The sequence below is a fragment of the Labrys sedimenti genome, assembly GCF_034424805.1.
Taxonomy (GTDB): domain Bacteria; phylum Pseudomonadota; class Alphaproteobacteria; order Rhizobiales; family Labraceae; genus Labrys; species Labrys sedimenti.
Window position 1 is genome coordinate 223,658 of sequence record NZ_JAXOUF010000001.1, and the last position, 56,464, is coordinate 280,121.

The 56,464-nt window shown below is 63.2% G+C and carries 53 protein-coding genes (1 of these 53 only partly in view); 17 read left to right on the forward strand and 36 right to left on the reverse strand.

All coding sequences use genetic code 11. The features are described 5' to 3' along the window. From U1R88_RS01090 to U1R88_RS01150, 13 genes are all read right to left on the reverse strand, one after another. Positions 1-485, reverse strand: the 5' portion of a protein-coding gene (locus U1R88_RS01090) for an ABC transporter ATP-binding protein (protein WP_068299293.1). Its footprint begins 238 nt before the window's first position; only the first 485 of its 723 coding nucleotides appear in the window; the start codon lies at positions 483-485; its stop codon lies off the left edge, out of view. A 2-nt stretch (positions 486-487) separates the two neighbouring features. Further along, positions 488-1,411: an ABC transporter ATP-binding protein gene (locus U1R88_RS01095; protein ID WP_322430480.1), complete on the reverse strand. Its 924-nt coding sequence runs from the start codon at positions 1,409-1,411 to the stop codon at positions 488-490. Between the two features lie 20 nt (positions 1,412-1,431). Beyond that, positions 1,432-2,829 carry a high-affinity branched-chain amino acid ABC transporter permease LivM gene (gene livM, locus U1R88_RS01100; RefSeq protein WP_425545370.1) on the reverse strand — a complete coding sequence of 466 codons (1,398 nt, stop codon included), beginning with the start codon at positions 2,827-2,829 and terminating at the stop codon, positions 1,432-1,434. A gap of 2 nt (positions 2,830-2,831) precedes the next feature. Further along, positions 2,832-3,785: a branched-chain amino acid ABC transporter permease gene (locus tag U1R88_RS01105; protein WP_322429610.1), complete on the reverse strand. Its 954-nt coding sequence runs from the start codon at positions 3,783-3,785 to the stop codon at positions 2,832-2,834. 432 nt (positions 3,786-4,217) lie between these two features. Beyond that, entirely contained in the window at positions 4,218-5,834 is a 1,617-nt protein-coding gene (locus tag U1R88_RS01110) for a molybdopterin-binding/glycosyltransferase family 2 protein (RefSeq protein ID WP_322429611.1), read from the reverse strand. A gap of 10 nt (positions 5,835-5,844) precedes the next feature. Continuing rightward, complete coding sequence (locus U1R88_RS01115; RefSeq protein WP_322429612.1) at positions 5,845-6,573, reverse strand: XdhC family protein; 729 nt, start codon at positions 6,571-6,573, stop codon at positions 5,845-5,847. 39 nt (positions 6,574-6,612) lie between these two features. Continuing rightward, the gene (locus U1R88_RS01120) at positions 6,613-6,954 is read right to left on the reverse strand and encodes an XdhC family protein (protein ID WP_322429613.1); all 342 of its coding nucleotides are present in this window, start codon (positions 6,952-6,954) and stop codon (positions 6,613-6,615) included. A gap of 158 nt (positions 6,955-7,112) precedes the next feature. Continuing rightward, positions 7,113-8,342, reverse strand: a complete 1,230-nt coding sequence (locus U1R88_RS01125) for a vWA domain-containing protein (protein ID WP_322429614.1) — start codon at positions 8,340-8,342, stop codon at positions 7,113-7,115. Then, positions 8,335-9,252: an AAA family ATPase gene (locus tag U1R88_RS01130; protein WP_068299275.1), complete on the reverse strand. Its 918-nt coding sequence runs from the start codon at positions 9,250-9,252 to the stop codon at positions 8,335-8,337. The genes U1R88_RS01125 and U1R88_RS01130 overlap by 8 nt, the downstream gene beginning before the upstream one ends. A 138-nt stretch (positions 9,253-9,390) precedes the next feature. Next, a complete protein-coding gene (locus tag U1R88_RS01135) occupies positions 9,391-9,972 on the reverse strand; it encodes an O-acetyl-ADP-ribose deacetylase (protein WP_425545371.1) in 582 nt (193 codons plus the stop codon). Positions 9,973-10,035: 63 nt separating this feature from the next. Next, on the reverse strand, positions 10,036-10,833 hold the full coding sequence (locus U1R88_RS01140; RefSeq protein ID WP_322429615.1) for an FAD binding domain-containing protein: 798 nt from the start codon (positions 10,831-10,833) through the stop codon (positions 10,036-10,038). A 60-nt stretch (positions 10,834-10,893) separates the two neighbouring features. Further along, positions 10,894-13,263 carry a xanthine dehydrogenase family protein molybdopterin-binding subunit gene (locus U1R88_RS01145; RefSeq protein ID WP_068299269.1) on the reverse strand — a complete coding sequence of 790 codons (2,370 nt, stop codon included), beginning with the start codon at positions 13,261-13,263 and terminating at the stop codon, positions 10,894-10,896. A gap of 248 nt (positions 13,264-13,511) precedes the next feature. Further along, on the reverse strand, positions 13,512-14,006 hold the full coding sequence (locus U1R88_RS01150) for a (2Fe-2S)-binding protein (protein WP_068299266.1): 495 nt from the start codon (positions 14,004-14,006) through the stop codon (positions 13,512-13,514). A gap of 415 nt (positions 14,007-14,421) precedes the next feature. On the opposite strand from U1R88_RS01150, the gene U1R88_RS01155 reads away from it, so the two are divergent. Next, positions 14,422-15,024: an exopolysaccharide biosynthesis protein gene (locus tag U1R88_RS01155; protein WP_105862748.1), complete on the forward strand. Its 603-nt coding sequence runs from the start codon at positions 14,422-14,424 to the stop codon at positions 15,022-15,024. Between the two features lie 29 nt (positions 15,025-15,053). Here the strand turns inward: U1R88_RS01155 and U1R88_RS01160 are convergent, their stop codons facing one another. Beyond that, positions 15,054-15,944: an AraC family transcriptional regulator gene (locus U1R88_RS01160; RefSeq protein ID WP_322429616.1), complete on the reverse strand. Its 891-nt coding sequence runs from the start codon at positions 15,942-15,944 to the stop codon at positions 15,054-15,056. Between the two features lie 134 nt (positions 15,945-16,078). On the opposite strand from U1R88_RS01160, the gene U1R88_RS01165 reads away from it, so the two are divergent. Then, the gene (locus U1R88_RS01165; protein WP_322429617.1) at positions 16,079-16,834 is read left to right on the forward strand and encodes an SDR family oxidoreductase; all 756 of its coding nucleotides are present in this window, start codon (positions 16,079-16,081) and stop codon (positions 16,832-16,834) included. A 5-nt stretch (positions 16,835-16,839) separates the two neighbouring features. On the opposite strand, the gene U1R88_RS01170 is transcribed toward U1R88_RS01165, so the two are convergent. The 9 genes from U1R88_RS01170 to U1R88_RS01210 form a co-directional block, all read right to left on the reverse strand. Beyond that, complete coding sequence (locus tag U1R88_RS01170) at positions 16,840-17,571, reverse strand: MOSC domain-containing protein (protein WP_322429618.1); 732 nt, start codon at positions 17,569-17,571, stop codon at positions 16,840-16,842. A gap of 26 nt (positions 17,572-17,597) precedes the next feature. Then, positions 17,598-18,002, reverse strand: a complete 405-nt coding sequence (locus tag U1R88_RS01175; protein WP_322429619.1) for a DUF930 domain-containing protein — start codon at positions 18,000-18,002, stop codon at positions 17,598-17,600. A 364-nt stretch (positions 18,003-18,366) separates the two neighbouring features. Continuing rightward, positions 18,367-18,774 (reverse strand): DoxX family protein, encoded by a 408-nt coding sequence (locus U1R88_RS01180; RefSeq protein WP_322429620.1) that lies wholly within the window; start codon positions 18,772-18,774, stop codon positions 18,367-18,369. A 189-nt stretch (positions 18,775-18,963) separates the two neighbouring features. Continuing rightward, entirely contained in the window at positions 18,964-19,731 is a 768-nt protein-coding gene (locus U1R88_RS01185; RefSeq protein WP_322429621.1) for a proteasome-type protease, read from the reverse strand. A gap of 243 nt (positions 19,732-19,974) precedes the next feature. Further along, positions 19,975-20,787 (reverse strand): ABC transporter permease, encoded by an 813-nt coding sequence (locus tag U1R88_RS01190; RefSeq protein WP_322429622.1) that lies wholly within the window; start codon positions 20,785-20,787, stop codon positions 19,975-19,977. Beyond that, the gene (locus U1R88_RS01195; protein ID WP_322429623.1) at positions 20,784-21,623 is read right to left on the reverse strand and encodes an ABC transporter permease; all 840 of its coding nucleotides are present in this window, start codon (positions 21,621-21,623) and stop codon (positions 20,784-20,786) included. The genes U1R88_RS01190 and U1R88_RS01195 overlap by 4 nt, the downstream gene beginning before the upstream one ends. Positions 21,624-21,681: 58 nt before the next feature. Beyond that, positions 21,682-22,797 carry an ABC transporter substrate-binding protein gene (locus U1R88_RS01200; RefSeq protein ID WP_322429624.1) on the reverse strand — a complete coding sequence of 372 codons (1,116 nt, stop codon included), beginning with the start codon at positions 22,795-22,797 and terminating at the stop codon, positions 21,682-21,684. Positions 22,798-22,895: 98 nt separating this feature from the next. Further along, complete coding sequence (locus U1R88_RS01205; RefSeq protein WP_322429625.1) at positions 22,896-24,029, reverse strand: ABC transporter ATP-binding protein; 1,134 nt, start codon at positions 24,027-24,029, stop codon at positions 22,896-22,898. 118 nt (positions 24,030-24,147) lie between these two features. Then, positions 24,148-25,056 carry a LysR substrate-binding domain-containing protein gene (locus tag U1R88_RS01210; RefSeq protein WP_322429626.1) on the reverse strand — a complete coding sequence of 303 codons (909 nt, stop codon included), beginning with the start codon at positions 25,054-25,056 and terminating at the stop codon, positions 24,148-24,150. Positions 25,057-25,154: 98 nt separating this feature from the next. Here U1R88_RS01210 and U1R88_RS01215 point away from each other — a divergent pair, with 98 nt between their 5' ends. From U1R88_RS01215 to U1R88_RS01230, 4 genes are all read left to right on the forward strand, one after another. After that, positions 25,155-26,765 (forward strand): zinc-binding metallopeptidase family protein, encoded by a 1,611-nt coding sequence (locus U1R88_RS01215; RefSeq protein WP_425545372.1) that lies wholly within the window; start codon positions 25,155-25,157, stop codon positions 26,763-26,765. A 17-nt stretch (positions 26,766-26,782) separates the two neighbouring features. Continuing rightward, positions 26,783-27,715, forward strand: a complete 933-nt coding sequence (locus U1R88_RS01220; RefSeq protein ID WP_322429628.1) for a dimethylarginine dimethylaminohydrolase family protein — start codon at positions 26,783-26,785, stop codon at positions 27,713-27,715. 32 nt (positions 27,716-27,747) lie between these two features. Then, positions 27,748-29,190: an FAD-binding oxidoreductase gene (locus tag U1R88_RS01225; protein ID WP_322429629.1), complete on the forward strand. Its 1,443-nt coding sequence runs from the start codon at positions 27,748-27,750 to the stop codon at positions 29,188-29,190. 322 nt (positions 29,191-29,512) lie between these two features. Further along, positions 29,513-29,815, forward strand: coding sequence for a hypothetical protein (locus U1R88_RS01230; protein ID WP_322429630.1), 303 nt, complete (start codon positions 29,513-29,515; stop codon positions 29,813-29,815). A gap of 139 nt (positions 29,816-29,954) precedes the next feature. Here the strand turns inward: U1R88_RS01230 and U1R88_RS01235 are convergent, their stop codons facing one another. From U1R88_RS01235 to U1R88_RS01250, 4 genes are all read right to left on the reverse strand, one after another. Continuing rightward, on the reverse strand, positions 29,955-30,794 hold the full coding sequence (locus tag U1R88_RS01235; protein ID WP_322429631.1) for a transglutaminase family protein: 840 nt from the start codon (positions 30,792-30,794) through the stop codon (positions 29,955-29,957). A 7-nt stretch (positions 30,795-30,801) separates the two neighbouring features. Beyond that, positions 30,802-31,743: an alpha-E domain-containing protein gene (locus tag U1R88_RS01240; RefSeq protein ID WP_322429632.1), complete on the reverse strand. Its 942-nt coding sequence runs from the start codon at positions 31,741-31,743 to the stop codon at positions 30,802-30,804. 59 nt (positions 31,744-31,802) lie between these two features. Then, a complete protein-coding gene (locus tag U1R88_RS01245) occupies positions 31,803-33,218 on the reverse strand; it encodes a circularly permuted type 2 ATP-grasp protein (RefSeq protein WP_068297292.1) in 1,416 nt (471 codons plus the stop codon). A gap of 333 nt (positions 33,219-33,551) precedes the next feature. Then, the gene (locus U1R88_RS01250; RefSeq protein ID WP_322429633.1) at positions 33,552-34,469 is read right to left on the reverse strand and encodes a LysR family transcriptional regulator; all 918 of its coding nucleotides are present in this window, start codon (positions 34,467-34,469) and stop codon (positions 33,552-33,554) included. 113 nt (positions 34,470-34,582) lie between these two features. Here U1R88_RS01250 and U1R88_RS01255 point away from each other — a divergent pair, with 113 nt between their 5' ends. Beyond that, complete coding sequence (locus U1R88_RS01255; RefSeq protein WP_322429634.1) at positions 34,583-35,611, forward strand: zinc-dependent alcohol dehydrogenase family protein; 1,029 nt, start codon at positions 34,583-34,585, stop codon at positions 35,609-35,611. Positions 35,612-35,767: 156 nt separating this feature from the next. Here U1R88_RS01255 and U1R88_RS01260 read toward each other — a convergent pair whose 3' ends face one another. Beyond that, entirely contained in the window at positions 35,768-36,367 is a 600-nt protein-coding gene (locus U1R88_RS01260; RefSeq protein WP_322429635.1) for an NUDIX domain-containing protein, read from the reverse strand. 99 nt (positions 36,368-36,466) lie between these two features. Between U1R88_RS01260 and U1R88_RS01265 the strand changes: the two genes are divergently transcribed. Continuing rightward, complete coding sequence (locus tag U1R88_RS01265; protein ID WP_322429636.1) at positions 36,467-37,222, forward strand: DeoR/GlpR family DNA-binding transcription regulator; 756 nt, start codon at positions 36,467-36,469, stop codon at positions 37,220-37,222. An 82-nt stretch (positions 37,223-37,304) separates the two neighbouring features. Here U1R88_RS01265 and radC read toward each other — a convergent pair whose 3' ends face one another. The 3 genes from radC to U1R88_RS01280 all read right to left on the reverse strand — a co-directional run bounded on the left by radC (position 37,305) and on the right by U1R88_RS01280 (position 39,735). Continuing rightward, the gene (gene radC / locus U1R88_RS01270; RefSeq protein WP_322429637.1) at positions 37,305-38,060 is read right to left on the reverse strand and encodes a RadC family protein; all 756 of its coding nucleotides are present in this window, start codon (positions 38,058-38,060) and stop codon (positions 37,305-37,307) included. Beyond that, positions 38,061-38,891: a type I methionyl aminopeptidase gene (gene map, locus U1R88_RS01275; RefSeq protein WP_322429638.1), complete on the reverse strand. Its 831-nt coding sequence runs from the start codon at positions 38,889-38,891 to the stop codon at positions 38,061-38,063. Between the two features lie 184 nt (positions 38,892-39,075). Further along, entirely contained in the window at positions 39,076-39,735 is a 660-nt protein-coding gene (locus U1R88_RS01280) for a TetR/AcrR family transcriptional regulator (protein ID WP_322429639.1), read from the reverse strand. Between the two features lie 78 nt (positions 39,736-39,813). On the opposite strand from U1R88_RS01280, the gene U1R88_RS01285 reads away from it, so the two are divergent. Then, positions 39,814-40,662, forward strand: a complete 849-nt coding sequence (locus U1R88_RS01285) for an NmrA family NAD(P)-binding protein (RefSeq protein WP_322429640.1) — start codon at positions 39,814-39,816, stop codon at positions 40,660-40,662. Continuing rightward, complete coding sequence (locus U1R88_RS01290; protein WP_322429641.1) at positions 40,655-41,149, forward strand: anthrone oxygenase family protein; 495 nt, start codon at positions 40,655-40,657, stop codon at positions 41,147-41,149. Before U1R88_RS01285 ends, U1R88_RS01290 begins: the two co-directional genes overlap by 8 nt. Positions 41,150-41,194: 45 nt before the next feature. Here U1R88_RS01290 and U1R88_RS01295 read toward each other — a convergent pair whose 3' ends face one another. Beyond that, positions 41,195-41,815 carry a 2OG-Fe(II) oxygenase family protein gene (locus U1R88_RS01295; protein ID WP_322429642.1) on the reverse strand — a complete coding sequence of 207 codons (621 nt, stop codon included), beginning with the start codon at positions 41,813-41,815 and terminating at the stop codon, positions 41,195-41,197. 353 nt (positions 41,816-42,168) lie between these two features. Here U1R88_RS01295 and U1R88_RS01300 point away from each other — a divergent pair, with 353 nt between their 5' ends. From U1R88_RS01300 to gpt, 3 genes are all read left to right on the forward strand, one after another. Next, positions 42,169-43,299, forward strand: a complete 1,131-nt coding sequence (locus tag U1R88_RS01300) for an Mrp/NBP35 family ATP-binding protein (RefSeq protein ID WP_322429643.1) — start codon at positions 42,169-42,171, stop codon at positions 43,297-43,299. A 53-nt stretch (positions 43,300-43,352) separates the two neighbouring features. Continuing rightward, positions 43,353-44,123 carry a competence/damage-inducible protein A gene (locus U1R88_RS01305; protein WP_322429644.1) on the forward strand — a complete coding sequence of 257 codons (771 nt, stop codon included), beginning with the start codon at positions 43,353-43,355 and terminating at the stop codon, positions 44,121-44,123. A 110-nt stretch (positions 44,124-44,233) separates the two neighbouring features. Beyond that, positions 44,234-44,734, forward strand: a complete 501-nt coding sequence (gpt, locus tag U1R88_RS01310; protein ID WP_068297258.1) for a xanthine phosphoribosyltransferase — start codon at positions 44,234-44,236, stop codon at positions 44,732-44,734. Positions 44,735-44,868: 134 nt separating this feature from the next. On the opposite strand, the gene U1R88_RS01315 is transcribed toward gpt, so the two are convergent. Continuing rightward, a complete protein-coding gene (locus U1R88_RS01315; RefSeq protein ID WP_322429645.1) occupies positions 44,869-46,668 on the reverse strand; it encodes a glycosyltransferase in 1,800 nt (599 codons plus the stop codon). A 238-nt stretch (positions 46,669-46,906) separates the two neighbouring features. Between U1R88_RS01315 and U1R88_RS01320 the strand changes: the two genes are divergently transcribed. Beyond that, complete coding sequence (locus U1R88_RS01320) at positions 46,907-47,623, forward strand: outer membrane protein (protein WP_322429646.1); 717 nt, start codon at positions 46,907-46,909, stop codon at positions 47,621-47,623. A 157-nt stretch (positions 47,624-47,780) separates the two neighbouring features. Then, positions 47,781-47,978 carry a hypothetical protein gene (locus U1R88_RS01325; RefSeq protein WP_068297249.1) on the forward strand — a complete coding sequence of 66 codons (198 nt, stop codon included), beginning with the start codon at positions 47,781-47,783 and terminating at the stop codon, positions 47,976-47,978. A gap of 22 nt (positions 47,979-48,000) precedes the next feature. Here the strand turns inward: U1R88_RS01325 and U1R88_RS01330 are convergent, their stop codons facing one another. Next, complete coding sequence (locus tag U1R88_RS01330; RefSeq protein ID WP_322429647.1) at positions 48,001-49,008, reverse strand: cupin domain-containing protein; 1,008 nt, start codon at positions 49,006-49,008, stop codon at positions 48,001-48,003. After that, positions 49,008-50,078 carry a 4-hydroxythreonine-4-phosphate dehydrogenase PdxA gene (pdxA, locus tag U1R88_RS01335; RefSeq protein WP_322429648.1) on the reverse strand — a complete coding sequence of 357 codons (1,071 nt, stop codon included), beginning with the start codon at positions 50,076-50,078 and terminating at the stop codon, positions 49,008-49,010. The genes U1R88_RS01330 and pdxA overlap by 1 nt, the downstream gene beginning before the upstream one ends. Before the next feature lie 74 nt (positions 50,079-50,152). Here pdxA and U1R88_RS01340 point away from each other — a divergent pair, with 74 nt between their 5' ends. Together U1R88_RS01340 and U1R88_RS01345 are read left to right on the forward strand one after the other, a co-directional pair. Continuing rightward, positions 50,153-51,031: a LysR family transcriptional regulator gene (locus tag U1R88_RS01340; protein ID WP_322429649.1), complete on the forward strand. Its 879-nt coding sequence runs from the start codon at positions 50,153-50,155 to the stop codon at positions 51,029-51,031. 210 nt (positions 51,032-51,241) lie between these two features. After that, complete coding sequence (locus U1R88_RS01345; protein WP_322429650.1) at positions 51,242-53,122, forward strand: hypothetical protein; 1,881 nt, start codon at positions 51,242-51,244, stop codon at positions 53,120-53,122. A 998-nt stretch (positions 53,123-54,120) separates the two neighbouring features. Here U1R88_RS01345 and U1R88_RS01350 read toward each other — a convergent pair. After that, the gene (locus U1R88_RS01350) at positions 54,121-56,109 is read right to left on the reverse strand and encodes a hypothetical protein (protein WP_322429651.1); all 1,989 of its coding nucleotides are present in this window, start codon (positions 56,107-56,109) and stop codon (positions 54,121-54,123) included. Positions 56,110-56,464 lie beyond the last annotated feature (355 nt).

Here is a 56,464-nt window from a genome sequence, read left to right on the forward strand (position 1 = left end):
TCCAGCATCAGCAGGCGCGGCCGGCTCATCAGGGCACGGGCAATTGCCAGCATCTGCTGTTCGCCGCCCGAAAGCGTGCCGCCGCGCTGGCTGGCGCGCTCCTTCAGGCGCGGGAAGAGCGTGTACATGCGCTCGAGGTCTTCGGCGAAATGGGCACTGCCGTCGATCTCGGCTCCCATCTGCAGGTTCTCATAGACCGTCATGCGCTGGAAGATGCGCCGTCCCTCGGGGGACTGGGCGATGCGCAGCCGTGCGATCAGGTGCATCGGCATGTGGGTGATGTCTTGCCCGTCGAAAGAGATCGAGCCGACACGGCACTTGGGCGAACCGAAGACCGTCATCATCAAGGTCGACTTGCCGGCGCCATTGGCGCCGATGATAGTGACGATCTCACCCTGGTTGATGTCGACGTCGACACCTTTGAGAGCGTGGACCTGTCCGTAATAGGTGTGGACGCCGCGCACGGCCAGCAGGGGCGAGGACATGTTCAACTCTCCGTTTCCTCGTCGGTGCCGAGATAGGCGGCGATCACGGCAGGGTCGTTGCGGACCTGCTCGGGCGTGCCGTCCGAGATCTTGGTGCCGTAGTTGAGCACCACCACATGGTCCGAAATCTCCATGACCACGGACATGTCGTGCTCGATCAGGAGAAGAGAGGTATCGTGATCGCTGCGGATCGTGCGCAGCAGCTTGTTGAGATCGAGGCTTTCCCTCGGATTGAGGCCGGCGGCCGGCTCGTCCAGGCAAAGCAGGACCGGCTCCGTGCACATGGCGCGGGCTATCTCCAGGCGGCGCTGGTCGCCATAGGGCAGGCTGCCGGCGGGATCGTCGGCCCGCGCCATCAGGCCGGTCTTGTCGAGCCAGTATTTCGCCTTCTCGATCGCGGCCTTCTCGGCGTGGCTGTAGGTCGGCAGGCCGAGAATGCCGAAGACGGAGAAGCCCGACGCGCGCATCAGGTGGACATGCTGGGCGACCAGCAGGTTCTCCAGCACCGTCATGCCCGCGAAGAGGCGGATGTTCTGGAAGGTTCTGGCGACCTTCGCCTGGCGGGAGACCATGAAGTCGGGCATGCGCTCGAGCAAATAGAGCGTATCCTGGCCATGGCTCAGCTTTTGCTGGGTGGTGGCGGTCAGGGCGTCGAATTCATCCCAGGCCGCCACCGAACCGTGACGCAGGCCGATCCGGCCTTCCGTCGGCTTGTAGAAGCCGGTGATGCAGTTGAACACCGTCGTCTTGCCGGCGCCGTTAGGGCCGATCAGGGCGGTAATGTCGCCCCGGCCGCAATTGAAGGAAACGGCGTTGACGGCGGTGAGGCCTCCGAACCGCATGGTCAGCTTCTCGACCTTGAGGATCGGATCGCCATGCCAATGCTGTTCGGGATGGGCGTGCGAGGCGAGGGCAGGGTCGATCATGTCGTTGTTCCCGGGCGCGCTCATCCGTGACCTTCCTGTACGAGGGCGCCGGAGACGATCTTGCGTTCTTTCAGATAGACGGTGGGGGCACGGTTGGAGATGAGACCGCGCGGCTTCCACAGCATCATCGAGACCATGGCGAGGCCGAAGATCATGGGGCGATACTGGCTCGGATCGAAGTCGGGCCCGAAGATCCACTTCATGAAGGTGAGCTCGCGCAGGATCTCCGAACCGCCGACCAGCAGGATCGCGGCCACGACCACGCCGAGGAGGCTGCCCGAACCGCCGAGCACGACGATGGCGAGCACCATCACCGATTCCTGGAACACGAAGCTCTCGGGATTGATGAAGCCCTGCTTGGCCGCGAAGAAGGCGCCGGCGAGACCGCCGAACAGGGCGCCGCTGGCGAAGGCCGCGAGCTTGGTGGTGGTGGTGTTGATGCCGAGCGAGCGGCAGGCGATCTCGTTCTCGCGCAGGGCTTCCCAGGCGCGACCAACCGGCAGCCTGCGCATGCGGCTGGTGATGTAGGCCGTCATCACCGCGAGGATGAGGATGACATAGTAGAAGAAGATCTTGCCGTGGATCGGCGAGAAGGCGAGGTCGAAGGTCTTGGCAAAACCGTTCGGGCCGGCCGTGAAGGGGATGCCGAAGAAGGTGGGCGGCTTGATCGAGGTGATGCCGTCATTGCCATGGGTGAAGGATTTCCAGTTCACCAGCACGCTGCGAATGATTTCGCCGAAGGCGAGCGTGACGAGGGCTAGGTAGTCGCCCCGCAGGCGCAGCACGGGAAAGCCGAGGATGATGCCCCAGAGCGCGGCGAGGAATCCTGCGATCGGCAGGCATTCCCAGAAGGTCATGCCGTAATAGACCGACAGGAGCGCGTAGGAATAGGCGCCGACTGCGTAGAAGGCGACATAGCCCAGGTCGAGCAGGCCGGCCATGCCGACCACGATGTTCAAGCCCCAGCCCAGCATGATGTAGATCAGGATCTGGATGCCGTAGCTGTCGATCCACTTCAGCGAGCCCTTGTCGCCGAGGGTGCCCAGCATGACGAGGGGGAAGACGATCGCGAGCCCGGCTCCGAACCACATCACCCAGGGCGACATGCCGATCCGCGACATGGTCTGGGCGAATTTGGAGGGGGTCTTGTGTTCGGGGCGCCGGGGGCGCAGCAGCACGTACAGGCGGACCAGCAGGATGATGCCGACGAGGACCGCTGTGGTGATCAGGCCACCGAAGCGTTTGCCGAAGGCGAAATCGGGGTTGAGGAAATTCAGGCGGAAGCTGTTGGTCGCCTGGTCCGAATAGGTCGTCAGCCCCACCACCGGCAGGAACATGCAAGTGGAGACCACGGCCCAGAAGATGAGATCCTTGAACAATTCGGCCGAGGAAATGCGCGCGGTATCGGATTCGGCCATGATCACACCTTCTCCACTTCGGGGCGTCCCAACAGGCCTTGCGGCATGAAGATCAGCGTGATGGCGAGCACCGAGAACACCGCGACGTCGCGATAGGCGGCGACATCACCGTCGAAGGACCCTTCCCACAGTTTTTCGATCAGGCCGATCAGCATGCCGCCCAGCACGGCGCCGGGCAGGGAACCGATGCCGCCGAGCACCGCGGCGGTGAAGGCCTTGACCCCGGGCACGAAGCCGTCGCGGAAGTTCACGGAACCGTAGAGCACCAGGAACATCAGGCCGGCGACGGCGGCCAGGGCCGCACCCATGATGAAGGTGATGGAGATGGTGCGGTCGACGTCGACGCCCAGCAGGGCGGCCATCTTGCGGTCCTGTTCGCAGGCGCGCTGGGCTCGGCCGAGCGAGGTTCGGGAGACGATGTACCAGAAGATCGCCAGCAGCACGGCGGTGGTGACGAAGATCAGGATGGCCTTGAGCGAGAGCGAGGCATCCATGGCACGCCCGTCGGAGGTGACCTCCGACCAGATCTGGTATTTGGCGCTGAGGGCGGCGTCCACGGCGTGGGGGATCGCCTTGGACTCGGCGCCCTGGCTGACCTGCACGAAATTCGACAGGGCCATGGAGACGCCGATGGCGGAGATCAGGGGAGCGAGGCGGAAGGATCCACGCAGCGGGCGGTAGGCGATGCGCTCGATGGCCCAGTTCCAGACACTGGTGAGGACCATGCCGATTGCCATCACCACCAGCAAGGCCACGATGACCGATGAAAGGCCGAGCAAGGTGACCAGGATCACGAAACAGATGAAGGCGATGATCGCTGAGAGCATGAACAGATCGCCATGAGCGAAGTTCACCATGCCGATGATGCCGAACACCATCGTGTAACCTACGGCGATGAGACCATATAGCGATCCTACCGCCAGCCCGTTGATGAGCTGCTGTAAAAACTCTGCCATCGTCTACAAACTTTCCCCTCTGTCGACGCCGTCCTTGCTTCTCCTGGTCTCCCTTGGGCGGGATTTTTGCCTAAGAGACAGGCAGTCATTCGACGATTTCCTGTCATAGCAAGCGCTTTGCAAACTGACAATCACCGCGGTGGTCTTGAAGGCGAAGTTTCTGGAAATCACGAAATATTTATGCAGCCCGACGAATTTTTTAGCGTCGGCTGGCGCCGGAAGCGTCAATTTTGACCTAGTAACGCCGAAAAAACGATTTAGCGGCTGAATGGCTCCAGTCGTGCAAACGTGTAACGGCTGTTAGATTTCGTCTAGATCCACATAAAAATTTCGATCGCCATACTATCCTTCATCAGGGGAAAGAATGTTGCTGAATAATTGCGCACATGCTCCATAGATGAATGCGTCGGCGTCAAGCCGAGCAACAAAATGTCAGGTCGGGAGTTGTCGCAATTGCGCGAGCGCCTCCTTTGTGTCCACGTCGAAGCTTGTGGCGCTCGAAGAGACGGGAATCTCGACCACCGCATCGCTGTTCGCCTTGAGAATCTGCCGGCCTCCGGCGTCGCCTTCGATGGCCTGCAATTCATCGAAGAATCGGCGTGCCCAGATCACCGGGTTGCCGCGCTGCCTCTCGGTGACGGGGAGCACGATGAGGGCGCCTTTGTCCGGCTCGAAGGCGGATATCAGCCGGTCGAGCAGGGCGGCATCCACCAGCGGCATGTCGCCAAGCGCGATCAGGGCAGCGTCGCTTTCGGCGGGGAGGGCCGCGATGCCGGCGCGCACGGAGGTGGAGAGGCCCTCGGCGAAGTTCGGATTGTGCACGAAGGAGACGGCCAGCCCCGCCAGGGCGGCCCGAACTTCGGCCTGCTGGTGACCGGTGACCACCGTGACGGAGCTTGCCTTGCTGGCAAGCGCCGCTTCCACGGCATGACGGACGAGCGGCTTGCCGGCATAGTCCTCCAGCAGCTTGTTCGCTCCTTCCATGCGTGTGGAGCGGCCCGCAGCCAGGACGATGGCTGCGACGCAAGGAGGGCTCTCGCCCGTCTTCGCGGCCGCTGCGCGCGGCTGGGGACGGCTGACGATCTCCATCAGCAGGCCGCCGACGCCAAGGCCGACGATATCGGCGCGCGTGACCGGCAGGCCGGCCAGCAGGCGGTGCAGGATCCAGTCGAAGCCGTTCTCCTTGGGCGAGCGTGCGCAGCCAGGCGCCCCCAGCACCGACATCGCGCCGGAGCGCCCCAGCAGCAGGAGATTGCCGGGATCGACCGGCATGCCGAAATGCTCGACCGCACCACCCGATATTTCGATGGCCGCGGGAATGACGTCGCGCCGGTCGGCAATGGCCGAAGCGCCGAAGATGATGGTGAGATCGGCCTGTGCCGACTTGGCCCGGTCGAGCGCGAGCGCCAGCTCGCGCGCCTGGTGCGGAACCCTTTCATCGAGGACGAGCTTGGCCGCGGCCGGCGCCAGGCGCTCCTTTAGGACCTGAAGGGTACGGGCAATCACGCTTTCCTTGAGACCGGGAAGCACGGTGGAGATCGCAGCCACCTTGAGAGGGCGGAAGGGGGCGATCCGGATGATCGGGGCGCCCAGGCCGGCGAGGGCACGCTCGAAGGTCGGAGCCTCGACCGCGAAGGGGATGATCTTGACGGTTGCGATCATTTCGCCGGCCTTGACGGGATCGAAGGCGGGCAGGGTCGCGAAGGTGATGCTCTCGTCGATGGCATTCACCCGGTCGACGCCGTCACGGTCGATCACCAGCACGCCGGCCTGTTCGGCGAACAGATTGGCCCGGCCGGTGAACGGTTCGGCCACGCGCACGCCTTCACCCCCCAACCTGGCGGCAATGCGCTCGGCGGCGATATCCTCCCCGACGTCGCCGGGATCGAGCCTGGCGATGACGATGGATTCGACCCTTTCGCGACGCAGCGCTTCGACTTCGGCTGGCCCGATATGCGTGCCCTTCTTGAGGACGAGCCCCCCCTTGCGGATCGAGTGAACGGCAACCCCGCCCAGAGCCTGGTCTATGGAAATCTCGCCGAAAAACATGGAAATACAGTCACTTACAACAGGGTTTTGGCAGAACGGGTGGCCTGGGCTGCTTCTCGCCGCTTTCCAGCCGAAGCGCGGCCGTGATCTCGGCCATGATCGAGACGGCGATCTCGGCCGGGCTGATGGCGCCGATATCGAGGCCGATAGGCGCATGGATACGCGCCAGCGCCGCCTCGTCGACCCCGGCCTCGCTCAATCTTTCGATGCGGCGCGCATGCGTCCTGCGCGAGCCCAGCGCGCCCACATAGAAGCAATTGCGTTCGAGCGCATGCTGCAGGGCTCCGTCATCGATCTTGGGATCGTGGGTCAGTGCAACGAAGGCGGTGTAGCGGTCGATGCCGAGGGGCGGCAAGGCGACATCAGGCCATTCGGCCAGCAATGTCACGCCGGGAAAGCGCTCGGGCGTGGCAAAGGCGGTGCGCGGATCGATGATGACAGGATCCTGGCCGACGAGACGGGCGAGGGGGACCAGGGCCTGGCTGATATGGACGGCTCCAATCATCACCAGGCGTACCGGCGGTACGTGGACGGTGACGAAATGGCGCCTGCCGTCCTGCTCGACCGTGGCGGAGCGCCCCTGCCGCAATTGCTGCGACAGCACGGAGGCGAGCGGATCAGCCGGGATTCCGCTTTCCTCAACCAGGCGTTCCTCGCCTGTGTCAAGATCGGTGACGAGGAGGACGGCCCTGCGGGCGGCCTTGGCCTGGTTGAGGGCCTGGAGGGTGGCAAGTTTCATGAGGGAGCCTGCGGGAAATGTTGCGGAAGACGGCGGCCTTCAGTCCAGTTTCTCGACATACACCCGGATGGTGCCGCCGCAGGACAGGCCGACCCGCCAGGCGGTCTCGTCGGCGACGCCGAATTCAATCAGGCGCGACTTGCCCTCTTGAATGACATCGAGTGCTTCGGTGACCACGGCGCCTTCGACGCAGCCGCCGGAAACGGAACCGAGAAAATTGCCGTCCTCGTCGATCACCAGGTTCGAGCCCGTCGGGCGCGGCGCCGAGCCCCAGGTTTCCACCACGGTGGCGATGGCGACGCCTTTGCCTTGTTCCCGCCACTGCTGGGCGCTGGCAAGGATGTCGGTGTCGGATGCGAAATTGCTGGTGGTATCACTCATCGAAATTGCTCCTTGAAACGGGGGGCGGCATGATCGCCGCGTTTATTCGGAATCTTGGAGTGTCAGCCTCCGGCTGACATCTTGAAAGCCAAGCACTCACCAGCAGATAAGATGTCAGCCGGAGGCTGACACTCCAAAAGCGCCGTTGCCGGTCCTTCTCAGCCAGCGCGTTTTAACCAACTCCTGGGGTCGGCGGCGGCATCGGCCCTGCGGTCGAGGGCTTTGACCAAGTCGCCCATGCTCCTGAGATTGTGAATGGTCCTGAATTCGTCAACATGCGGCAGCATGGCCTTGATGCCGGCCGCACGCGCTTCGAAGGCATCGAAGCGCAACAGGGGATTGAGCCAGATCAGGCGACGGCATGAACGGTGCAGGCGGTCGAGTTCCCCAGCGAGGCCGGGATCGACCTGGCGCTCCAGCCCGTCGGTAATCAGCAGCACCGTGGCGCCCTGGCCGAGGACGCGGCGCGACCAGTCCTTGTTGAAACGCTCCAGGCAATGGGCGATGCGGGTGCCGCCGTCCCAATCCTTGACGGCGCGGGAAGCATGCTCGAGAGCCTCGTCGGGGTCTCGCGTCCGCAGTGAGCGCGTGATGTTGGTCAGCCGGGTGGCGAAGACGAAGGCGTGCACGCGCCGGCCTTTTTCCGAGATTGCGTGCAGGAAATGCAGGAACAGCCGGGAATAATCCGCCATCGAGCCGGATATGTCGCAAAGCGCCACGAGGGGCGGGTGCTTCTCGCCGGCCTGCCGATAGGAGATGGTGACGAGGTCTCCGCCGCTGCGCATGGCGGCCCTCAGCGTCCTCCTGAGGTCGATGACCTCGCTACCCCCAGGCCTGAGGCGGCGTGTCGGCTGAATGTCGAAGGGCAGGCGCAATTGCGCCATTTCCTTCTTGGCCGCGGTGATTTCCTCCGCGGTCATCTGGGCGAAATCGCGCTCCTTGAGGATCTCGCGCTCCGACATGGTCAGGCGCGCGTCGAACTCGACCAGCTTCTTCTCCTCCACCTCGCGCGGCGGCTCCTTGTAGAAGGCGTCGTTGACGCGCTGCGCGCCGGCCTTGGGCTTGGGCGGCTCCTTCATCGCCACCGCCTGGGGGGACATCATGGCGATGAGCTTCTCGGTCAAAGCGCGCTGGCGCCAGAACAGCTCGAAGGCCTGGCGAAACAGCAGCGATTGCTCGTGCCGCGTGACGAAGACGCTATGCAACGTCCAGTAGAAATCCTGCTTGGCGCCGAGGCCCGCCATTTCTACCGCCCGGATGGCATCGAGCACGCTGGAGGGGCCGACCGGCAAGCCGGTGTCCCGCAGCAGACGGCCGAAATAGGCGATATTGTCGGCAAGCCTGCCGATGTCGGGCGGGGCTGCCTCGGGGGACGGGATTTCAGGCATGGGCCGGCGCCCCGGCCTTGACGCTATCGATCAGCCTCTTGGCCTGGCTGCCGGAGAGGCGGGCAATGTCGTCCTGATATTTCAAGAGCACACCGAGCGTGTCGGAGACGAGGGCGGGATCGAGCGCCACGGCATCGAGTTCGGTCAGGGCCGTAGCCCAGTCCAGCATCTCGGCGACACCCGGGGACTTGAACAGATCCTCCCGGCGCAGCGCCTGCACGAAGCCGATCAGCTCGCGCGACAGCTTGGCCGGCACATGTGGCACCTTGCGGCGCAGGATCTCGAGCTCGTTCTCGGCGCTGGGATAGTCCACCCAGTGATAGAGGCAGCGTCGCTTGAGGGCGTCGTGGATCTCGCGGGTGCGATTGGAGGTGATGATGACGATGGGGGGCGCCTCCGCCTTGACCGTGCCGAATTCGGGAATGGTGACCTGGAAATCCGAAAGGACCTCCAGGAGATAGGCCTCGAACGCTTCGTCGGTACGGTCGAGCTCGTCGATCAGCAGGATCGGCGCGCCGCCGGCCTGGGGACGCACCGCTTCCAGGATCGGGCGGGCGATCAGGAAACGTTCGGAGAAGAGATCGGAGCCCAGGCTCGCGCGGTCGACGCTGCCGCCGGCCTCGGCCAGGCGGATCTCGATCATCTGCGCCATGGTGTTCCATTCATACACCGCCGAGGCGATGTCGAGGCCTTCATAGCATTGCAGGCGGATCAGGGGGCGGCCCAGCGTCGCGGAGAGGACTTTGGCGATCTCGGTCTTGCCGACGCCCGCTTCTCCCTCCAGGAAGAGCGGACGGCCCATGCGCAAGGCGAGGAACAACACGGTAGCGAGATCGCGTCCGGCTACGTAATCGGCCTTGGCGAGCAGGGTGGCGGTCTCGTCGATGGAAGCGGGAAGAGAGGCAGGCAAGGCGAACTCCTGAAATCTGCCGGCACTATAGGACGAGTCCCTGCCAAGCGGAATTTCTCGATAGGACCCGCGAATGGGCAATGTCGCAAAACTCTGCAAGTCTTTGAGGTTCTGCAGAGTTGTCCCGATCGGGCCCGATCAGAAAGGGGCGAGACCAGCGTCGACGAAGGCCTGGCGGTAATGGGTGGCCGTGCCCGCATCGAAACAGCAGAACACGACGAGTGACGGGGGCGTCGACAGCAGCGGCAAGGTATCGATAACGGTGGCGACGGCAATCGTGGCCGCTTCGTCCGCTGGGTAGCGGTAGATCCCGGTGGAGATCGCCGGAAAGGCGATCGAGGCGATGGCATTGGCGGCGGCGACTTCGAGGCTGCGCCGATAGCAGGAGGCGAGCTTGCCGGCCTCTCCCAGGGCGCCGCCGTTGAAGACCGGGCCGACGGTGTGGATGACGTGACGGGCCGGCAGGCGATATCCCGCGGTAATCTTGGCATCGCCGACCTTGCAACCGTTCAGCGTGCGGCACTCCGCCACCAGGTCCGGTCCGGAGGCACGATGGATGGCACCGTCCACGCCGCCGCCGCCGAGCAGGGAGGTATTGGCGGCATTGACGATGGCATCCACATCGAGGGTGGTGATGTTGGCGACAAGGACCGTCAAACGGGCCTTGGTCAAATCGGTAGAGAATTCGGCTTCGGGCATGGTTGCTGGAGATGCGGGCATGCGCGCGTTTCCGGTCTTGCGGGAGGCGGGAGCGCAAAGGGAGATTGCGCTCCCGAAGGCCGGTCACTTCGCGGCTGCGACGGCCCGCTTGGTCAGCACGCCGATCAGGTGGGCGCGGTAGTCGGCGCTGGCATGGATGTCGCCATTGAGCCCCTTGGAGGACAGGCTCACCCCGTCGAGCGATTTGGCATGGAAGCGCGACGACAAGGCTTCCTCCGCCTTGGTATGGCGGAACACGCCGTCCGAGCCGGCACCGGTGACGGCGACGCGCACCGAACTTCCCTTCTTGGCCACGAACACGCCGACGAGAGCGTAGCGCGAAGCGGGATTGGGGAATTTCTGATAGGCCGACTTGGCCGGAATGGGGAAGGAGATCTTGGTGATGATCTCGCCTTCCTCCAGCGCGGTGTCGAACAGGCCAGTGAAATATTCGTCGGCCGGGATCTTGCGCTTGTTGGTGATGATGGTGGCGTTGAGGGCGAGGGCCGCCGCCGGATAGTCGGCCGCCGGGTCGTTGTTGGCGAGTGAGCCGCCGATGGTGCCGCGCGAGCGCACCGCCGGATCGCCGATCATGCCGGCCAGAGCCGCCAGCGCCGGGATGGCCTCGCCGACGGTGGCGCTGTCGGCCACTTCGCCATGCGGCGTGGTGGCGCCGATGATGAGGTTGCGGCCCTTCACCTCGATACCGCTGAGGCCCTCGATCTTGGTGAGGTCGATCAGTGTGGTGGGGCTGGCAAGGCGCTGCTTCATGGTCGGCAGCAAGGTGTGCCCGCCGGCGAGCAGTTTGGCGTCCTCCGCCTTGGCGAGGGCGGCGACAGCGCCGCGGACGGAGGTTGGGCGCTGATAGGTGAACGGATACATCTAGGTTCTCCTGATGGAGACGAAGGGGGAAGGCGGGCGGCCGAGCCGCCCGCCGGCACATCATTCTGCGGCTTTCCTGGCCTTGGCGGCGCGCTGTACGGCGTTCCACACCACCTGGGGCGAAGCCGGCATGGCAATGTCTTCGAGGCCGATGGCGTCGGTGATGGCGTTCATCACCGCCGGTGGTGCTGCGATCGCACCGGCCTCGCCGCAACCCTTGATGCCGAGCGGGTTGGAGGGGCAGGTGGTCTTGGTCATGCCGACATTGAAGGAGGGCAGGTCGTCGGCGCGCGGCATGCAATAATCCATGAAGGAGGCGGTCAGGAGCTGGCCGTCCTTGTCGTAGACCGCGCCCTCGAGCAGGGCCTGGCCGACGCCCTGGGCGATGCCGCCATGCACCTGGCCTTCGACGATCATCGGATTGATCAGCTCGCCGAAATCGTCCACCGCCGTCCAGCGGGCGATGGTGGTGACGCCGGTATCGGGATCGATCTCGACTTCGCAGATGTGCACGCCCGCCGGGAAGGTGAAGTTGGTGGGATCGTAGAACGCGCCTTCCTTGAGGCCGGGCTCGAGATCCTGGCCCGAGAATTTATGGGCGATATAGGCCTGCAGAGCTACTTCACCGAAAGCCAGGCCCTTGTCGGTACCGGCCACGGAGAAGCGCCCATCCTTGAACTCGATGTCGCCCTCGGAGGCTTCCAGCACGTAGGAGGCGACCTTCTTGCCCTTGGCGATGACCTTGTCGACCGCCTTGACGATGGCCGACATGCCGACCGCGCCCGAGCGCGAGCCATAGGTGCCCATACCGAACTGCACCTTGTCGGTATCGCCATGCACGACGGCGACCGAGTCGATGGGAATGCCGAGCCGGTCGGAGACCAGCTGCGCGAAGGTGGTCTCGTGGCCCTGGCCGTGGCTGTGCGAGCCGGTCAGCACCTCGACGGTGCCGATCGGATTGACGCGGATCTCAGCCGATTCCCACAGGCCGACGCCGGCGCCGAGGGAGCCCACCGCCTGGGAGGGTGCGATGCCGCAGGCCTCGATATAGGCCGAATAGCCCAGGCCCCTGAGCTTGCCGGCCCGCTCGGAGGCACGGCGGCGGGCGCCGAAGCCCTTGACGTCGTGCAGCTCCATCGCCTTGTCGAGCGAGGCGTTATAGTCGCCGGCGTCATAGGTCATGATCACCGGCGTCTGGTGCGGGAAGGACCGCACGAAGTTCTTCTTGCGGAACTTGGCCGGATCGAGGCCGAGTTCGCGTGCCGCCACTTCAACTAGACGCTCGACCACGAAAGTCGCTTCCGGCCGCCCGGCGCCGCGATAGGCGTCGACCGGGGCAGTGTTGGTGTAGACGCCATCGACCTCGGCATAGATCGCCGGGATGTCATACTGCCCCGACAGCAGCGGCGCGTAGAGATAGGTCGGCACGCTGGAGGAGAAGGTCGAAAGGTAGGCGCCGAGATTGGCGATGGTATGGACCCTGAGGCCCGTGATCTTGTTGTTGGCGTCGATGGCGAGCTCGGCGCGGGTGACGTGATCGCGGCCATGGGCGTCGGCCAGGAAGGCCTCGGTACGGTCGCCCGTCCACTTCACCGGCCGGCCGATGCGCTTGGCGGCCCACACGCACACCGTCTCTTCGGCATAGATGAAGATCTTGGAGCCGAATCCGCCGCCGACATCGGGGGCGATCACGCGTAGCTTGTGCTCGGGTGCGATGCCGATGAAGGCCGAGAGCACCAGGCGGGCGACGTGCGGGTTCTGCGAGGTGGTGTAGAGCGTATAGGCTTCATTGCCGGCATCGTAGTCGCCGACGGCCGCGCGCGGCTCGATGGCGTTGGGCACCAGCCGGTTGTTGACGATGTCGAGCTTGGTGATGTGCTTTGCCGCCTTGAAGGCGGTGTCCGAGGCTGCCTTGTCGCCGAGATGCCACTGGAACACGGTGTTGTTGTCGGCCTCGGCATGGACCTGGGGTGCGTCCTTGGCCTGGGTCTTGGCAGTATCGACGCTGGCCGGCAGCGGCTCATAGGTGACGTTGATGGCCTCGGCACCGTCCTTGGCCTGCGCCAGGGTTTCGGCAAGCACCACGGCAACATGGTCGCCGACATAGCGAACCTTGCCCTGGGCCAGCGCCGGATGGGCGCCTGCCTTCATCGGCGAGCCGTCCTTGGAATGGATCATCCAGCCGCAGATCAAGCCGCCGATCTTGTCCTGCGCCAAATCCTCGCCGGTGAGGATCTCGATGACACCCGGCAGCTTGCGGGCCTCGCTGATGTCGATCGACGTGATCGCCGCATGGGCATGCGGCGAGCGCAGGAAATAGGCATGGGCCTGGCCCGGGCGATTGATGTCGCCGGTATAATTGCCCTTGCCGGTGATGAAGCGGAAATCCTCTTTGCGGCGCACCGGTGCGCCGACGCCTGTGGCGTTCATGTCGTTCTCTCCCCCTGGAGCAAGGCGCGCTCGCCTGTGAACGCTTGCTGCTCCAATTCGCTGTTTCGACGCATCTTGCGATCTGATGCGATTTCCGCGGATCGCAAAACGCTATGGGATTGGAATAATCCCCGGCAAACAAAGGCTTCGCCGAGAGTGTCGATGAAAAGCTCGAAATCCGGAGCGTCGGTCGAAGGCGCATTTGAGCGGCCGCTGACAGTCGGATGACGCAGTCCGGGAGAGAACGATTATTCGGCCGCCTGCAGCGCCTCGCCTTCGCTCATGGCCTTGGCGCCTGCCGCCACCGCCTTGACGATGTTGTGGTAGCCGGTGCAGCGGCAGATATTGCCTTCCAGCTCATGGCGGATGGTGGCCTCGTCGAGATCGCCGCCGAGCCGGTCGACCATGGCGACCGAGGTCATGATCATGCCGGGCGTGCAGAAGCCGCATTGCAGGCCGTGATTGTCGCGGAAGGCTTCCTGCATCGGATGGAGCTGGCCGTTATTTGCCAGGCCCTCGATGGTCGTCACCGAGCTGCCGCTGGCCTGGACGGCGAGGGTGGTGCAGGATTTGACGGCCTTGCCGTCAATATGCACCACGCAGGCACCGCATTGGCTGGTATCGCAGCCAACATGGGTACCGGTAAGCCTGAGGTGCTCGCGCAGAAATTCGACAAGCAAAGTACGTGGGTCAATATCAGCCGTAATTTCCCGTCCGTTGACGAGAAGCGAAACGGAAGCCATGGGGTCCTCCAACCGGTTCGCGATCTGTTGTCCCCTCTGTGTTCGCCACCATTCATTTGGTGGTCTGAACGAAGGACTCTCATGAAGCAGATCGGAATAATTCCAGTCTGGACCCCCGTTTTTCGGTGGTCAAGTGACAAGCTTGAAAAGTTGAGGGTCGTTTTTGCGGGGTTTTTCGCGATTTTTTCGATTTTTCGAACAAAAATGATGGAGCCCCCCTGCGACAAGACAGCACGAGCACACACGTCTTGCGATGCAGCATGGAATGTTGTGCTGCAAAGGGAACTATGCGGCAAAAGCACAACACCCATCCGCAAATGCCGTGCCCGGTTTGGCGTCCGGCAGCACAATCATCTCGAAATTGTCGCAGAGTCCCACTATAAGCCCGGCAAGGATCCCACGAGTCAGCCCTATTTTGGAACCGCGTAACCCCAGAACATCCGAACTCCTTGCGGCGATTGCCTCGGCGGAAGGGGAGGAGCGCATTTATTTCGGCGACCTGACGGCCGCCATGCGCAACCGTGCCTTCGGTATTCTGTTCCTGCTGTTCGGCATTCCGAACTGCCTGCCGATGCCGCCGGGCATTCCGGTGATCTGCGGCATCATCGTTGCCCTGATCGCGGCCCAGATGGTGATGGGGCGCGACAATCTGTGGCTGCCGCAGTTCCTGGCCAAGCGCAGCTTTGCCCGCAAGGACCTGCAGCGCATCGTCACCAAGGCAGAGCCCTGGATCCAGTGGGTCGAGCGATTCGCCAAGCCGCGCCTGCATCTGTTCGCGGATGCGCGCTCCCGGCGGATCGTGGGCATCGTCGCGCTGGTGCTGGGCCTTGCCCTGCTGCTGCCCATCCCGATCATCGGCAACATCCCGCTCGGCATTCCCATCTGCATTCTCGGCCTCGGCCTGGTCGAGCGCGACGGCGCCGTCATCCTGGCCGGCTATATCGCCACCAGCGTCGGCCTGCTGATCACGGCCGGGCTCGGCTATCTCATCTTCCAGGGCGCCCTGGCGATCTTCTGAGGCGCGCGCAGCGGCAGGTCCTGCGTTGCTCAGGCGGCCGTTCGGGCGCGTCCTCTCGCTGCCTTGATGTCGCGAATTGGCGGCAGGCCGAACAACCGGCCATATTCGCGGGTGAATTGGGGAACGCTCTCATAGCCGACCGCGAATGCCGCCCCACTGGCGCCCATCCCCTCGGCCTGCATCAGCCGCCTGGCCTCGATCAGACGCAGCTGCTTTTGGAATTGCAGGGGAGAGAGGGAGGTTATCGACCTGAAATGCTGGTGGAATGAGGAGGAACTCATGCCGGCCGCCGCAGCCAGGCGCTCGACCGGCAAGGGCTGCATGAATTCGGCCCTCAACACCGCAACGGCACGCGCGATGCGCTGCGCGTGGCCATCCGGCCAGCCCAGACGTCGGATTGCCGCCCCGTGACGGCCGGCCAGCAGCCAGTAATGCATCTCACGCACGAGTTGAGCTTGCAGCACCGGCACCGAAGCCGGACGATCGAGCAAATGCATCAGCCGTAACGCCACATCGGCGACCTCGGCATCGGTTGGCTGGACGCGTACCGGGGCATGGTCGGCCCCGCCGGCGGCATGCATCTGCGCAGCCAGGTCGGCTATCACGCCGGCGTCAAGCTCCAGCACCAGCGACAGATAGGGAGCCGTGGCACTGGCGCGGGTGATCTGGCTCACGGTCGGCACGTCCGCGGTGATCAGCAGGGAATCGCCAGCCGCGAAGTCGAAGGCCTGCATGCTCATGGTGACATGCTTGCTTCCCTGCAGCACAAGGCAGGCGAGGGGACGGGAGATGGCATGGACCAGGCCGCTGGGCGCCGTTGCCCGCACGGTGGTGAGACTCGGAATCGGCGTGGCTGCGATACCGTTCGAGCTGGCGTGGACTTGGGCATGGCGACGGATGGCTTCAAGCAGGGCGGTCATGGTGACAGCCTACGCGTTTCGCGCCCGTCCTGCATGTCTCTTGGAGGATTAGGCAAGAAACATCGAGATTCCAGCAACACCGAAGGCAGGTTTGGCCCGATACCGAGTGCCATCACACCAACGGAGTTTGCCCGATGACCAGGATTTCACTCGTAACCGGGGCCAGTCGCGGTCTTGGCCGCAGCACGGCCCTCAATATTGCCCGCCTTGGCGGCGATGTCATCCTCACCTATCGCAGCCGGAGCGAGGATGCCGAGGCGGTCGTCGCCGAAATCCAGGCCATGGGCCGGAAGGCGATCGCCCTTCAACTCGATACAGGTGACGTCACGGCCTTCGCCGCTTTCGTCGAAAGGGTGCGGGCAGCGCTGCACGACAACTGGTCGCGGGGGACATTCGATCATCTCGTGAACAATGCCGGCCATGGCGACTACGCCCTGATCGGCCAGACCACCGAGGCGCAGTTCGATGCCCTGGTCAACGTCCATTTCAAAGGCGTCTTCTTCCTCGCCCAGGCCCTGCTGCCCCTGATGGCGGATGGCGGGCGCATCGTCAACCTATCCTCCGGCCTGACACGCATGTCCTATCCGGGCTATGCTGCCTATGCCGCGGCCAAGGGAGCCGTGGAGGTCTTGTCGACCTATCTGGCCAAGGAACTGGGCGAAAGGCGGATTGCGGTCAATACCGTGGCGCCGGGAGCGATCGAGACCGACTTCGGCGGTGGTGCCGTGCGCGACGACCACAGCATCAACAAGATCTTTGCGCAGATGACCGCGCTTGGGCGAGCCGGAGTGGCCGAGGACGTCGGGCCGATGATCGCGAGCCTGTTGACGGACGCCAATCGCTGGGTCAACGCCCAGCGGATCGAGGTTTCGGGCGGTCAGGCCATCTGAGCCGCTCAATCGGCGAGACGGATGTCGTCGTCCAGGGTGATCGTCCCGGGCTGCTCGATGGTGCCGTAAATGCCGATCTGGTTGGTGAACTGGCGTGCGACCGTCTTCATGATCGCGGGTGTGCGCTGGGCCGTCTGCGGATCGAGGGTGATCATCACGCAGCGGTCGATCGGCCGGTCGGTGCGCAAGCGGACCTCCCGGTTGCCGATTGAGACCCGCTTGCCGAGCCAGTCCCGTTCCCAGGTCCCGGCATCCGCGGGCTCTATCAGGAGATTGATGCGGAAGCGCTGCAGGTCGATATCGCCGCCATGGGCCTGCGCCAGGCGGCCGGCCGTCGTCGTGCTCACCAGCGAGATGACGGCGCTGTCGAAATGGCCGCGGCCGAGCTGCATGAGATGCACGGGCTCACCGGCCGCTTCGCTCAATTCACGGCACAAGGCAGGATCGTCAATGTCGTATTCGCCGCCTTTTGGCGAGACCACGGTGAGTGCCGAAGTCTTGGGATCCCCCGGGGTGAGGTAGCGGGCGCGATAGAGCAGCAGATCCGGCAGGTCCCGGCCGGTGAGGTAGGGAAAGCGGCCGCGGTCCTGTGTTTTCACGAAGGCATATTGCCGGTCGCCGGCCAAGCCGTTCCAGCGCAGCTCCGCCATGTCCAGGATGTCGCTGCCCATGGATTTGACCGGGAAACGCTGGATCCGGCGGATGATGCCGATCGAACCGTCCTTGCCCATGCCCATGCGCCTCTATCCGGGGTTGAAGGAGATCAGTGAATGGAGAGGCCGTGAGAATCCCATTCATCGCGCGGCACGGCTTCACCGACCCTGTACTCCAGCGATATCACCTTCATGCGATCAGGCGTCGCTTCGCAGGTAAAGGAATATTGGTACCAGATCCCGCCGCTGCGGAATGCACCGCCGTCACCCTTGAGCGTGTCGCCCGTCACATGGGGATCGCCCAGCGCATAGGCGATCACGCTGTCGGGTTTGTAGGGGCGGGATTCGTGACGCAGCCTTTCCATCAACTCGATGTCGCAGGCCTGCTGAAACCGATCGGCGGGGGCCAGCTTGGCGAGGCCGGCTTCGGTCCGTCCGGGCTTGGCGTTCTGGCGTGCTGAGGCGGGTGTCAGGGCAAGGGCGATCAGGGCGATCGAAAGCAGCGTCGATTTCATTCATCCAGTCCAGGCAGAAACGGGCGTGGGCCGGATCGCGTGAACGAACGGCACAGCCCGGTATTGGCCATGATCCCCGCCACGTGCCGTGCGATCGGGCGGGAACCCGGAAAATCACGCGGCGTTTGGAAACGAGGAACCGGAACAACGGGCCTTTGGCGACCACGCTCTCTTGTCCCGGGGCGACAGCCCCGATGGCCGAGGCAGTCGTCTCCATGGCGAGTGGGAACGGCTCGGAACACCGTGGGGTTGACTTCAGCCCCACGGTGTTCCGAGCCGATTCAGGGAGCGCAACCTAACGCTTCATCCGCACCTTGTCGATCCGTGGAGGGGTCTGGCATCTGCATGGTGGTGCGGTTCGATCCTACCGCTTGCGTGCCGCGTCCAGGCTGATTGATCCGGGACCGGCAAAGACGAAATAGAGGAAGAGGAAGCAGTAGAGGATGGCGGCGTCGCCGCCGTTCAGGGCGGGGAAGAAGGATTTCGGCGCGTGGAACATGAAATAGGCCACCGCCATTTGCCCGGAAAGGATGAAGGCGACGGGGCGGGTGAACAGGCCGATCACGATCAGCAGGCCGCCGAAGGCCTCGAGTATGCCGCCGAACCACATCAGGCCGAAGACGGGGATCTCGCGATCCGGCGCGAGTGCGGGAAAGCCGAACAGCTTCTGGGTGCCGTGGGCCAGGAAGATCAGGCCGGCAACGATGCGTACGAGGGAAAGGATGGTCGGCGCATAGGCCTGGAGGGTCGATTGCGTCGAGGATTGCGACATGCTGCTCCGTCCGTGGTCGCTGAGGGGAAAGGCAGCCTTAAGTTATCGGCATGCCTCTTTCCAGCCCGCGGGGCTGGTTCGGCGATCACGAACCATCACGTTCTTGTTTAACTTCATTGCAGATTTGGCAGGTTTTCCGGGGCGTTCCGGTGGCAGTCTCCAGCAAGACACGCGCCGATCCGCTCCGATTCAGGGCGTGTCGAGCACGCCCGTCTTGCCGATGATATAGGGCGGCCTGGGAATGGCGATGTGGGCGGCCCGCAAGGCCGCCGACCAGCGTTCGCGCAGATCGTGGAAATAGGGCTCGCCGGGCTCGATGCGATGGCCGATCTCGGATTTGAGCGCATCGCGCCGCACCGTGAGGATGTCGATCGGCATGCCGACGCCGAGATTGGAGCGCATGGTGGAGTCCATCGAGATCAGGCCGACCTTGAGGGCGTCCGGCATTTCCGTCTCGTAGTTCACGGCGCGGTCGAGGATGGGCTTGCCATATTTGTGCTCGCCGATCTGCAGATAGGGCGTATCGGCCGTCACCTCGATGAAATTGCCGGCCGAATAGATCATGAAAAGCCGCATCTTGCCGCCCTTGATCTGCCCGCCGAACAGGAAGGCCACGTCGAAGCGGCTGTTGTGTTCCTCCAGGCTGCGGCCATCGGTGGCGTAGACCTGGCGGATGGCCCGGCCGATCAGCTGCGCGGCCTTGAACATGCTGGGCATGCTCATCAGCGTGTCGACCGCGCCGGTGTGGGGATTTTCCAGGCCTTCCTGGATGTGGTCGAGCACGGCCTGACTAACCGAGAGGTTGCCGGAGGTGCACACCGCCAGGACGCGCTCACCCGGCTCCTCGAATACATGCAGCTTGCGGAATGTCGCGATGTTGTCGATGCCGGCATTGGTGCGCGTATCCGCGATCATCACCAGGCCCTCGCGAACCGAAATCCCGACGCAATAGGTCATCGACTGAACTCCCAAGCCGCCCGTCGGCGGTACCCTCCCAGCGAGCCCGAACCTTCAGGCTGCCACGCCCTTCCCATAGAACAAGATTCGTTTGCCGCCTACGGGCGCAAAGCCGGTCGGGAGAGCGGCAAATGGCGGCAGGGGAGCGGGCCGCCGTCGTCATTGCGAACGAAGCGAAGCAATCCAGTCTTGCCCCGATACACGGAACTGAATTGCTTCGCTTCGCTCGCAATGACGACAGGCTTAATGCTTCGGCGCCGAGCGCAGGCTCGAATAGACCATGCGGATGACGAGCACCAGGGTGGTCAGCACGATCAGGATGACGGAGATCGCGGCGATGGCCGGATCGATGTTGTCGCGTACGCCGCTCCACATCAGCCGGGGGAGAGTGATGGCGTTCACGCTGGTGATGAAGAGGGTGACGCCGATTTCCTCCCAGGACAGCACAAAGGAGAGCATAGCCGCCGTCAGCAGCCCGAACTTGATGTTGGGCAGGATGATCCTGGTGGCGCGCTGCCAGACGCTTGCGCCCATGCCGCGGGCGGCCAGATCGATGCGCCGGTCGACCTGGCTGAGCGAGACCAGGATTAGCACCACACAGAAGGGAACGATCATCACCACATGGGCGAGCACCACACCGAGCCAGGTGTCGAAGCCGATGATGGAACTGATCTGCGATAGTCCGGTGAGCAGGAAATAGAGCGTCATCGCCGAGACGACCGGCGGCACGATCATCGGCAGCAGCACGAAGCCGACAAGGGCCGCGCTGAAGCGGGGACGGAACATCCAGATGCCCACGCAGAACAGGGTCGCCAGCGTGGTGGCGAGGGCGCTCGAGACCACGCCGATGCGGATGCTGAGCAGGATGGAGTTGGCCCAGTCCGGATTGGTGAACAGGGTACGGTAATGGGTCAGGGCGTAGTTGCCGTTGGGCATGGAGAGGTAGCGGGCCGCGGTGAACGACACCGGCACCACGGCCAGTAGCGGCAGTAGCAGGAAGACGGCGACGAGGGCGGCCGCGGTGAGCGCGATCAGGCCGGGGCGGTGCGACGTCATTTGGACACTCCCGTATCGCCGAGGCGGGCATAGCGGAACAGCAGGCCCATCAGCACCGCCACGATCACCACCAGCGTGACGCTGATCGCCGCGCCCAGGCCCCAGTCCGGGCTCTGGAACATGCGCAGATAGATGAGTTCCGCCACCATCACGCTGCGGCCGCCGCCGAGAATGGCGGGTGTGACGAAGAAGCCGAGGGCGAACACGAAGACGATGAGCGTGGCGCCGATGATGCCGGAAAAGGTCATCGGCACGAAGACGGACCAGAAGATGCGCATCGAACCGGCTCCCATGCCGCGGGCGGCGAGGAAGACGCGCTCATCCAGGCTGCGCATGGCCGAGGCCAGCGGAAACACGGCGAAGGGAATGAGAAAATGCGACATGCCGATGATGACGCCGAATTCGTTGCGCACCAGCGTCAGCGGCTCGGAGATGAAGCCCAGACTCTGGAGCCAGTTGTTGACGAGGCCGCGATTGGACAGCAAAGCGAGCCAGCCGAAAGCGCGGGTCAGCACCGAGATCCAGAAGGGGATGAGGATGCACAGTTCGGCGAGGCGCTGCTGCATGGGCGTGCCGCGCACCCAGACATAGGCGATCATATAGGCAGCGATGACGGTGATCGCCGTCACCATGGCGCAGATGCGGAAGGTGCGCAGGAAGACCGAGAGCACCAGCGGATCGCCGGCAAGCCTTTGATATTGCGTCAATCCGGGTTCTGGCAGCGTGATGCTCCACTGGGCGACGCCGAGGAAGGGAATGAGATAGACCAGCGTCAGGAACGCCAGCAACGGCCCTGCCAGAACTAGGAATGAAAGCGAAGACAAGGGCTTGTGCATGAACGCTCTCGCATGTCCTCACTGCCCGGGCTTTGGGGCCCGGGCAGTGGATGAAAGGTCAGGCCGAAATGATCTTGGTGTAGGCGTCCAGCGCAGCGCCGTAGTTTTCGGCATACCAGTTCATGTCGAGGGTGATCTGCTTGCTCATATTGGCGGGATCGACCGGGTTGAGGCGCTTCTGGTCGGCGGGGATGAGGGCATCGGTGGCCGGATTGGCGGGGCCCTGTCCGAGCATGTCGAACATCACCAGCTGCTTTTTGGGATCCTGCGCGCTGGCGATGAATTTCATCGCATTGTCCTTGCCACCGGGATTGTTCTTGATCACCGCCATGGCGCCGGGCGAAATCAAGCCCTGGTCCCAGATGAACTTGATCTGACCGCCGGAGTCCTTCTCCAGGATCGAGGCCCTGGTCGACCAGATCAGCGCCATCGAGGCATCGCCGCTCAGCAGCACCTGCTGGCTTTCGGCACCGCCGCCCCAATAGGACACCACATTGTCCTTGAAGGCGGCGAGCTTGTCGTGGGCGCGCTTGAGATCGAGCGGATAGAGCTTTTCCGGCGCCACGCCATCGCCGAGCAGCAGCGCCTCCCACATGCCGGCGCCCCATTTGTAGAGCGAACGCTTACCCGGGAACTTCTCCACGTTGAAGAAATCGGCCATGCCGGTCGGCGGTTTGTCACCGAATTTCGAGGCGTCATAGGCAATGATATAGGAGAAGAAATAGGTCGAGGAGGCGTGTTCCCAGCCAAAGCCCGGCCGGAACTTCGATTTGTCGACCACCTTGTAGTCGATCGGCTCGAGCATGCCCTGCTTGCCCAGGGAGATGGCCGAGAACGGATCGGCGTCCACGATGTCCCAGGTCGGCTTGCCGCTCTTGAACTGGGCGGTGATGCCGCCCTCGGTCGGGCCGGTGCCGTCTTCCTTCACGGTGATGCCGGTTTCCTGCTGGAAGGGCTGGCCATAGGCGGCGTCATAGGCCTTGATGGCATCGCCGCCCCAATTGACCAGGACGAGCTGGCCGCCATCGGCGCGGGCCGGGCCGGTGCGCAGGGCGAAGGGGGCGCCGGCGAGCACCATGGCGGCGAGCTGGGCGAAACGCCGGCGGCTGATCTGGCCGGCTTCGACCTTCGAGGCGAGGATTTCGAGGCAGTCTTTCTGGAAGGCTTCATTCATAGCCGATGTTCCCCTGTTGGGCATGCGAAGGCGGATGGTGAGAGTTGTGTTATAATTATTTGTTTTTGCGATATTTTACTGCAGAAGAGGAAGCTGTTTCAGGCATCTTCCGGCAAGAGGAAGCCCTTGCTCTTGGGCCAGGTGAGCCAGAGGTCGGGCCCGTTTGCCAAGGCCTCCGCCGCGCGTTCGGTCGGCAGGGTCAGGCTCACCGGCGTGCCGCTCTTGGTTGCCAGGGACAGTTTGGTGGCCGAGCCGAGATAGGTCGAGGCCGTCACGGTGCCGGCCAGGCAGTTGAGCGAATCCACCTGCGGCCTGGCCGAGACATCCATATGCTCGGGGCGGATGGCCAGGATGCCGGTCTTGCCGACATGGGTCTGGGACGGCACGTCGAGCATGGCTCCGTCGCAGGAGCCGCGGGCATTGCCGGCTTCCCGCTGGACGTCGTGCAGCGGCAGGAGGTTGATGTCGCCTAGGAATTCCGAGACGAAGCGGTTGGTCGGCTTCTCGTAGACCTCCTGCGGCGTGCCGACCTGCAGCAACTGGCCCTGGTTGAAGATCGCCACATGCGATGACAGTGCCATCGCCTCGCTCTGGTCGTGCGTGACGAAGATGAAGGTGGTGCCGAGCTCTTCATGCAGGCGCTTGACCTCGTCCTGCATCGAGTTGCGCATGTTCTTGTCGAGGGCGGAGAAAGGCTCGTCGAGCAGGAGCACGGGCGGCTCGAACACGAGCGCCCTCGCCAAGGCCACACGCTGCTGCTGGCCGCCGGAGAGCTTGGAGGGAAGCTTGTGGCCATGGCCGGACAGGCCGACACGGGCCACCATCTCGCCGACGCGGCGGCGGATCTCGTCGCCGGGCATCTTCCGGATATGTAGCGGGAAGGCGATGTTCTGCTCCACCGTCATATGCGGGAAGAGCGCATAGCCCTGGAACACCATGCCAAAGGCTCGCTCTTCGGCGGAGAGAGTGGTGATATCGGTCCCGTCGCGGGTGAGGCGACCGACGGTGGGCTTTTCGAAACCGGCGAGGATCATCAGGAAGGTGGTCTTGCCGGAACCCGATGGCCCGAGCAGGGTGAGGAACTCGCCGCGGGCAATGGTGAGCGAAACGTCCTTGAGCGCCGCGAACTTGCCGAACGTCTTGCCGATGCCTTGGGCCCGGATCTCGGCAGCATGTTCGATGCTCGAATGACCGGCTGCCTTGCCGGCCGCTACCCCGCCGCTTTGCGCCATGCATATCCTCCCGGAAAACCGTTCAAAGCCTAAGCGTGATTATCGTTCACGACAATTGAATGTTGTTGCCTCTGGGGAAAAATTTGATTCACCCCAACGGGCAGCCCGCTACAGGCGCTCAAGCATAATTGGAACGATGCGTCGAGCCGGTCTGCGCCAAAGCCGACTTCAACCAATCCGCGAAGGCCTGCGACACGGCATGGCCGGCCTTGGCATGCTCCATCACCAGGAAATAGGAGCGGGGGGACTTGATGGCGAGGTCGAAGGGGCGGACCAACTGGCCGGCCTTCATGGCGGTGTTGCAGGTCAACTCGTCTCCCATGGCGATGCCCTGGCCGGCGGTGGCGGCGGCAAAGACGAGATTCATGTCGGAGAAGATCATGCCGCATTCGGCATTGGGGTTTTCGACATTGGCGAGAGCCAGCCAGCGCGTCCAATCGTCGAAATCGCCCAGATGAAGCAGCGGCGCCCTCAGCACGTCCGAGGGCTCGTTGAGACCGCCGACCTTGTTGAGCAAAGCCGGGCTGCACAGGGGTGTGAACTGGACCTCGCACAGCAACTCGACCGCCCGATTGGGCCAGTTGCCGTCGCCGAAGGTGATGAAGAGGTCGACATCGGGATTGGAGACGTCGTCGAGCCGCCGCGGTGTCACCACGCGCAGCGACACGTCCGGATACATGTCCTGGAATTCGGCGATGTGGGTGCAAAGCCAAAGCGAGGCAAATCCGGGCGTGCAGCTCACCTGCAGCGTGCCGGCGACGCCCTTGTCGCCATATTGCAGCGAGGCGTCCCCGATGACGGTGAGGGCCTTGCGCACCTCGTTGGCATAGTGGCGCCCGCGGGCGGTCAGCATCACGCCCTTGCCGTTGCGCTCCAGGAGGTCGAAGCCGAGATCGCGCTCGAGCAGGCGCAATTGATGGCTGACGGCGCTGCGGGTGAGAAAGAGCTCTTCGGCGGCGCGCCAGACGCTGCCGTGGCGGGCGAAGCTGTCGAGGGCACGCAGGGCCTGGGTAGAGGGAATGCGCAAAACGGGCTCCGGGATTCTCTCACCAGATTTCGGGCATGATTGCCTACAGGTGAATGGAATTTGTTCAAACAGGCAAAACATATCACTTTTTGATAGCGATGTTCACCGCTTATCCTTCCCGTCAATCAGGGAGGTGGAATGTGACCAGTTCAGCACAGCAGACGGCGCTTGCGCATGTCGATGCCATCGCCGGCGATCTGTCGACCTGGACCCGCACGATCTTCGATTTCGGCGAGACGGCCTGGCGCGAATATGAATCGGCACGCTGGTATGTCGACCTGCTGCGCCGGCATGGCTTTACCGTCGAGGAAGGCTCGGCCGGCATGCCGACGGCCTTCTGTGCGCACTGGACGGGCAAGACGGGCGGGCCTGTTATCGGCATGTATGCCGAATATGACGCGGTGCCCGGCAATTGCCAGGATGCGGCGACTGTCAAGCGCCCGCGGCCGGGGCTCAGCGAGCATGCCGGCGGCCATACCGATCCCCATTCCGCGCTCGGCACCTCCAGCCTCGGCGGATTGCTGGCCACCAAGCAGGCGATGGAGCGTCACGGCCTTGCCGGCACGCTGCGCTTCACCGGCGAGCCGGCCGAGAAGGTGAGGGGCTCCAAGCCCCTCCATGCCGCCAAGGGCTATTATGACGGCCTCGACGGCATGCTCTCCTTCCATCCCTTCTACATGCTGCCGATGTGCAACACGGTGCGCTGGGATACCCATTGCGGCGCCGCCTATTCGATGATCTACCGCTTCATCTGCGATGAGCCGGAGGCCTGGAACCGGGCGGCGGGCGCACCGATCCCGCAATCGCATTCGGCGGTGCGCGCGCCAGGCGCCAATGATGCGCTGATGATGATGTACATGGCCTCCAAGGCCCTGCGTGATTCCATGCTGACCCACCAGGGCGGCTGGTCGATCAGCGAGGCGATCCTTACGGCTGGCCAGGCGACGGCGGACAATCTTCCCGCGGGCCTGGCCGAGATCCAGTACATGATGCGCATGCCGACCCTCGACATGGCGGAGCAGGCGACGGCCATGCTCGACCGCAATGCCGAGATGGCCGCTGGCATGACCGGTTGCCGTTATGAGCGGCACTGGGTGTGCAAGTCGCGCCCGGGCCTGGCCAACCATGCCATCGCCAATGTCGTCTGGGATGCGATGTCGACGGTGGGGGCTCCGCGCTGGGGCGAGGAGGCCTGCCGGCTTGCGCGTGAGATCCAGGTCAATCTCGGCCTGGAACCGATGGAAAAGCCCTTCCTTGCCGAATGCGAGCGCCTGATCGCCCCTGAGGAAGCCGAGGCGATCCTGCGGCGGGACCTGCCTCCCTCCCAGCTCAACTCGACCTCCGACGATTATACCGACATGAGCTGGCATGCCCCGACCGCCCGCTTCTACGTGGCCCGGCCGGCCCTCAGGGCTCCGGAAGGCTATACCTATCCGGGCTGGGTGATGAATGCGCTGGGCGGCATGCCTGCCACCATCGATCCGATGGTGACGACCGCTGCCAAGACGATCGCGCTCTCGGCCCTGCGCCTGATCGAGGACGAGGAGGCGCGTGCCACCGCCCGTCGTGAATTCGAGGAACGCACCGGCGGCGGCGTCGGCGGCTCCAATTGGATCCCACCGCTGGCCGATTATCCGCCGCCGATCGGCTTTCGCTGGCCTGAATATGTCACCACCGTTCGCGGGCGCGAATGGTGGATCCCCACCTGATGAAAAGGGAAACGACCATGAACCGCATTGAACAGATCCATGTCGACGATGCCTTCACCCTGCGTCGCCGGAATCTCGCCGGCGGCACCAAGCCGCTCAAGCATTGGGGCTTTCGCAACGAGACCGACCGCCTGACCGACGTTCTGCTCGGCTCTCCGGCCTATCTGAGGCACATGGCCACCAGTTCCCTGTCGCGCAAGCATCTGCGCGAGGCGCCCTGCAACATCCAGACGGCGCAGGCCCAGCACAAGGAACTCGCCTCGGCCTATGAGCATTTCGGCGTCAACATTCACTGGCTGGAGCCGGAAGTCGAATTGCCGATGCAGGTCTATACGCGCGATTCCAGCGTGATGACCCCCTATGGCGTCGTCATCACCGCCATGGCCAATTGGTGGCGCCGCGGCGAGAACTACGCGGCCATTCGCGCCTATGAGAAGATGGGCATACCGATCTACGACATGGTGACCGCGGGCACCTTCGAGGGCGGTGATTTCAACGTCATCGAAGAAGGTTGCGTGCTGATCGGCTGCGGGGGTGCCCGCACCCAGGAGGAGGGCGCCCGCCAGGTTGCGGACTGGTTCGAGAAGGAAGGCTGGGAGGTCCGGCTCGCCTTCATCGACGAATATTACGTCCATATCGACCTGATGGTGGTGCCGATCGCGCCGAAGCTGACGGCAGTGTGCCTGGCTTGCACGGAACAGGGTATCGTCGACTGGCTCAAGGCCAAGGGCCACGAGATCATCGACGTGCCATTCCAGGATACGATGGCGCTCGGCTGCAACTTCATGTCGCTGGGCAATGACCGCATCATCGCACCCACGGCGAGCAAGAGCCTGATCGGCCAGCTCAAGGCACGCGGATTCGAGGTTGCGGCCGTCGATACCGGCGAGATATCCAAGACGGGCGGCGGTATTCACTGCATGGCGCAGGCCCTGCGCCGCGCGGCCTGAGCGCTCACGGCCAAAGACAATGAGGTAAGGCGATGATCGAGCAGGAAAACAGGCTTCCAGCGGATTTCCTGTCCGATCTCGCCTCGGCAGTTGGTGTCGCCAATATCCGCACGGGCGCAGCGATCGCCGAGCTCGATCCAGGCGAGGAGCCCGACAATCTCGGCGCTTCCGCCGTCGTCTCGCCGGCGACGACAGGGGAAGTCGCCGCGGTCGTGCGCCTGTGCGTCCGTGACGGCGTCTCGATGGTGCCGCAGGGCGGGCGCACCGGCCTCGTCGGCGGCGGCATCTCGACGGCGGGACAGCTGGTGATATCGACCCGCCGCCTGAACCGGATCGAGCGGCTCGATGCCGATGAGCGCGTGGCGGTGGTGGAGGCCGGCTGCACGCTGCAGACCCTGCAGGAGGCCGCCTTCGTCCATCGCCTCGAACCTGGCATCGACCTGCCGGCACGAGGATCGGCCACCATCGGCGGCATGATCTCCACCAATGCCGGGGGCATCATGGCCTTCCGCAACGGCGTGATGCGCCACCGCATCCTCGGCCTGGAAGCGGTGCTGCCGGATGGTTCCGTCTATTCCGATCTCACCCGGGTGGTGAAGAATTCGGCAGGCTATGATCTCAAGCACCTGCTGATCGGGGCCGAGGGAACGCTCGGCATCGTCACCAGGGTCGCGATCAAGCTGGACGCCGTACCGCCGGCGCACGCCGTGGCCCTGTTCGGTTTCGACTCGGTGCCCGCGGCGCTTGCCGCCATCCGGCGCGCCCTCGACGCGCGGGTTGGCGAATTGCGCGCGGCTGAGGCGATGTGGGCCGATTATTTCCGCTATGCCGCCCGCCACTTCGGCTGGTCGGCGCCCGATTTCTCCATGGAGCACCAGATCTATCTCATTCTCTCTCTGGGGGGCGCCGACGAAGCCGCTCTCCAGGAAGAACTGGCGGCCATCTATGAGGAAATGCTGGAAAGCCATCCCGAGACCAGCGCCGTCTTGGCCAGCTCGCTGGCGCAGGAGCAGGCGATCTGGCGGCTGCGCGAGGAATCGGCCGTCATCTATGTCGACCATCCCAATTCACCCAGCTTCGACGTCTCGCTACCCTTGTCGCAAGTGGACGACTATGTGCGCGCCAGTATCGCCGGCCTTGCTGGCGTCTCGCCGGGGCTCGCTCCCTTCGTCTTCGGCCATCTGGGCGATGGCAACCTCCATATCATGCTTAACCGGGCGGAAGACGCGCTGACGGCGGACGACATCGCCGGCGTGGAAGCGGTGCTTTATGGCGGCATCCGCCAGCGCGGCGGCTCGTTTTCGGCCGAGCACGGCGTCGGTTCCAAGCGCATCCATGCCCTCTATGCCACGGCGGATCCGGTCAAGCTCGGCTTGATGCAGGCGATCAAGGCGATGGTCGATCCGGCTGACCTCATGAATCCCGGCAAGGTAATCGATCCGTCTCGTCTGCCCGAAACCAAGCATTCGAGCTGATACGGCCTGTGCGGGGAAGATGCCATCGATGGCGAATGCAGACAGCTTCGCGCCGCTGCCGGGATGCGGCTGTTGCCGCTCCGGCCCAGTATAACGCCTACCTCATCCGAATAGGGCATTGCTTCTTTCGTCGAAAGAATTCACTGTCCGAAATCGTCATTTGTGGAAATCAGCTTCGGGTGAAAAAGCCAGCCCCCTTCTTTCGGAGGAGTTTTTGCTAGACTCGGGCGGCCCAGTATCGGCAAGATCGATTCCAGCTACAGACGGGTAGAACGAAGACGCCGGGTTCCGCAGCAGACCAACGGAATACTTGGAGAGACCTATGTTCGTGATCTGGCCTGTCATCGTCGCGATGGTGCTGGGCACCCTGTGCGGGACCTTTGTCCCGGTACTGGCTTTCACGATCATCGCCTTGATCGCTTCGATCGGCAGCGCGGTCATCATCTGGATGGCGGGTTTTGGCCTGGGGACCGCCCTGATCGATATGGTGGCCATCGCCGTCGCACTGCAGGTCGGCTATGTCCTCGGGATCCTGATCTCGCTCGCGGTGAGCAAGCTGGCTCCGAAGTTGCGGCCGGGCGTGGTGCGACGCTACGAGCACGAACACGATTCAAGCCGGCCTTGAGAGCCTGCCCGCACCGTCGGCGCTAAAGCAAAGTGCGTTTGGACGGAACGCTGCATTGCTCTAACTCTTTGATTAGACGCGTCTTTGCGATTCCTGGTGAATTCACCAAATCGCAAAACGCTTTAGGGAACGTGCCGGGTCAATTCTGCGACTGACGCTGCGCCTGGGGGCGCTCTCCCTTTTCGCCGATATCGACGCTGACCTCCAGGCTTTCGCCCTCGCCGCCGTAATGGGCGCCCCGTACCGGTGCGGCGCCCAGATAGTCCAGGCCGACAGCGACTCGGATGTGATGGACGGTCGGACAGACCGACAGTGCCGGGTCGAAACCGACCCAGCCCAGGCCCTCGATATAGGACTCGGCCCAGGCATGGGTGGCATTGCCTTGCTGCGTCGGCGGCTGCCATAGCAATCCGCTGACATAGCGAGCCGGGAGGCTGAGCGTACGGGCGCAGGCGATGAAGAGATGGCTGACGTCCTGCGCGACGCCGCTGCGGGCAGCGAACGCCTGCGTCAGGCCGGCTGCCGGCTGCTTTGGATCGGGATTGACCTCGACACGCTCATGAATCGCCTGCATCAGGGCGTGGCAGACGGCGAGGCCGCCTTCCGCCGCCCCGGCACTCCGGCGGGCGAAGTCCTGGATCGAGGCGTCGGCCTGGGTGAGATCGGTATCGCGCAGATAGAGGGCGACGGGGAAACGTTCGACGACGCCGTGCAGCACGCCGGCATTGTCATGGGTCTCCACTTCGCCTTCCACGCGCACCCGCAGGCTTTCGATGCTGCCGATCGCCGTGAAGGCGTGGCTGATATTGCCGAAGGCATCCTCGGACTGGCTCAGCCTGACATCTTGATCCACGTCGATGCGCCAGCGCACCACATGCTGGCCATTATGCGAGCGCGGGGTCAGCCGCAGGGTCTGGATCACGGATTTGGCCGGCCGCTCGTAGCGATAGACGGTTTCGTGGGCAACGCAGATGCGCATGGTTTCGTCAGATCAGATATTGCTCGGCAATCGCCGTGCTCAGATTGTTGTTGTCGGTGATGAAATCGGTGATGAAATCATGCAACCCGGACTGGAAAACCTCGTCGATGCTCAAATTCTGCAGGCGCGACTGGGTAACACGGGCCAGGCGCTGGGCGGGGCCTTGCCGGCCATAGACCTGAGCGAGTTGATCGAGATTCCCATTCAGGTTCTCATAGCATGAAGCAAGCGAACGCGGCATCTGTGTGTTCAGGATCAGGAGATCGGCGACCAGCCATGGCTTGAGGCTTTCCTTGTAGACCCAGTGATAGGCGGTCAGGGCGGAGACGGCGCGCAGGATGGCCGTCCACTGGAAATAGTCGAGACTGCCGCCGACGCTCTCCGAAGGCGGCAGCAGCACGTGATATTTGACGTCGAGAATGCGGGCCGTGTTGTCGGCCCGCTCGAGGAACAGGCCGAGCCGTGCGAAGGCATAGGCATCGTTGCGCAGCATGGTGCGGTAGGCCGAGCCGTCGAACATCAGGGAGACGCCCTTGACCCATTCGAGGAAGCGGGAGATTTCCTCGCGGCTCATCCGGGCAGAGTCATAGCGCTTGAGCTGGAGCCAGGCGTCGTTGATGGTCGACCACATCTCCGCCGTGAGGGCGGTGCGCACGCCGCGGGCGTTGGTACGTGCCATCTCGAAGCAGTTGCGGATCGAGGAGGGGTTCTCGGCGGAAAAGGCCAGGAACTCTGTGACCGTCCGCTCATTGGCCTCCTCATAGGCGGCAAAGAAGGCCGGGCCGCATCCGGCTGTCTCTACCGCGCTCTCCCATTCCGTGGTCAGGCCGCCATAGGAGGCCGGCAGGGACGACAGGCGGTAGGCCGCGTCGAGGATGCGGGCGAGATATTCGGCCCGTTCGACATAGCGGGCCAGCCAGAACAGGTTATCGGCGGTACGCGACAGCATGCGTCAATGTCCGGGCGAGAGGAAGCAGGAGAGCGGCTGCGGGGCGTTCGGGGCTGATATCATCGATCCAGGACCCAGGTATCCTTGGTGCCGCCCCCCTGGCTGGAGTTCACCACCAGAGAGCCTTGCTTCAGTGCGACGCGGGTCAGGCCACCCGGCACGATGCGGACCTTGTCCGAACCAGTGAGGACGAAGGGCCTGAGGTCGACATGGCGGGGCGCGATGCCCTCCTCGACATAGCAGGGACAGGTCGAGAGGGCCAAGGTCGGCTGGGCGATATAGCCGAAGGGCTGGGCCTTCAGCTTGGCCCTGAAGTCGGCGATCTCGGCCTTGCTGGCATGCGGGCCGATCAGCATGCCGTAGCCGCCGGATCCCGAGACCTCCTTGATCACCAGGCTTTCGAGATTGTCGAGCACATAGGCGAGGGCCTCCGGCTCGCGGCAGCGATGCGTCGGAACATTCTGCAGGATCGGCTCCTCGCCGAGGAAGAACCGCACGATGTCGGGCATGTAGGAATAGACGGCCTTGTCGTCGGCAACGCCGGTGCCGACGGCATTGGTCAGCGTGACATTGCCGGCACGATAGGCTGTCATCAGGCCGGGAACGCCGAGCGCGGAATCCGGCCGGAAGGCGAGGGGATCGAGGAAGTCGTCGTCGATGCGCCGATAGATCACGTCGACCCGGCGAGGCCCCTGCGTGGTGCGCATATAGACGATTTCGTCGCGCACGAAGAGGTCGCGTCCCTCGACGATCTCGATGCCGAGGCGATCGGCCAGGAAGGAGTGCTCGTAATAGGCCGAATTATACATGCCGGGCGTCAGCAGGACCACGACCGGATCGCGCGAGGCCGAGCGGGGGGCGATCGAGCGCAGGGTGGCGAGCAGTTCATCCGTGTAGTTCTCGACCGGCGCGATGCGATGGCGCGCCACCACCTCCGGGAACAGGCGCATGGTCACTTCGCGGTTCTCCAGCATGTAGGAGACGCCGGAGGGGGTGCGGGCATTGTCTTCGAGCACGTAGAAGGTATCGGCGTCGACCCGCACGATGTCGATGCCGGCTATATGGACATAGACGTCGTGCGGCACGCTCTGGCCCGCCATCTCAGGGCGGAAGGCCGGGTTGTTGAAGATCAGGTCCTCCGGCACCACGCCGGCGCGGACCACTTCGCGTTTGCCGTAGACGTCCTTGATATACATGTTCAGCGCACGCACGCGCTGTTCGAGGCCGCTCTTGAGCGTATTCCACTCCTGGGCTGCCAGGATGCGCGGGATGATGTCGAAGGGGATCAGGCGCTCGGCGCCATCCTTGTCGCCATAGACGGCGAAAGTGATGCCGATGCGCCGGAACAGCAACTCGGCCTCGTTGCGTCGGTGGGTCAGCAATTCCTTGGGGGCCGTGGAGAGCCATTGCGCGAGATCGGCATAGGCGGGACGTATCGTGCCGTCGCTCAGGGTCATCTCGTCGAACGCCGCCATGCAATCCCTCCAGACGTGCAATCTGGCGTTACATTGAGCGAGATCCAGCAAGGCGGCAAGCGGTCTGCACAGAAGGATTGGCGAGATCGTGGGCAGAATTGCAGATTTGCCTAACGCAAAGGCAACTTGCCTGTCGCGCTGGCATTGTTTGCCTGAAATGGCGGCTGAGGCCTGTGCGGCAGGCAACCTGTCCCTCGCTCTCCGTCAGCGGAGATTCACGAGCGCGGCCGGCAGGCGCCGAGGTCGCCAATCGCAATAGAGTGCAAGCTGTCGGCTCCAGGGTACATCGTGCATCTGACCGCGGGATCGCTATCGACCCGGAAAGCCGTGCCTTCAGAGGCCGACTTCGTTGCTCATCAGGCGGGAAAGGTTGGCTGCGAGCATGTCGATGGCGGCCCTTACGCGCAGCGGCTGCAAGGGAGAGCGTGGCCAAAGGGCATGCACGTCGAAGACGAGGCCGGGATGTTCGGTCAGCACCCGCACCAACTCGCCCCGGCGCACGCGTTCGGCCACCAGCCAGCAGGGCATCCAGGCAAGGCCTGCTCCGGCCACCGCGGCATCGGCGATGGCGTCCAGGGAATCGAAGATGTAGCGGCTCGGGGGCATGATCTCGACGGCAGGGCCGCCCATCACCGGGAACAGCCAGGAGCGAGGCTGGCCCGAACGACCGTAGAGAATGGCGTGATGGTCGACGAGGGCGGCGAGGGTGAGCGGCGCACCGTGTTCACGCAGATAGGCCGGGGCGGCGCACACGGTCATGCGCTGCTGGGCGACACGGCGCGTGATCAGGTTCATGTCGGATTCGAGGGCGCCGTTGCGAATGGCGAGATCGTAGCCTTCCTCGATCAGGTCGACACGCCTGTCGTTGAAATTGAGCTCGAGTTCGAGAGCCGGATGCTGGACGGCGAGCCGGAGCAGCAGCGGCGCGACGCATGCGCGCCCGAACAGGGCCGGCATGGTGACGCGCAGCCGGCCGCTGACATCGCGACGGCCGCTGTCGAGCATGGCCTCGCCCTCGCGGATCTCGGCCAGTGCCCGCAGGCAGCGCTCATAGAAGACCTGGCCGTCCTCGGTCAGCGCCTGGCTGCGCGTGGTGCGGTGGAAGAGCCGGGCACCCAGGCGTTCTTCGAGCCGGGCGATGGACTTGCCGACCGCCGAGCGCGACAGGTTGAGCCGTTGGGCAGCGGCGGCAAAGCCGCCAGCCTCTACCGCTTCGACGAAGACCGAGACACCGTTGAGACGATCCGCCATGGCAAGAGCGATCTTGTAGAGAAATTAGAACCAATGATCGGAAATTATATCGCCACTGGTGCTTGAAATTCAACATTACTGTGCCGCTCCCTCAAATCCGAATGGAGACGACGATGACGGCACAGATGAAGCGGTGGTCGATGAACGCAATCGGGCGCGATCGGCTCGCGCTCGAACAGCGACCCAGGCCCCGGCCGGCGGTGGGGGAGGTGCTGGTCCGGGTGACGGCCGTTTCGTTGAACTACCGCGACAAGCTGGTGATCGAGACCGGCTTCGGCCAACCGCTGGCCTTTCCCTTCACCCCGGCATCGGACATGGCGGGCATCGTCGAGGTGCTCGGCGAGGGGAGCGCGCGATTCAAGCCGGGTGACCGGGTGATCTCCACCTTCATTCCCGGCTGGATCGATGGGCTGAACGACGGTACGGCCCGTGTGCCGCCCTACCGCACTTTGGGCGGCATGCGGCCCGGCGTTCTTGCCGATTATGTGGCCTTTCCCGAAGACTGGTTCACCCTCGCGCCGGCGACGCTCGATGATGCCGCCGCGAGCACCTTGCCGGTGGCAGGGCTGACGGCCTGGTTCGCGCTGGTGGAGCGCGGGGCGCCCCTGGCCGGCAAGACCGTCTTGGTACAGGGCACCGGCGGCGTCTCGCTGTTCGGGCTGCAGATTGCCAAAGCCGCCGGGGCCAGAGTGATCGTCACGTCCGGGAGCGCCGACAAGCTGGTACGAGCTCGCGAGCTCGGCGCCGATCATGGCATCGATCGCAGCCGCGAGAACTGGGTGGAGGCCGTCCATCGCCTGACGGGCGATCGTGGCGCCGATCACATCCTCGAAGTCGCCGGGGGCCCCAATCTGGGGCAGTCCGTTCAGGCGGCCGCGATGGGCGGGCGCATTTCCGTCATCGGCGTGCTGGAAGGCGTTGAGGTTTCCGCTCCGGTGGTTCCCCTGATGCTGAAGGGCTTGACGGTCCAGGGCATCGGCGTCGGCCACCGCCGGGCACAGGAGGATCTGGTGCGGGCCGTCGACGCGCTCGGCCTCCGGCCCGTCATCGACAAGCGCTACGGTTTTGCCGAGCTTCCGGCCGCACTCGATCATCTCGATCGCGGTGCCTTCGGCAAGATCGTGATAGAGACGGATCGGTAGGTGGAGGGGGCTTCGCGCCCGGCCTTGGCGCCCTAGTTGCGTTTTCATGTAGGAACGCAGGATATGCGGAGTGTCAGCCTCTGGCTGACATCCTGCCTGCCAGCGCTTCGTTTCCAAAAAAAATGTCAGCCGGAGGCTGACACTCCTAAGAGGGTGTCATGCCGCTCCTTCCGCCTTGCCGAAGAGATGCAGGGCGGCATGGTAGAGCAGCATGATGGTCTTGCCGTCGCGGATCTCGCCGCGCGCGATCATCGCCAGGGCCTCGTCGATGTCGAGTTCGAGGAGATCGATGTCCTCGCCTTCCTCGGCCTGGCCGCCGCCCGTGCCGACACGATCACCGGGGCTATAGGGTGCAACGAAGAAATAGAGCTTCTCGGTCACCGAGCCCGGGCTCATATAGGCCTCCATCACGCGCCGGACTTCGTGGATGCGAAAGCCGGTCTCTTCCTCGGTCTCGGCGCGGATGCGTTCCTCCGGACCGGCCTTGTCGAGCAGGCCGGCGGGGGTCTCGATCAGGAGATCGTCCCAGCCATTGACGAAGGCCGGATAGCGGAACTGGCGCGTGAGGACGACGGTGCGCCGCGAAGGATCGTAAAGCAGGATGGTGGCGCCGTTGCCGCGGTCATAGGTCTCCCGGCTCTGCCTTTGCCAGCTCCCGTCGCCGCGGCGATAGAGAAACGTCGTCTTCTTCAGGACATACCAGTCATCGGAGAGGAGTTCGACGTCCTCCACACGCACCCGATCCGCCACGCTCATGAAGCCTCTCTGCACGAAGTATCGTGAATTATCTTGAATGAGACTCAGAATTCGTGCAATTTCGTGTACAGTCAAGAGAATTCGTGAGGCGACGGCATCATGCTCACCAGCGAGCGCAAGGCCTATATTCTCCAGGTCCTCAGCCGGGACGGGCGTGTCATTGCCAAGACCGTCAGCCGGGAACTCGACCTGTCGGAGGACACCATCCGCCGGGATCTGCGCGAGCTGGCGGGCGAGGGGCTGCTGCAGCGTGTGCATGGCGGTGCCTTGCCGGCCTCGCCGGCCATGGGCGATCTCGTGCAGCGCCGCGAGGTTTCCGCAACCGGCAAGGTCGCCATCGGCCGGGCAGCCGCGCGCCTGGTGCGTCCGGGACAGGTGGTGATGCTCGACGGCGGCACCACGGCGGTGCAGCTCGCGCGTCATCTCGATCCCGGTCTCAAGGCTCTGGTGGTGACCCATAGTCCGAACGTCGCGGTCGAGCTCGCCGGCCATGCCGGCATCGAGGTGGAACTGATCGGTGGCCGGCTGTTCCGCCACTCCATGGTCGCGGTGGGTGCAACCGCCGCCGAGGCGATCACGCGTATCCGGGCCGACGTCTATTTCATGGGCGTGACGGGCATCCATGCCGAGATCGGTTTGACCACGGGCGACAGCGAAGAGGCGGCCATCAAGCGGGCCCTGTGCCGTCAGGCTGCGGAAACCGTGGTGCTGGCGTCCCGGGAAAAACTCGGCGCGGCCTCGCCTTTCCAGGTGACGAGGATGGATGCGATCGATGTCATGCTGGTGGAGGAAGACACGCCCGACCAGGCCGTCGAGCCTTTCCGTGCCCTCGGAGTCACCGTCATCCGGGCCTGATGTTCCAGGGCGGGCCGGGAACGCTCCCTTGCTCCGGGCTTGGCGGACGGGTCCACCCGCTGGACCATGGATTTGGTGCCCCTCAGAACAGCCGCAATGCCTTCAGGCTGACATGGCCGTCGCGGCCGATGATGATGTGGTCATGCACCACGATGCCGAGCGGCCCGGCGACATCGGCGATGGTGCGCGTCATCGATACGTCCGCCGAGGAGGGCGAGGGATCGCCGGAGGGGTGGTTGTGCACGAGGATCAGGGCAGTGGCCGAGAGTTCCAGCGCGCGCTTCACCACCTCGCGCGGGTATACGGGCGTATGGTTGACTGTGCCCCTCTGCTGGACCTCGTCGGCGATCAGGCCGTTCTTGGTGTCGAGGAAAAGGATGCGGAAGATTTCGCGCTCGGCGAAGGCCATGGTGCTGCGGCAATAGTCGATCAGGGCCGCTGAGGTCGACAGCACCGGCCGCTTGGCGATGCTGCCTTTGGCGAGGCGGTGGCCGGCCGCCTCGACGATCTTGAGGTCGCCTGCCACGCCGTCGCTGACACCGTCGATCTCCCTGAGCCGGGCGATCGGAGCACCCAGGACCTCGGCCAGCGAGCCGAAACGGGCGATCAGCGCCTTGGCGAGCGGCTTGACGTCCCGGCGCGGGATGGAGCGGAACAGGATCAGTTCGAGGACTTCGTAGTCGGGCAGGCGGCCCTCGGCCTCAGCGAAACGCTGGCGCAGCCTCTCGCGATGGCCGTGATAATGCGGCTCCACCGGTTCGCCGGCTGACGGGAACAGGGGGGCCTCGCCCAGGCCTTGAAGCGGGGCGTCCGGCAATGGCGAGCGCCCCCTCTTCATTCAGGCAGCCTTGGCGTAGGGCGGCTGGGTGAACCCGGCAGGGGAGAGGGTGAAGATCTCGACGCCCGTCTCGGTGACGCCGATGCTGTGCTCGAACTGGGCCGAGAGAGAGCGGTCACGCGTGACCGCGGTCCAGCCGTCATTGAGCACCTTCACGTCCGGGCGGCCGAGATTGATCATCGGCTCCACCGTGAAGAACATGCCGGGCTTGAGCACCACGCCCTCGCCGCGCCGGCCGTAATGCAGGATGTTGGGTTCGTCATGGAACAGGCGACCGAGGCCGTGGCCGCAGAAATCGCGCACCACCGAGCAGCGCTCGGCTTCGGCATAGCTCTGGATGGCATAGCCGATATCGCCGGTGGTCGCGCCCGGCTTGATGACGTTGATGCCGCGCATCATCGCCTCATAGGTGACTTCCATCAGCCGCTCGGCGCGGCGGGCGATGTCGCCGGCTGCATACATGCGACTGGAGTCGCCGTGCCAGCCATCGAGCACCACGGTGTAGTCGATGTTGAGGATGACGCCATCCTGCAGCGGCTTGTCGTCGGGGATGCCGTGGCAGACCACATGGTTGAGCGAGATGCAGCTCGACTTGCGATAGCCGCGATAGAACAGCGTGGCCGGATAGGCCTTGTTGTCCATCGCGAATTCGAAGAGCATCCGGTCGAGCTGGTTGGTGGTGACGCCGGGCTTGACCACGTCCACCATCAGATCGAGGCCCTGGGCCGCAAGCCTGCCCGCCGCGCGCATGCCGGCAAAGGCCTCCGGGCCATGGATCTTGATCTGGCCGTTCTTGCGCTGGGGAGACAGTTCTGCGTCGATGAAGCTCATGAAACTACCTGATTAGACGTGTCGGATTCTTATGCCATCTGGGGATGCGGGCAGGAAAGAGAATTCTGAATATCGCATGGCTGCCTTGTGATCACCCGGGGATCGCAGGCTTCCGGCCTGCATCATGCTTTCCTCTACCCGCAATGCTTCCGGATGCAGGCGAGGACGCCTGCGATCCCGGAAGTTACACCTGCCCCGGTGTCAGGATTTCTCGCAAGGTCATGCGACTGAACACAGCAACGATGGCCGCGCCTTCCTTTTCGTCCACCGAAACCGCCAGGCGCATGGTCGCCTCGCCGAGCTGCCAGATCGTGAAGGCGGTAGTGGCATAGGCCGAAGCATCCGACGCCCCATGGGCCCGCGCCATGGCATCGGCCAGCATGCCGCCGCAAATCCGGCTTTCGGCAAGTTCCAGGGCCGCGAGCTGCTTGTCGGCCTGCGTGCCTGACCAGACGTCGCGCATCACCGGTTCGGCCCGGTAGAGCTGGTAATAATCATCGATCAGCAAACCATAGGCCGCTTCCAGTGCCGCGACCGAACTTACGGGCGTGAGCGCAGCCTCGACGCAATTGCGGCATTCGGCGCCGTAGCGCTCCGCCAGGCTGCGGATGATCGCGCTCTTGTCCGGAAAATATTGGTAGAGCGAGCCGATGGAAATGCCGGCCTGTTCGGCGACTTCGCCCATTTTCAGCTGATCGCTGCCGCGCGCGCCGATCAATTCCGTAGCGACCGCCAGGATCCTGTCCAGACGCTCGCGGCTGCGCTGCTGCACGGGCGCACGCCGGGGCAGGACTTCGGCGCGCGCTTTTTCGAGTGGCATCGTCGTCGATGTTTTTGCAGCCATCCCTTGACAACCTAAATATGAGGATTTATCACATTTTTAAATATGAGGATTTATCATATTTATCAGCGGGAGGCCGGAATGGCAAATGATCAATGGTCGACGGGCACGGTCCTGGTCTTGGGCGCTACGGGCAAGACGGGTCGTCGTGTCGTCGAGGGCTTGGAGAGGGCAGGGCGCAAGGTTCGTCTCGGCTCGCGCGGCGCCGAGCCGGCCTTCGATTGGGAGAAGCCGGAAGGCTGGGCGGCGGTGCTGGAGGGCATCGCGGCCGTCTATGTCGCCTATCAGCCTGATCTGTCAGTGCCCGGAGCGGTCGAGGCCGTCGGCGCCTTCTTTCACCAGGCGAAAAAGGCCGGCGTGACCAAGATCGTGCTGTTGTCCGGGCGCGGTGAGCCGGAGGCCGAGGAAGCCGAACAGGTGCTGCAGGCCACAGAGCTCGACTGGACGATCCTGCGCTGCAGCTGGTTCTTCCAGAATTTCAGCGAAAGCTTCTTCCTGGATCCCATCCTGGCCGGCGAAATCGTCTTGCCCGACACCCTGGCGCCCGAACCCTTCGTGGATGCGGATGACATCGCCGAGATCGCCGTCGCCGCCTTTGCCGATCCCCGGCATTCGCATCAGCTCTACGATATCACCGGGTCGCAGGCTCTCACCTTTGCCGAGGCGGTGGCCGCGATCGCCAGGGCGACCGGGCGCCCGATCGCCTACAAATCCGTGTCGCTGGAGGCCTATCGGACCGACCTGAACGAGCAGGGCGTGCCGGCGGAGGTAGTGGAACTCGTCATCTATCTGTTCGCCACCGTGCTCGACGGCCGCAACGAGCCGGTCGCCGACGGCGTCGAGCGCGCCCTGGGCCGCCCGCCGCGCCGCTTTGCCGATTATGTCGCCCGCACTGCGGCCACCGGCATGTGGGGAGGAAACCATGCTTGAGCGCAGCCTCTATGTCGCCACCTTCCTGGCGGCCATCGGCAGCGGTCTGGTGGCAGGCATCTTCTTCGCCTTCTCCAATTTCGTGATGCCGGCGCTGGGGCGGGTTGCCCCGACCAGCGGCATCGCCGCGATGCAGGCGATCAATGTCACCGTGATCAATCCCGGCTTCATGCTGGCCTTCATGGGCACGGCGGTGCTTTGCCTTGCTCTCGCCCTGGGCTCGTGGCTCTGGCTGGGGGAGTGGAGCGGCAAGCTGCTGCTGCTCGCCAGCCTGGTCTATCTCATTGCTTGCATCGGCGTGACCATGGGCCTGAACGTGCCGCTCAACGACGCCCTGGCCGTGCTCCAGCCCGAGACGGCGCAGGCCGGCCAGCTCTGGCAGCGCTATCTGGTGGACTGGACGTTCTGGAACCACGTCAGGACAGCAGCTTCGGCCTTGGCCATGGTCCTCTTCACACTGGTCCTGATCGGCCGCAGCGCCGGCTGACACCCGGCATGTCCCCGGGCATATGCGGCCCGGGGCGGGACGCTCTCAGCGTCCGAAGATGCCTTTGAAGAACTGGGCCACGCCGTTGCGCTTCTTCTTGCGCTCGAGTTCGCCGGCATCCGTCAGCCAGGTGATCTGGACGACCCGGCGCTCGCCGGCGAACGGCTTGTGGCCGTGCCAGGAATTGGCGGCTCGACGAAAACCGAAGCACGAACCCATGATCGGCGATATTTCCGCCGTCATGTCGTCGAAGTCGTCGGGGCCGTTCAGCACGCGCAGGCACCCCCCGTCTTCGTCCCAATCGTCGTTCAGGTAGACGAGGAAGGTGGCGAGCTTGCTTTCGCTGTCGGTGTGAATGCGGCCGTCCTTGAGCTGCGAGAGGCGGCGGATCGTCGTCAGCCGGGGCAGGGGGGCGAGGTCGAGGTCGAGCTTGTCGGACAGGGACCTGGCCATGGCGCTGCTTTCGAGGTCCTCGACCAGGTCCCGGAAGCTGCCTCGCAGCGCCATGTCGTCGACGGTCAGGAAGCCGGGTTTGTCGATGGCTGGAAAGTCCTGCCGCAGCGACGAGATCTTGTCCTTTTGAAGAAAACCCTCGCCGATGATGTGGCGGTAGGGCTTGTCGTGGATTTCAGCATTGCGGATGACATCGAGGTCGATGACATGCATCGCCGGTCACTCCTGGAATGCATGCGCCGGCTGGCAAAGCCTGCACGGTGCTGCCCGAGCGTCCCCCGACCCTGGATATGACGGGCTCGAATGTCTCGCTGCTGCGTGTCGTGGTCAAGATGCTTTTGGTTTATGGGCGGTCCTGGCAAGCCCCGCTGCCTGCCCCTTTCGCGACCCGGCTTGAACGGAGCCTTGCTGCAATCTGCCCGATAGGAGAATCGTGCCAGCGCGCCATATTATTACGGGACCTGGCGGTGGTTGTGCTTGAATGCCCCCGCCGCACTTCCCAATATCGAGGGAAACTTTCGGGGCCGCCTCGCCGGCACCTTCCCTTGCTTCGTGAGGATCGTTCCTTGTCTCTGACGCCAGCCGATGTCATTCGCGCCCTCGAACTCGTCAAATTGCCGGCAAGCGGCCAATCACTGCCCTCGACCGGCCGCTTGACCGAAATCCGCATCGACGGTTCGAAGGTGATGTTTGCCATCGCCATCGATCCCACCGAGGCGCGGGCCATGGAGCCGGTGCGTGCTGCAGCCGAAAGCGCCGTGCGTGGCCTTCCCGGCGTCACCAATGTCCTGGTCGGGCTGACAGCCGAGCGTCCGGCCGGCGCGGCGCGCCAGGAACCGCCTGGCCCGCGGGCGCAGGCGGCCGCCCACAATGCGCCGCAGCAGCGGCCGCCCGTCCTGCCCAGCGTGAAACGCGTCATTGCCGTCGCCTCCGGCAAGGGCGGTGTCGGCAAGTCGACGACGGCCTGCAATCTCGCCATTGCCCTCGCGGCGCAGGGGCTGAGCGTCGGGCTGCTCGATGCCGATATATTTGGACCGTCCGTTCCGAAACTTCTCGGCCTGACAGACAAGCCGGAACAGAACGCCGACAAGAAGATCATCCCGCTCGAAGCCTATGGCGTAAAGGCGATGTCGATCGGTTTCCTGGTCGACCAGGAGACCGCGATGATCTGGCGCGGGGCGATGGTGCAGTCGGCGCTCACCACGCTGCTGCGCGATGTCGTCTGGGGCGAACTCGACGTCATGGTGGTCGACATGCCGCCGGGCACGGGCGATGCGCAGCTCACCATGGCGCAGAACACGCCTTTGGCCGGCGCAGTGATCGTCTCGACGCCGCAGGATCTTGCCTTGATCGACGCGCGCCGCGGCGTCGGCATGTTCCAGAAGGTGAACGTGCCGATCCTCGGCATCATCGAGAACATGTCCACCTTCTCCTGCCCCAATTGCGGCCATGTCAGCCATCTCTTCGGTCACGGCGGAGCACGGCGCGAGGCGGAAAAGCTTGGCGTGCCCTTCCTCGGTGAACTGCCTCTGTCCATGGAAGTGCGCGAACGCTCGGATGCCGGCAGGCCGGTGGCCGCCACGTTGCCGGACAGCGCCGAGGCCGGCATCTATCGTCGGATTGCGGCGCAGGTTTGGGCTGGTCTGTCGGGGGAGGGTGTTGATCAACGCCAGCCGCCGCGTATTGTCATCGAGTGACGGCCGGCCGCTGCCCGCCGGAACCCGACAGCGACATCATTCGGAAATGCCTTATGGAAACGCCCTCTGCAAATCCCGAGCAAGCCGCTCCGGTATCCGTGACGGCCGCCATTCTCGTCGTCGGCGACGAGATCCTGTCGGGCCGTACCAAGGACAAGAATATCGGCTACATCACCGAATTCCTCACCGGTGCGGGGATCGACGTGAAGGAGGTTCGCGTCGTTCCCGACGAGGAGGAGCGTATCGTCGAGGCGGTCAACGCCCTGCGCGCACGCTATGACTATGTGCTGTCGACGGGCGGCATCGGGCCGACCCATGACGACATCACGGCCGACTCCGTCGCCAAGGCCTTCGGTGTCGGCATCGAGATCGACCAGCGTGCCGTCGAGGTGATGACCAGGCACTATGGCGGCGCCGCCAACCTGACGCCGGCCCGCCTGCGCATGGCGCGCATTCCCGACGGGGCCGAGCTCGTCGACAATCCCGTCTCGGCCGCCCCAGGCTTCATGCTGGGCAATGTCATCGTGATGGCGGGTGTGCCCAACATCATGCAACGCATGCTCGACAATGCGATCTTGAAGATGCGCTCAGGCGCGGTGACCCTGTCCGATAGCGTTTCGCCGGGCCCTGGGATCGGCGAGGGCGCCGTCGCAGAGCCGCTCGCGGCGATCGCGCAGGCCCATCCCGAGGTCTCGATCGGCTCCTATCCTTCCTTCGGGCCGGCCGGCTTCCAGACCCAACTGGTGATCCGGGGCAAGGATGCGGCCAAGGTCGCCGCCGCCAAGGCCGACATCGAGGCGATGGTCGCCACCATCAAGCGCTGATCGCCGATTTTGCGGGATCGGCCTGCAAAATGGCGTGGAACGTTGAAGACTTGACTTGATCCGTTCGATTTCGCCGCTATGAAGAGCGACCCGCGAAAAAGGACCGGATCATGAACTCGCCGAAGCCCGACAAGGCCTTCCCCGTATCCTGGGATCAGTTCCACCGCGACGCGCGCGCGCTCGCCTGGCGATTGTCCGGCAGCGGTCCCTTCAACGCCATCGTCTGCATCACGCGCGGCGGCCTGGTTCCCGCGGCGATCATCTCGCGCGAGCTTGGCATCCGCCTGATCGAGACCGTCTGCATCGCCTCCTATCACGACTACAAGACCCAGAGCGGCCTGCAGGTGCTCAAGGACGTCGACGAGAAGCTCGCTGAAAATGGCGGGGAAGGCATCCTGGTGGTCGATGATCTCGTCGATACCGGCTCGACCGCCAAGGTGGTGCGCGACCGCCTGCCCAAGGCGCATTTCGCCACCGTCTACGCCAAGCCGCTCGGCCGCCCGCTGGTCGATACCTTCATCACCGAGGTGAGCCAGGATACCTGGATCTATTTCCCCTGGGACATGGGCCTCGCCTTCCAGCCGCCGATCGCCCAGGGCTCCGAGGGCTGACAACTGCCTCCGGGGGTACGGGCATCCCGCCTGTTCCTGAATCGGTCACGCCTGCTGATCCCGGAAGAACGGGCAGGATGCCCGTGCACCTGGAGCGCTGCCGTTTCCGGCGAATGGCCTTGGCGTCAGCCCGGCTACGCGACGCGCAGCCGTTCCAGTTCTTCCCAGCAATTGCGGATGATCGGCTCCGCGCTCGGGCCGACATGCTCGCGGAAATGGGCCAGCATTTCGTCCATCGGCAGGCCCAGCTCGTCGAAGCCGATCATGTAGTTGCGGATGCGGTCGTGCCAGCTGATCGTATAGGGCGCGCCCATCGGCCGGTCGAAGCGATGGATCCAGCGCAGGAAGGGCAGGCATAGGGTGCGCCCGCCCGCCTGGCGGAATTTCTCGTGAATATAGCCTTCCTCGCCGCCAAAGCCGCGGAAGAGCTTGTTGTAGCCAGGCCATGCCGCGCGGCGGCAGGCGTAGAGGCCGAGCCCCTGCATCGGGATGTCGAAGGGCGGTGCCTTAGGATCCCTGCCTGCGGCATCGAGCGCCCAGGTGCCATACATGCCGCCGGCCCACTCCGCCTTCCAATGAGTGGAAAGGCTCGTGAGGTCGTCGCTGACGAGCGGTCCCTGCAGCAGGTCGTTGCTGTCGGGATGTTGCTCGAAATAGTCGAGCAGCCTGGCCAGTGCGCCCGGTACCAGCAGAACGTGGCAGTCGAGGCAGACGACATGCTCGCCGGCGGCTTCCTGCATCACGACATCACGCACGGCGGTGCCGATGCTTTCTGATACCGGAATGTAGCGAAATCCCCCCGAACCCTTGGCAAAGCGTCGCAGGGCGTCGCCGCATATCCCGTTCGGATTGTTGTCGACCACCAGGAATTCAAGGTCGTCGGCGACTTCGGGATGATAGAGGCGCAAGGCCTGCAGCGTGAAATAGACCCCGTCATAGTCGTCGAACGTCGCCATGCCGATGCTCAGGCGCCTGCGCGGTGCGGCGGTGGCCGGCTTGGGGAAGAACCAGTCGCCGGCCGGGTGCGCCGTCACCGCGGCCACGGTATCGAGTTGCTGGCGTGCCTCGGTCTTGTGCTGATGGGCCGCGTTCGCCGCCGGCAGTCCGGCATCGAGCGTGCGGTGCAGGAAACTGTCGAGCCAGTCGCCGGGCTGGCCGAAGCGGACCCTGACGACCGGGACCTGCCGGGCAAAATCGGTGAGCTTCGCTTCGGTCGCGGCCGATATGCGCTGGTCGGGATGTTGGGCGAGTTCAAGAAAGAAGCGGCACCTGTCGGATGAAACCGTCTGCAGCTCGGGTTCGGCACCTTCATGGCGTTGCGGGATGAGGACGAGGGCGCAGGGCCACTCCGCCGCATGCTCCTCCGCCAGGGCCTCCGGCTTGATCACGGCACCCGCATGGGTGAGGGAAGCATAGGCATTGATGAAGGCCGGTGAGGACAGGATCCGGGCCGATGCCTGCGGATGCGGCGCGAGGGCGAGCGAGCCTGGCCACACGGACGTCTTCGCATCCCCCAGGCAGACGAGATCGTCGGCGAGGAACCGGAAGCCCTTGTCGACGAGCCAGGCTGCCAGGCTGGTCTTGCCGCAGCCGGGAGGGCCGGCAATCAGCACCACCTTGCCTTCATGGGCCACTGCCGCGGCACGCAGAACGGGACGAACGGACGCCGCGGCCACCACGCGGCCGATCTCGTCGAGCAGGGGATGCAGGGCCTCCGGCCAGGACAGGTCCTTCCAGACCAGGGCGCCGTCGCGATGGAGCTCGAGCCGGCCCGAGGCCTGGCGGTAGAGGCGCAAGGTCGCGGGCGGAGCCTCCGGCTGGCTGTCATTGGCGATATGCCAGAAATAGGGCCAGATCTCTTCGTCCAGATCGGCGGGATAGATCAGGGCGAGGTCGATGCCGCAAAGCGTGATCGAGACAGTGCTTTCGCTCATCCCTTCTCCTATTCCGTCTTCGCTGCCCATATTGACCGCCTCGGCGAAGACGACCCGCATGGCAGGATGCAGAGCACAGGCGGACGAGGCCTTGCAAGACCCTGGCTGGATCGGCTGGCACGACGGTCGCCGGCGACGGCGGCATGATAGGTGATTAATTTCATCTGTTGCCGATATGTCACCGACTTTTACTTGCCCTGCAAGTATAGTTTTTATCGCATTTCACGAGGGGGATTCGATGCGTACGATTTGCTTCGCCATAGCCGGCCTTTCTGCCTTGCTGTGCTCGACTTCGGTCTATGCCGCCGACCTGGCCGCGCAGGCTGTCGAGCCGGTCCCTCCGGTGGTAACACCTTACAACTGGAGCGGCCCCTATGTGGGTTTGCATGCCGGTTATGGCTGGGGCCGCGAGAATGACGACCAGAGCAAGCTGTTTCCGACCGTGACGACCACGGCTACGCCGGTGACGACATCGCCGCCAGCAGATAAGTTCGATCTCAGCGGTTTCGTCGGCGGCGCCCATGCCGGTTACAACTACCAGATCAACGAATTCGTCATCGGCGTCGAAGGCGATATCGACTATTCCAACCTGAACGGCAGCGCCCATGCCCTCTACAACGGCAACATTGCGCGTACGCTCAAGCTGAAGACCGAGTGGCAGGGCTCCGCCCGTGCTCGTATCGGCTACGCCTTCGACAACATCCTGGTCTATGCCACCGGCGGCCTCGCCCTCGCCAATGCCAAGCTTTCCACGGCCGGTGCTGACTCGAGCAACACCCATGTCGGCTGGACGGTGGGCCTGGGTGCCGAATATGCCTTCACCCAGAATTGGATCGGCCGCCTGGAAGTGCGCTACAGCGACTTCAACAAGAAGAGCTACGCGACGCCGGATGGCCGCGTGAAGGCCGATTGGAACCAGACGACCGTCACGGCCGGTATCAGCTACAAGTTCTGATCGGACCCAACCGCAATGGTATCGAGAAGCCCGGCCCAGCCGGGCTTCTTCATATGGCACGGTGAAATTTCAAATAAGAACAATTCAAGAACAAATTGCTGGCCAACGCATGACTTCCCAGCTATTTTCCCGCGGACTCGAAGGATGGGAGGCAAAGATGGCGATAGATCCGAAGGTGCTCTTTGCGGACGAGGTGGTGCCGGCAACGGCGGAGGAAGCGGCGGCCCTGGACGGCATTATCCGCGACTGCGATGGCGATCCCTACAAGGCGGCGCTGACCTTGTACCGCCTGTTCACCCTGCAGTCGGCGATCGTGGAGGCGAGGGGCCAGCCAGCCGAAGGGAGCAGGGACTGAGCGTTGCGGTCCGGCGCGGCGTTCAGGCGTGGCTGCGCGGCGGCTCGATCAGCACGATCTGGCATTCGGCGGTCAGCGCTTCCGGACAATGTTCGACCCCGTGCGGCACGATGATGAAGTCGCCTTCCTCCACGACCTCGTCCCGGTCGCGGAAGCGCATGAGCAGCCGGCCCTTGTGCACCAGCAGGAAGGCATCTTCCCTGGCATTGAAATGCCAGCCGGATTCGGTCTCGACCTTGGCGAGCTTGATCTCGATGTCGTTGATCCGCCCGGCAATCCGGGGCGAAGCGGTGTCGGCAAAGGCGCCGAAGGCCGAGGACAGGCTCTGCTTGTGGTAGGGGGAGAGGTGGTTGTTGGTCTGCGCCACATCCCGCATGATGGCGGCGAGCTGGCCCGCCACATCCCTTGCTTCGGCCGGGTAGCGCCCGTCCAGTGCGGCGGTCCCGATGGTGAAGCCCATGCCGCCCGCTTGCTTCACCGCCGCGATCTGTCCGGGGGTGTCGATCGATCCGGCCATGTAGACGGGCTTGGAAACCGCGGCGCAAACGGCCTGCATCAGAGCCGGCACATTTTCCTTCGAGCGATAGGCCAGCAGGTCGAGGCCGTGCACGCCTTCATGGGCCGCGAGCCTGCGGGCGCTGGCGACGATCTCCTCGATGCTGCCTTCGAGCACGCTGGGGTGGCCGCTGATGCGGCCGGGGAAGGGGCAGTAGCGGATGGCCGTGCCCCTGACGATCGCGGACACCTCCTCGACATGCGTGCCGCCGAGCAGGATATCGACACCGATCTCGATAGCGGCCCTGGCCGAGGCCAGTTCGCTGTCGCGATCGAGCGAGACCACCTCGAGATAGGAGGTCGCACCGCCCGCCCGGATCATCCGGCCGAGGTCCTTGAGGCGCTCGATCGGCAGGCCGATATCCTTGAAGCCGATATGGCGGATCCCGAGTTTCAGTGCCGTTTGAAGATGCGTATCCGCATCCTCGACCGTCCGGTCGTTGCGGGTGAGCATGAAGATGAAGCGAAGACCCATCAGGAAACCCTCTCTCGTTCAGTGCCGGCCTTAGCCGCGACGAGGCGCCGGGCATAGGCAATGGCGGTCATGAGGCTTGCAGGATCCGCGATGCCCTGTCCGGCGATATCGAACGCCGTGCCATGATCGGGGCTGGTGCGGATGAAAGGCAAGCCCAGTGTGAGGTTCACGCCGCGATCCAGCCCGAGATATTTGATCGGGATGAGGCCTTGGTCGTGATATTGGGCGACCACCACGTCGAACCATCCGCGCCGGGCCTGCAGGAACACGGTGTCGCCGGGCCAGGGGCCGCTGGCGTCGATGCCCTCGCGGCATGCCGCCGCGATGGCCGGCGCGATGATCTCGACCTCCTCGCTGCCGAACAAGCCGCCTTCGCCGGCATGCGGGTTGAGGCCGGCGACCGCGATGCGCGGCGCCGAAATGCCGAGCGCCCGCCCGCCTTCATGGGCAAAGCGGATCGCCGCCATCTGGGCCGCGAAGTCGGCCTGTTCGATCGCAAGGCGCAGGGCAGCGTGAATGGTGACGAGAACTGTCCGGATTTCGTCATTGGCCAGCATCATCGCCACATGCGCGGCCCCACCATGGGCGGCCAGGATCTCGGTGTGGCCCGGATAGGACAGGCCGGCGGCCGCCAGCGCTTCCTTGTTGATCGGGGCGGTGACGATGCCTGCCACCGTACCCGCCTTGGCCGCGCCGATGGCCGCCAGTAGCGCGTCATAGGCCGCCTTGCCGCAGGCCGGGTCGATCCGGCCGGGCGGCGGTGCCTCGCGGAGGTCGCAGGCATCGACGACCTCGATGACTGCAGGGTTGAACCGGGCTGTTTCAGGCCCGGCAACGGCGCGAACCTGCAGTGTCAGGCCAAGACGGGCCACGATGTCGGTCATCACGCCCACGCTGCCATAGACGACGCAGGGGCCGCAGCCCATGGCAAGGGCCTTGGCAATGATCTCGGGCCCGATGCCGGCGGCATCGCCCATGGTGATGGCAAGCGGCCGGGAGGCCGCTGAAGAGCTGACAACTGGCCGTTGCCTGCCCGGCAGGTCGACGTCTTCGAAGAGAATGGTTTGCATGGCTCGATTATCGCGGAAATGGAGCCCGGAAAAAGCGATAGTTTCTGGCCATAATCGGTGATATCAGATCACCAATGGATCGCTCCGAGATTCCTTCGCTGGACGATTTGCGCGCCTTCGAGGCTGCGGCGCGGCTGGGCTCGGTACGCCTTGCCGCCGATAGGCTGGCGCTGACGCATGGCGCGGTCAGCCGGCGCATCGCCAAGCTCTCGCAGGATCTGGGGTTCCGGCTGTTCGAGAAGAGCGGGCGCGGCCTCAAGCTGACGGCGCACGGCGAGACCCTGTTCCTGACGGTGAATCGCTGCTTCGGCGAATTGCGCACCACCGTGCAGGGCCTGCGCGCCGCGGCGACAGGGGACGATGCCCTGGTGCTGTCCTGCGAGCCTTCGGTGGCGATGCGCTGGCTGATCCCGCGCCTGGGCGGCTTCCAGGAGGCCCATCCCGCGGTCGCCCTGCATCTTTCGGTCGGCGGCGGTGCGGTCGATTTCGCGCGCGAGCGGATCGACCTCGCCATCCGCCGTCTCGATTTCGCCATGCCAGAAAGCTGGCAGGTCAGGCGCCTGTTCGCCGAAAGGGTCGGGCCGGTGATGGTGCCCGACCGCCTCGTCGATTTCGAGGAGGGGGCCTATATCGGCCTCGGCACCCGGACACGCCCCGATGCCTGGCCGACATGGCTGGCGCGCCACCCCCTCCGGCCGCGCCCGAGGGAAATCCGCTTCTACGACCACCATTTCCTGATGATGGAAGCGGCCTCGGCGGGGCTCGGCGTGGCGCTCGGCCCACTGGTACTGGCAACCGACGACATCAAGCGAGCCCGCCTCATCGCGCCCGCCGGCTTCTGGGCCGACGGCACACATTACGGCCTGGTCTGGCCGGGCGAGCGAGAACTGGGTGCGAAAGGCAAGCAGTTGATGGACTGGCTGGTGAAGGAATGCACCGCCTCGTTTGGATAGCGACCTCTCGATCGGAACCTTGAGCCGGATAGTTGGTGATACGCCGTTGGGTCTCATACATAGGAACGGCGGAACGCTTTCTTTCCGAGATCTTTAGCGCGAGGTCATACAAGACACATGCCGCCGAATCTGCGGAACTAGCCGATTGTGGAGTGTCTCAGCACCCTAAACGGCCTTCAATATAGTCACGACAATTAGGGACCGATCATCATGACTCCCTTCATCGCGACGCTGCTCGTTATTCTGGGCGCAGGACCGGCGTTCGCGCAGACACCATCCGATGACGATCAAGTCCTTCCAACGAATCCCACCAGCGCCGCACGGTGCTCCGACATTGGGGCCGCCGACAACGTGACGGCAGTCGAGGGCACGCGTCGGGGGTGCCCTGATGTCAAGGGAACTTGGCGCAGTTCATCAGGAGCGCTCAAGGCGCGAGAAGTCACAGCGAAGGATCTCGGCGGCTATGGATATGTAGGAGATGGCGCCAGCCGCCCGCTCTCCGGAGTGATGAACCTCAATGGGCGCAATACAGCCGGGTGGAGCCTCCAGCAGTGGCGCGCCGTCTTGCCTGGAGCTCAGGCCCTCACGGACAACATTGATGAAGCGGCCATCGCCTCGGCCATCCAGGCATCCGTGGGCGACGTCATTCTTCGACTCGGTCCCGGAACGATCGTGTTCACCAGGCCTCTGATCCTTTGCGACAAGGCTGTCATTATCCAGGGGGACAGTCTGTTATCCTATAATGGCGTCACCAAAATATTGGTGAGGCATGGCGGCAATGGGATTGAACACTGCGCCGGCGCTTCGCAGAGATCTCGCCTTGAGCTCCGCAATATCGATCTCACCCTCGACACGGCCTATCAATCCACCGCGAGTGCAGCTTGGGCGCTCTATGACAGGAAAGCGAACTGGACCCGTTTGGACAATGTCAGAGTCGTTGGCTTCAACAACTGCCTGAGGTTGACCGATCCCCAAGGCACCATGTTGACGCGTGTCCAGTGCTATAACCCAGATAATGAGCGCAAGAACACCGGGATTGGTTTCTATTACGAAGGAACAGCATCCTTCGAGAACAAGATCTATGACAGCGGGGTCCAGGCATTCCGGCAGGCATATTATTTGGAGTCGCTCGTGGCGGGAAAGCCCGCAGGAACGATCGGCCTTGAAGACTTTACCATCCGCAACTCTGGCTGTGGGCATAGCCAGGATTGCATCACAGTGACCTCCGATGATCGCCGTTATGGTGGTCTGTTCTTCAAGTTCGAAGGTATGTCGGGGGAGGCCATCGGCCAATTCATTCAGATGCGCGGGGGAACCCACGTCATCGTCCGCGACGGTCTCTGGTTGATCTATCACAAGCCGGCGACGAGCACCTGGATAGACAACAAATCCCTTTTCGAATTCGGTGGCGATGTGGGCGTGTCAGGCCAAGCTGACATCGGCACCACCTCGATACGCGTAGAAAATAACAACATCTATGTTTCTGATGCTGCTGGCGCCACGGTTGAAAGTGTCTTCAGGCTCAACTCCCGCACCAGCGACGTGGTCTTTGCCAACAATCAGATCGGCTTGCCATACCTCAAGGTCACCAAAGGTTTCTTCTACTTCAGTAACTATCATCATCCCGACCTGGATTTTCAATTCTGGATGAGGCCCAATTCAGTCACGGAATATGGTACGAGGTGGCGGTCCCCCGGCGCCCGGTTCGTCCCGCCGGCGAATGCCTACTACACGGAGACTGATCCCGTCGGTGGGTTTCCGATCGAAAGTACGGAACGCACCTATACCTATTACGACATGGAGATTTTCAAGCGTGGCTTGGCTTCTACGAGCCCTGCGCTGTGCGGTACCGGCTCGTCTCTGTCTCCCGGTTCTTCCAACAGCTCCGGCACGGTCAATGATGCGGGTCCCCGTGCGGGGGCGGCAAACTGCACAATCAGCTTTGCGCAACCTTATTGGAACATGGTTCCACGATGCATCGTCCAGAGTTCCAACGGGTCAATCCCGATCACCGTCGTCAGCGTTACTCAGAGCCAACTGGTCTATAGACGGGCCAGTGGTCCCATCACCGTAACCTATCGCTGCGAATAGATCATGGTGCAGGGCAGGCGCTCGAATCAGCCTTTCTCTCGCTCTACGGTTACGTGAGCGACGAAGAGGGGCATGTTCTTTTGGACGTGCGGAACGCCAATATAGGCGAGGACGAAGCTCTATTCATGCTGACGGCCTGCTCTGCTTTAATAAGCAATTTGAAAAACAAAATATTGCGCAAACTTGAAGTAAGCACCCGGCAATCGTGGCGTTGGTGCTTGTCGCCGTATTGGGCAGCTGGGGCTGCACGTCCTTGGGAATCTACTGGTCGAAATAGCGACTGCGGGAGCCTTTCCGCTGCATTGACATGACCATCCGATAGCGCATTGTGTGCCACTTTTGTTGTACAGTGGCACAATCCTAACCGTCTGATAACACGTGACTTATTGACCTTGAAGCCAAAAATAGAGGTGCTGGTGCGGACGGCGGGACTCGCCCAAGTTACCAAAGTCAGCACGCGCGGGAAAAAATTTATCCTGTTAAAATAGATAGTTAGCCCATTTCGAGGAAACTCTAGCGCGAAGCACCTTGGGAAGAATTCTGGGAAGAACTTAATTCCAATGAGACAGTTCCCGTCGCCCTCGGTCCGGCCCTACTATTCGTCTATGTATAGCATATTTCGATTGAATAAGTGCATGGTCCCAGCGTCAGACATGAAGTGGGATCCCGTAACGTTACACAACCGATGGTTCCTCGTTGTGGGATTGAGTGTGAACGGGTGTCCTCTGCAATTTTTCCGCCGACGCCACCCGATAACGGGAGCGGACGAGTCTGTGAGCAGAGTAGGCGACTGACGAACATTTACCTGTCATCAGAATATCAATGAGTTACTTCGGTTCCTGGACATGTGCTCGCTTGGCGTTCGCTCGTGTCTTTTTGCATGGCATCGATGGGCTGCTAAGGCTAAAGATGGATCGTCCAGATGATTGCTTAGCCATGCTTGGAGGCGCTCGGCCTTCGTATTCAGCGTTGGTCCCGATTGGCCAATATCGTTTGCTCTACCAGTGCCAACCTCGTGTGATCTGGCCGGGGTCATGAAACACCGAACCATCTCCACCAAATATCTGACCCGGTTGGTTAAAAACAGAGCCGGGACCAGGAAGGATCTGCTTTGGGTTATTGACCACTGAATTCGGGCCGCCCGTCAGCTGTCCAATCGCCTCAAGGGCTTTTACAATATCGTTGTTTTTGCCCGGTCCTTGGGTAAGATCGTGAAACGCGTTGCGATACCCTACTATAATGGTGTTGTTTGGCCCGAAGCAATCCTTACCAATTTGGCCGTTAAAGCACTTGGTTAATTCCCTAATTGTCAACTGACCTGCGGTGCATCCTGCAAATCCGACGGGATTGCCGCCGGTCTCTACTGCACACTCAGCAGCAATACGCCATTCTTCGTTCATGTAGGGACCTGCGGCGCAAATTGCGAATGCGGTTGGTCCTGAGCTGTCGGATGCACATCCGACGAGACGTGCGGCATCAGGGTTTAGTACCGCTCCAGCAGCGCAACTCGCAAGCGCAGCCCGATCAGTGCCGGCTTTGGCAAGACATGCTACACTTTGCCGGGTCTTCTCATCCATTAGTCCGTCAGTGCAGTTAGCGATCACGGACGCAGCGTCTCTGCCTTGAGAGATACACTTCTCTGCACTTCCCAGAGCTCGTAATTGAGGCGTATCGCCGAGCAAGCAGATCGTCGTTGCTTTAACGTCAGAGGTATTAATACAGCCAGCGACCTTTGCCGCGTCTCCTCCTAACCTTCCGCCCAAACACCTGCTTAAGTCTTCTGGGTTAGCTTCATTGGCAAAGCACCTCTGGATTGCATGCGCTTTTTCGACATCGGGAGATACGAGGTCCAAACACGACGATGGATCGGCACCGGCATCGGGCCTATCGAGACACGACGCGAGTGCACGATCTTCCTTAGGCAGCGCCCTCCAAATGCAGGCTCTAGCTTTGTCTCCTCCGCTCGCGGACGCCACACAGTCTCGCAGCTCATCCACTCGCGATGCGATTTCCTTCCTCGACGTGCATTCTGCAATTTTATCAGGTGAGGGCTTGCCTGCGCCAAGGCAATTGATCAAGCTAGTGAAGTCTTCGTTTCCAGAAAGCTGAGATAAACATAGTAACTTTTCTCCTTCTGTAAATTTAGTTGAGCAATCAAATACGTCTTTGTATCTATCTGCCATTTTTGCGGTAACACAATTTTGAAAGTCGTCCTGGTTGGTGCTGTTGCTTTTACAATTTGTAATCGTTTTAGCGTCCGGTAAGCTCGGCAAGTACTTAGCGTCTATAGTCAGTGGGGAATCGATAGACAAATTGTCTCGCGTCAATTGGTTCAACGCGATTGCCTTGCCTCCAATGCTGTCCACGTAAGCGGGACAATGGTCTACGCCGATCGCGCATTCCATTAATGCGCGCTGCGTAACCCAATATCCTGAACAGTCTTTAAGGCTACTAACGGTAACGATGTTTGAACCGGCGGCGAGCTTGTTGTAACAAGATATAATTTTTTTAGCCCGGCTGTTAAGTATGGAGGACTCGCCAGTGTCGGCAGTCGAGGCTTCGGGGGATGGTCCTTTCGCACTCGGTGGTACCGCAACACGGACGCTTGCCGTTTTTAGGTGTCTCGGGGCGACGGACAGTCGAAGCCAAATTTGGGATTTGCCATGTATCGTTAGACGCCGGATATCTTCGACAGTTACAATGGAGCCCGTGAGCAAAACACCATTCGTTTTCGAAAGATCTCCCGGACTTGGCCTAATATTAACCGGAAGCGTAGAGCCGAGTGTGTCTCCAATCTGAATTTGATTGACATCAGTGGGGGGAACTACTTGGGAGAAGAATGACAAAGGCATTCCGATATGGTCGCCCGCCACCCAGAGTTGACTGCAGTTTGCAGTCTTATTACATGCAGCTTTTGCTAGGGTCGGATGTCCCAAGAAAGCTGCAGCAAAGATCACGAGCGTGGTAGCAATTAAACTCAAGCGCATCGTACCCCCCCCTTTGCGTGGCCAAGCTTAAATATTAGCGGTGTCTATGCGATTATTTGTCCCGCTTAACATTTTATATTGTCTAGGACTTCGTGACACGATCGTGATTTGCGCTTCCCTGTGCTTTCGCTTTCTAGGGCAGACCGGGGTCGGCCGACCTTTAATCCTGTCATCGGAGGCTATCGACGCGACAGGGCATAGGTTTGAAAGGCCGTCGCCTATCTGCAGTTCAAAAGGCTACCTCGCAAGTTCAGGAGGTGGCGCCAATGAGGGACTCAATGTGGGGCGCGTGTTGATCTAGATTACGCCGAGCGTCGGAGAGGGAGGGAAAGCCTCCTCGAAAGCCATAGCTATT

Excerpts from the sequence above, each read along its gene's own strand:
- U1R88_RS01280 (WP_322429639.1), bottom strand. The coding sequence starts at position 39,735 with ATGGCTGCAAAAACATCGACGACGATGCCACTCGAAAAAGCGCGCGCC.
- U1R88_RS01350 (WP_322429651.1), bottom strand. The coding sequence starts at position 56,109 with ATGCGCTTGAGTTTAATTGCTACCACGCTCGTGATCTTTGCTGCAGCT.
- U1R88_RS01195 (WP_322429623.1), bottom strand. The coding sequence starts at position 21,623 with ATGCACAAGCCCTTGTCTTCGCTTTCATTCCTAGTTCTGGCAGGGCCG.
- U1R88_RS01140 (WP_322429615.1), bottom strand. The coding sequence starts at position 10,833 with ATGTATCCGTTCACCTATCAGCGCCCAACCTCCGTCCGCGGCGCTGTC.
- U1R88_RS01190 (WP_322429622.1), bottom strand. The coding sequence starts at position 20,787 with ATGACGTCGCACCGCCCCGGCCTGATCGCGCTCACCGCGGCCGCCCTC.
- U1R88_RS01215 (WP_425545372.1), top strand. The coding sequence starts at position 25,155 with ATGTTCACCGCTTATCCTTCCCGTCAATCAGGGAGGTGGAATGTGACC.
- U1R88_RS01160 (WP_322429616.1), bottom strand. The coding sequence starts at position 15,944 with ATGACCGCCCTGCTTGAAGCCATCCGTCGCCATGCCCAAGTCCACGCC.
- livM (WP_425545370.1), bottom strand. The coding sequence starts at position 2,829 with ATGGCCGAATCCGATACCGCGCGCATTTCCTCGGCCGAATTGTTCAAG.
- U1R88_RS01205 (WP_322429625.1), bottom strand. The coding sequence starts at position 24,029 with ATGGCGCAAAGCGGCGGGGTAGCGGCCGGCAAGGCAGCCGGTCATTCG.
- U1R88_RS01165 (WP_322429617.1), top strand. The coding sequence starts at position 16,079 with ATGACCAGGATTTCACTCGTAACCGGGGCCAGTCGCGGTCTTGGCCGC.
- pdxA (WP_322429648.1), bottom strand. The coding sequence starts at position 50,078 with ATGCAAACCATTCTCTTCGAAGACGTCGACCTGCCGGGCAGGCAACGG.
- U1R88_RS01325 (WP_068297249.1), top strand. The coding sequence starts at position 47,781 with ATGGCGATAGATCCGAAGGTGCTCTTTGCGGACGAGGTGGTGCCGGCA.
- radC (WP_322429637.1), bottom strand. The coding sequence starts at position 38,060 with ATGAAGAGGGGGCGCTCGCCATTGCCGGACGCCCCGCTTCAAGGCCTG.
- U1R88_RS01225 (WP_322429629.1), top strand. The coding sequence starts at position 27,748 with ATGATCGAGCAGGAAAACAGGCTTCCAGCGGATTTCCTGTCCGATCTC.
- U1R88_RS01240 (WP_322429632.1), bottom strand. The coding sequence starts at position 31,743 with ATGCTGTCGCGTACCGCCGATAACCTGTTCTGGCTGGCCCGCTATGTC.
- U1R88_RS01250 (WP_322429633.1), bottom strand. The coding sequence starts at position 34,469 with ATGGCGGATCGTCTCAACGGTGTCTCGGTCTTCGTCGAAGCGGTAGAG.
- U1R88_RS01200 (WP_322429624.1), bottom strand. The coding sequence starts at position 22,797 with ATGAATGAAGCCTTCCAGAAAGACTGCCTCGAAATCCTCGCCTCGAAG.
- U1R88_RS01180 (WP_322429620.1), bottom strand. The coding sequence starts at position 18,774 with ATGTCGCAATCCTCGACGCAATCGACCCTCCAGGCCTATGCGCCGACC.
- U1R88_RS01320 (WP_322429646.1), top strand. The coding sequence starts at position 46,907 with ATGCGTACGATTTGCTTCGCCATAGCCGGCCTTTCTGCCTTGCTGTGC.
- U1R88_RS01330 (WP_322429647.1), bottom strand. The coding sequence starts at position 49,008 with ATGGGTCTTCGCTTCATCTTCATGCTCACCCGCAACGACCGGACGGTC.
- U1R88_RS01295 (WP_322429642.1), bottom strand. The coding sequence starts at position 41,815 with ATGCATGTCATCGACCTCGATGTCATCCGCAATGCTGAAATCCACGAC.
- U1R88_RS01340 (WP_322429649.1), top strand. The coding sequence starts at position 50,153 with ATGGATCGCTCCGAGATTCCTTCGCTGGACGATTTGCGCGCCTTCGAG.
- gpt (WP_068297258.1), top strand. The coding sequence starts at position 44,234 with ATGAACTCGCCGAAGCCCGACAAGGCCTTCCCCGTATCCTGGGATCAG.
- U1R88_RS01230 (WP_322429630.1), top strand. The coding sequence starts at position 29,513 with ATGTTCGTGATCTGGCCTGTCATCGTCGCGATGGTGCTGGGCACCCTG.
- U1R88_RS01105 (WP_322429610.1), bottom strand. The coding sequence starts at position 3,785 with ATGGCAGAGTTTTTACAGCAGCTCATCAACGGGCTGGCGGTAGGATCG.
- U1R88_RS01345 (WP_322429650.1), top strand. The coding sequence starts at position 51,242 with ATGACTCCCTTCATCGCGACGCTGCTCGTTATTCTGGGCGCAGGACCG.
- U1R88_RS01285 (WP_322429640.1), top strand. The coding sequence starts at position 39,814 with ATGGCAAATGATCAATGGTCGACGGGCACGGTCCTGGTCTTGGGCGCT.
- U1R88_RS01170 (WP_322429618.1), bottom strand. The coding sequence starts at position 17,571 with ATGGGCATGGGCAAGGACGGTTCGATCGGCATCATCCGCCGGATCCAG.
- U1R88_RS01095 (WP_322430480.1), bottom strand. The coding sequence starts at position 1,411 with ATGATCGACCCTGCCCTCGCCTCGCACGCCCATCCCGAACAGCATTGG.
- U1R88_RS01125 (WP_322429614.1), bottom strand. The coding sequence starts at position 8,342 with ATGCCTGAAATCCCGTCCCCCGAGGCAGCCCCGCCCGACATCGGCAGG.
- U1R88_RS01175 (WP_322429619.1), bottom strand. The coding sequence starts at position 18,002 with ATGAAATCGACGCTGCTTTCGATCGCCCTGATCGCCCTTGCCCTGACA.
- U1R88_RS01305 (WP_322429644.1), top strand. The coding sequence starts at position 43,353 with ATGGAAACGCCCTCTGCAAATCCCGAGCAAGCCGCTCCGGTATCCGTG.
- U1R88_RS01110 (WP_322429611.1), bottom strand. The coding sequence starts at position 5,834 with ATGTTTTTCGGCGAGATTTCCATAGACCAGGCTCTGGGCGGGGTTGCC.
- U1R88_RS01265 (WP_322429636.1), top strand. The coding sequence starts at position 36,467 with ATGCTCACCAGCGAGCGCAAGGCCTATATTCTCCAGGTCCTCAGCCGG.
- map (WP_322429638.1), bottom strand. The coding sequence starts at position 38,891 with ATGAGCTTCATCGACGCAGAACTGTCTCCCCAGCGCAAGAACGGCCAG.
- U1R88_RS01315 (WP_322429645.1), bottom strand. The coding sequence starts at position 46,668 with ATGAGCGAAAGCACTGTCTCGATCACGCTTTGCGGCATCGACCTCGCC.
- U1R88_RS01260 (WP_322429635.1), bottom strand. The coding sequence starts at position 36,367 with ATGAGCGTGGCGGATCGGGTGCGTGTGGAGGACGTCGAACTCCTCTCC.
- U1R88_RS01145 (WP_068299269.1), bottom strand. The coding sequence starts at position 13,263 with ATGAACGCCACAGGCGTCGGCGCACCGGTGCGCCGCAAAGAGGATTTC.
- U1R88_RS01290 (WP_322429641.1), top strand. The coding sequence starts at position 40,655 with ATGCTTGAGCGCAGCCTCTATGTCGCCACCTTCCTGGCGGCCATCGGC.
- U1R88_RS01255 (WP_322429634.1), top strand. The coding sequence starts at position 34,583 with ATGACGGCACAGATGAAGCGGTGGTCGATGAACGCAATCGGGCGCGAT.
- U1R88_RS01135 (WP_425545371.1), bottom strand. The coding sequence starts at position 9,972 with ATGCCCGCATCTCCAGCAACCATGCCCGAAGCCGAATTCTCTACCGAT.
- U1R88_RS01150 (WP_068299266.1), bottom strand. The coding sequence starts at position 14,006 with ATGGCTTCCGTTTCGCTTCTCGTCAACGGACGGGAAATTACGGCTGAT.
- U1R88_RS01185 (WP_322429621.1), bottom strand. The coding sequence starts at position 19,731 with ATGACCTATTGCGTCGGGATTTCGGTTCGCGAGGGCCTGGTGATGATC.
- U1R88_RS01235 (WP_322429631.1), bottom strand. The coding sequence starts at position 30,794 with ATGCGCATCTGCGTTGCCCACGAAACCGTCTATCGCTACGAGCGGCCG.
- U1R88_RS01220 (WP_322429628.1), top strand. The coding sequence starts at position 26,783 with ATGAACCGCATTGAACAGATCCATGTCGACGATGCCTTCACCCTGCGT.
- U1R88_RS01245 (WP_068297292.1), bottom strand. The coding sequence starts at position 33,218 with ATGGCGGCGTTCGACGAGATGACCCTGAGCGACGGCACGATACGTCCC.
- U1R88_RS01120 (WP_322429613.1), bottom strand. The coding sequence starts at position 6,954 with ATGAGTGATACCACCAGCAATTTCGCATCCGACACCGACATCCTTGCC.
- U1R88_RS01115 (WP_322429612.1), bottom strand. The coding sequence starts at position 6,573 with ATGAAACTTGCCACCCTCCAGGCCCTCAACCAGGCCAAGGCCGCCCGC.